The organism is Corallococcus interemptor (assembly GCF_003668875.1).
GTDB lineage: Bacteria > Myxococcota > Myxococcia > Myxococcales > Myxococcaceae > Corallococcus > Corallococcus interemptor.
The window spans coordinates 1-49,353 of sequence record NZ_RAWM01000060.1 but is presented as its reverse complement, the minus strand read 5'-3'; the positions used below and the strand labels follow the sequence as shown (position 1 = coordinate 49,353).

Sequence of the window (49,353 nt, the reverse complement as noted above, 5' to 3'; positions counted from 1 at the left end):
CCTTCGTCGTCGTGCCGAACAGCGGCCCCACGCCCACGTAGTCCGCCCCCGCCGCCTTCGCCGCCTTCGCCCCTTCCGTCCCCCGCGCCGTCACGCCCACGTACCGGACCGGGCCCAACAGCTCCCGCGCCGCCTCCGGGGGCAGGTCCTCATCCCCCACGTGCACCCCGTGCGCGTCCGACAGCAGCGCCAGGTCCACCCGGTCGTTGACGAGGCACACCGCGCCTGCCCGCCGGCACAGGGCCACCACCGCGCGGGCCGCGGCCAGCGCGTCCCGGGGCGGGGTGTGCTTCATGCGCAGCTGGAGCACCCGTGCGCCGCCCTCCAGCAGGCGCCGGGCCTTGTCCACCAGGGACAGCTCCGGACGGACGCTGTCGTCCACCAGGAGGTACGGGCCTTGGGGAAGCAGAGGGCGGGGCGAGACGTTCATCGGTTTCCGGGACTGGGGAGACCAGCGTTGACAGGCGGCCCTCCTGCTATAAGGTGCCGCGCTGTTTTCCAAGCAATTCCGAGGATTTGAATCATGGCTGAAGGCATCAACCCGAAGCACCTCGACAAGCGCACCGCCGAGCGCTACCAGCGCAGCGGCCAGGTGGACGAGGACGCGTACAAGAAGCACCTCGAGGAGCTGCCGGACGTGGCCGACAAGGCCGTCCCCATCGACACGCAGATGGACGGCGACATCGACGACGACTTCGATGACGAGGACGAGGACGAGGACGACACGGACGACGACGCCTCCGACGACGACGAGCCGGACGACGCGGACGAGCCGGCCGACGAAGAGGACAAGGCGTCCGAATGAGCCCTTCGGAGAAGCGGGGTGAGACCTTCGTGATGACGGGGGAAGCGAGCCCCGCCTCCGAGGAGTCCCTGTCGTTCAGCACCTTCATCGTCGGACTGGGTTCCGCCATCCTCATCCACCTGGGTGGGGCGCCGAACCCGGAGACGGGCCGCATGGAGAAGGACCTGCCTTCGGCCCGGCAGAACCTGGACCTCCTGGCGATGCTGCGTGAGAAGACGCGCGGCAACCTCACCGCCGAGGAGGAGAAGCTCGTGGAGAACCTCCTGTCCGACCTGCGCATGCGCTACGTGGAGGCAAGCCGGAAGTGAAGCCTCGTGAAGTCACCCGCTCGGGGGCGCTGCCCCGGGGCGTCCGCGTCGCCGCGGCGCTGTGCCTGGTGCTGTCCTCCGTGACGGGCTTCATCGCCTGCAACGAAGCCTCCACCATGATGAACTTCGAGGCGTACCGCGAGGCGCAGCGCGAGCACGCCCCCTCCCTGCCCCTCCTGGGCAGGGACCCCGCCGTCACCCGGGCGATCATGGAGGCGCAGCTGTCCGCGCTCTCCCCCATGCGCGAGTCGCGCGCCCTGGTGCTGACCGGGCTGTCGGTGGCCTGCACCCTGCTCTTCTTCGCCTCCAGCCGCATGCTGCGCTCCCCGGACGGCATCCCGAGGAACGGCTTCCGTCAGGTGCTGGGCGGCGCGGGCATCTTCGCCGCGCTGATGCGCACCATCGATGGCGCCCAGGCGGCGGTGGTGGCCCGGAACACCAGCCAGGCCATGATTGAAGGGCTCAAGGGCCTGCCGGAGTTCCAGGCGGCGGACGCCGCCGAGCAGCTCCACGCGCTCGTCCCGTCCCTGATGACCTTTGGCGCGGTGGTGCCCACGGTCATCGTCGCCGGAGGCTTCGCCGTGATTGCCCAGTACTTCCGCAGCGAGGGCGTGCGCGACGCCATCGTCACGCTCGACGGGCCCACCGAGGACCCTTGATTGAGCCGGGGCTGACGCGGCGCGGCGCCTGAGAGGGCCGCCCGCCGGCCTTCAGCCCGCGTCCGTCTCCGCGCGGGGCAGCGAGGGGCCCAGGAGCAGCGCTTCCAGGGCGGCCATCGCGTCCGCCTCGGAGCCGGCGGCCGTGCCCTCCAGGGGCAGCACGCGGGACAGCCGGGCGTGGGGGATGTCCAGCAGCTCGTCCCGCGTCAGCCCGAAGACGTACGCCAGGTGCCCCATGGGCCAGCGGGACTGGAGCCGGGCGAAGGCCGCGTCATCCAGCTCCTCCAGGGGGCACGGCAGCTCCGCGTCCTCGTACACCACCTTCTCCCCGCCCACCCGGCGGCCGTTGCCGTAGGCAATCACTTCCTCGCCCTCGTCCGCGTCGTAGACGTACGCGTGCACGGTGGCGTTGGCGGCGGCGGACAGCAGGCGGGCCAGCGCGTGGTGCGCCGCGTACCAGTGGGCGCCCTGCCGGCCCTGGGAGAAGGGCCCCAGGAAGGCCAGGCGCACCACCTTGCGGCGGCGGTTGATGGTGACGCGCAGCGCCGTGGCGGCCGGCACGCTGTCCATCGACAGGGCCTCCCGGGCCAGACGCACCAGCGCCAACCCGGAGAAGGTGTCGAGTCGAACGAGATAGCCGCCGTGTGCGTCCAGAGTGAAGCCCCCGAGGATGGGCGCCGCCTATAACCGACCCCTCCACCCCCTGGCAACTTCGCCACCACGATTACCCGGCCGCTTCCAGCGGCTCAAAGTATTCCGGGGAAACGCAGGGCATACGGGCAGTGTCGCCTTGCCAAGGGGTCCCAGGCCCTTACGTTGAAGCCATGAGACTCGACAAATACACGGTGAAGGCACAGGAGGCGATCCAGGAAGGTCAGTCCCTGGCTCGCCGGGCCGACAATCCCCACTACGAGCCGGAGCACCTGGCGACGGCGCTGCTGGGGCAGAAGGACGGCATCGTCGACCCTCTCCTGCGCAAGATTGGCGTGGACGTGAAGCTGTTCGCGGGCCGGCTGGGCGAGGCCCTGCAGAAGCTCCCGCGCATCCAGGGCGGCGAGAGCGCCATGCTCAGCCAGCGCCTGATGAAGACCTTCGACAAGGCGGAGGATGAGGCCAAGGCGCTGAAGGACGACTTCACGTCCTCCGAGCACCTGCTCCTCGCGCTGACCCAGGACAAGGGCGCCGTCGGCGAGGCCATGAAGTCCTCCGGCGTGACGCGCGAGCGCGTGCAGGCAGGCTTGAAGGAGGTCCGGGGCTCCTCGCGCGTGACGAGCGCCGACGCGGAGTCCACCTACCAGGCGCTGGAGAAGTACGGCCGCGACCTCACGGAGGCGGCACGCTCCGGCAAGCTGGACCCCGTCATCGGCCGCGACGAGGAGATCCGCCGCTGCATCCAGGTCTTGAGCCGCCGCACCAAGAACAACCCGGTGCTCATCGGTGAGCCGGGCGTGGGCAAGACGGCCATCGCGGAAGGCCTGGCCCGCCGCATCGTGGACGGCGACGTGCCGGAAGGGCTGAAGAACAAGCGCCTCATCACCCTGGACCTGGGCGCCATGGTGGCCGGCGCGAAGTACCGCGGCGAGTTCGAGGAGCGCCTCAAGGCGGTCCTCAAGGAGGTCTCGGACGCGGCGGGGGAGATCATCCTCTTCATCGACGAGATGCACACGCTCGTGGGCGCCGGGAAGGCCGAGGGCGCCATGGACGCGGGCAACATGCTCAAGCCGGCGCTCGCGCGCGGCGAGCTGCACTGCATTGGCGCGACGACGCTGGATGAGTACCGCAAGCACATTGAGAAGGACGCCGCCCTGGAGCGCCGCTTCCAGCCGGTGTTCGTGGGCGAGCCCTCGGTGCACGACACCATCAGCATCCTGCGTGGCCTGAAGGAGCGCTACGAGGTGCACCACGGCGTGCGCATCCAGGACTCCGCGCTCGTCGCGGCGGCCACGCTCAGCCACCGCTACATCGCGGACCGCTTCCTGCCGGACAAGGCCATCGACCTGGTCGACGAGGCCTCCAGCCGCCTGCGCATCGAGATCGACTCCATGCCCACGGAGATCGACGACATCCGCCGCAAGGTGACGCAGCTCGAAATCGAGCGCGAGGGCCTGCGCAAGGAGACCGATCCGCACTCGCGCGAGCGCCTGGCCACCATCGAGAAGGAGCTGGCGAACCTCAACGAGAAGTTCAACTCGCTCAAGGCCCACTGGGACGAGGAGAAGAAGGCCATCGCGGCGCTGCGCTCGCTCAAGGAGAAGCAGGAGAAGGCGCGCAACGACCAGGCCGCGGCGGAACGTCAGGGCGACCTCAACCGCGCCGCGGAGCTGAAGTTCGGCGTCATCCCGGGCCTGGAGAAGGAGGTCACGGCGCAGAACGAGAAGCTGGCGGAGCTGCAGAAGCACCAGAAGTTCCTCAAGGAGGAGGTGGACTCCGAGGACATCGCCTCCGTGGTGGCCAAGTGGACGGGCATCCCGGTCTCCAAGCTGATGGAGGGCGAGATGCAGAAGCTGGTCAAGATGGAGGACCGGCTCGCCGAGCGCGTGATTGGCCAGCGCAGCGCGATTGAGGCCGTGTCCAACGCCGTGCGCCGCGCGCGCAGCGGGCTGCAGGACCCCAACCGGCCCATCGGCTCGTTCATCTTCCTGGGCCCCACGGGCGTGGGCAAGACGGAGACGGCCAAGGCGCTGGCGGAGTTCCTCTTCGACGACGACACGGCCATGGTCCGCATCGACATGTCCGAGTACATGGAGAAGCACGCCGTGTCCCGGCTCGTGGGCGCGCCCCCGGGCTACGTGGGCTACGAGGAGGGCGGACAGCTGACGGAGGCCGTGCGCCGCAGGCCGTACACGGTGGTGCTCTTCGACGAAATCGAGAAGGCCCACCACGACGTGTTCAACATCCTGCTCCAGATTCTCGACGAGGGCCGGGTGACGGACAGCCAGGGCCGCACGGTGGACTTCCGCAACACGGTGCTCATCCTCACGTCGAACATCGGCTCGCAGGCCATCCAGGAGGGCATGGCGGGCACGGACACGCTCAACGAGAAGACGCGCAGCGAGGTGATGGACGCGCTGCGCGGCCACTTCCGGCCGGAGTTCCTCAACCGCGTGGACGAAATCGTCGTCTTCGAGCCGCTGCGCAAGAAGGACATCTACCGCATCGTGGACATCCAGCTGGGCCGGCTGCAGAAGCTGCTCCAGGCCAAGCGCCTCACGCTGGACCTCACGGACAGCGCGCGGGAGCTGCTGGCCGAGCGCGGCTACGACCCGACGTACGGTGCCCGGCCGCTCAAGCGCGCGGTGCAGAAGTACCTGCTGGATCCGATGGCGCTCAAGGTGCTCAACGGCGAGTTCGCGCCGGGCGAGCACATCCAGGCGGACGCGGGCCCGGACGGGCTCACCTTCGCCAAGGTGCTGGTGGACAACGCGAAGGGCGTGAAGAAGACGGCGTAAGCCCGCTTCACGCACCGGTGATTCACACGGCGGGCCGCCTTCCCTCACCGGGAGGCGGCCCGGGGTGTTTCTCAGGTGCGGCGGTGCTTGTCGTAGAGCGTGTCGCGCCACGCGAGCAGGTCCGGGAAGCGCGCGGCCAGGCCCGGATGGGTCCACACCTCGCGCGTGCCGGGGCCCATGGGCAGGTGCCGGTCCGCGGGCGGCCCCAGGGGCGCGAGCATCGCCGCGGTGGTGATGTCCGCGTAGGTGAAGCCCTCCTCCAGCAGGTAGGGCCGGCCGCCCAGCGCCGCGCGCAGCTTGTCGTAGGACGGGGCGACGGCGGCCTCGATGGCCTCTGGAGAGGTGTCCGCCACCTGGTGCTTCTTCACCACGAAGCGCATGCCCAGGCGCGCGGAGGGCGCGAACACCGGGCGCAGCCAGCCGGGGATGAACTTCGGCAGCATCTCCGCCTGGGCGCGGGCGTTGTCCAGCATGCGCGGCATGGCGTAGGCGCGCGCCAGGTCCAGCACGTGTTCGCTGATGTCGTTCCACGCGGTGATGGCGTCCAGCCGCGCGGCCGGGAAGAGCGGACTGCCCTGCCCCACGGCTTCCGCGTGCTTCGCGATGGCGAACGAGCCGTGCGTGGCCGGCTGGGGCGGATCCACGAGCAGCGGCACGGAGGGCTTCACCCCGGGCGCCACCTGCTTGCGCAGCCAACGCTCCTGGATGAGGGGGACGTAGTCCTGGTAGCGGTAGGCGACGCGGTGGTGGTCCAACGCCCACCGGGCCTTCTCCGTCCAGCCCGATGAGGTCAGTCCGACGAGGGTTCTCATGGGGCCGGGACTTCAGCGCGCCTTGAGGAACGCGTCCAGCTCGGAAAGCTTGAGCAGCCGGGGCTCGGCGGTGGGGAGCACGGCGTCGCGGGCGGCGGTGGCCAGCGCAGGGCGCGCTCCGGCTCGCGGTGGGCACGGCGCAGCGCCCGGGCCAGGACGTAGCGGATGTTGGCCTTCTCCAGGGGCGGGCCCGCCGTCTTCTCCCAGGCCTCCAGGGAGCGCTCCGCCCACTGACGGGCCTCCTCCAGCTCACCCCGCTCCAGCGCCAGCTCCGCCAGCATCTCCTCCACCTCCATGGGGAGCCGGGCCTCTTCGCCCGCGAGCTTGTGGTGCAGGGCCACCAGCTCGCGTGCCACGTCCCGCGCCTCGTTGAGCTGCTTCGCATGGGTGAGGGCGACGGCCAGGACGCGCAGCGACTCGCCCAGCTCGGTCTCTGCCTCCAGCTCCCGCACGATGGCCACGCCGCGCTTCGCCGCCGCGACGGCGCGCTCGGTCTGCCCGAGTTGCAGATAGGCCGCCGACTGGCACCGCGCCGGCGCCGCGAAGATGGGGTCCTTGCGGCCGTCGGCACGGCCCGCGGCCGCCTCCTCTTCCATCTGCTGGAGCAGCACCAGGGCTTCCGCCACCCGGCTCTGGTTCATGAGGATCTGCGACAGGTTGGTGCCCGTGCGGATGCGGAAGACGGAGCCCTTGGGGAACAGCTGATTGTAGATGGCCCGGGCCTCATGCATGTGACGCTCGGCCTCCTCGTAGCGCCCCATGCGGTAGGCGGCCGCGCTCAGGTTCCCCCGCAGGCCGGCGACGTAGCGCAGGGGCTGGTGGTCGGGGCCATGGATGCGCTCGTAGCGGCGCAGGCTTTCCAGGAAGGCCTCACGCCCCTCCTCGTAGCGCTGCAGCTCCACCAGGGTTCCCCCCATGTTGTTGATCGCGATGGCGACCTTCGGGTGGTCCGGTCCGTAGGCGGCCTCCAGGATGTCCCGGGCGCGGTGGATGGTCGCGAGCGCCTCCTCCTTGCGCCCCATGGACCGCTGGGTGGAGGCCAGCATGAGCAGCCCGCGGGCGAGCCTCGGCGAGTCCCGGCCGTGCAGCCTCTCCTGGAGCGCCAGCCCCTGCTGGATGACGGGCAGCGCGTCCGACGAGCGCGACTGCTGCTCCAGCGAGTTGCCCTCGTACACGAGCAGCTGGGACTCCAGCTCCGGGTTGCCTCCGGACCGCGCCAGGAGCGCCCGGGCCTCGTCGGCGTGGGCCTTCGCTTGCTCCGGGCGCTGGGTCACCTCGCCGTCGACGAAGACCTGGTGGACGGCGGCCTCCGCGGCGCGCAGGTCGTCGTGCCCGGACAGGGACGCGAGCATCGCGCGGCGCAGTGCGGGTTCCGCGGCCTCGTCGCGCAGGAAGGCGCGGGCCTCGCCTTCGATGAGCAGGGCTTCGCCCAGCAGCGGCTTGTAGCCCAGCGCCTCCGCCTCCTTGACGATGGGAGCGACGCGGTCCACGGCGTCCTGCCACCTGTCCGCGCCCAGGCGGGCCCGCGCGTCGTCCAGCTTCGCGTACGCGGCCTTCACGCGCGCGGCGACCTCGGGGCGCTCTGGCGGGGGCACGGGCCGGGACAGCGCCTCCACGTCCGCGCAGCGCGACAGCGGGCTCAAGGCCAGCGCGGCTTCGGGTGCGGTGGCGACGCCCGCGCGGTCCGCGGAGAGGAGCACCTCCGTGAGCGTTGTCAGCTCGCGGCGGCGGCGCTCCAGGCACTGGGTGCGCAGGTCCAGCACCGCGGCGGACTGCGTGCCGTGTTCGTGCGTGGCGAGGCACGCGTCGCGGCGGCTGTCGCTCCACCCGGCGACGAAGGCATCCAGGGTGCGGGCGGTGGTCTCGTGGGCGGCGACGGCGTCCGGGGCGCCCGTGGCCTGGAAGGCCTTGAGCAAGGCCGCCTTGCGGTCCGCGTCCCAGATGCCATGGAAGCGCGTGGGGTCGTCCGCGCAGGGTGAAGGGCCCCGGGCCACCACCACCGCGGCAGCGATGGCGAGCAGGCCCACGCCCATGCCCGCGGCCGCCATCTTCGCGCCGGTGCGGGGGAAGGCCGCGCGCTCCAGCGCGTCGAGCAGCACCGTCATGGAGGGATGACGGGCGCCCGGATCCACCGACAGGCCGCGCACGATGAGCGCGGGCACGGCGCGCGGAACGTTGCTCCGGTTCGCCAGGCCTCCCGTTTCAGAGGAGGAGGGCTTGTGGCCGTGCAGCCCTTCGTAGAGCGACACGCAGAAGGCGTACTGATCCGACCGCGCATCGGCGGGCGAGCCCGCGAACACCTCCGGAGCAATGTACCCCGGCGTGCCCGCGACGCTGGTGACCAGCGGGGCTGCCTTCGGCGACAGGGCCTCGCCCGGCGCCAGCGCGGTGGAGTCCCCATCCCCGGTGGACTCCAGGCGGGCCAGGCCGAAGTCCGTCACGCGGGCCCGGCCCTCCTTGTCCACGAGCACGTTGTCCGGCTTGAAGTCCCGGTGCACCACGCCCGCCGCGTGCGCCGCCGCGAGCCCCCGGCCCGCCTGGACGTACAGCCGCACCACGTCGCGCCAGGACCTGCCGGCCGCCTTGAGGTACTGGCGCACCGTGCCGCCGTCCACCAGCTCCATGGCGATGAAGACGACGTCGCCGAACGTCCCCACGTCGTGCACGGCGACGACGTGCGGGTGGCGCGTGCGCGCGGCGGCCTGGGCCTCGCGCAAGAGCCGCTCCGTCATGCCCTGCGAGCCCCCCGTGGCGGGCGGCGCGCGCAGCAGCTTCAGCCCAATGCGGCGATCCAGGCTGGGGTCATACGCCGCATGGACGACGCCCATGCCTCCCGCGCCCAGCCGCTCCAGCACCACGTAGCGGCCCAGGAGCGTCCCCTGCGCCACCTGGGGGATGCGCGGCTTGACGGAGCGGGTCAGCGGATCCGACTGCATCACCGCGGTGCGCGCGGCGTGCACGTCCGGCGCGGGCACGGCGCGCACGCGCAGGAACTCCGCCAGGGACTCGCGGCAGGACGCGCAGGTGTCCAGGTGGGACTCGGCGCGCTCGCGTAGGGACTGGGACGGAATGCCGTCCGCGAGGTCGAGCAGCTCGACCTCGTCGAGGTGGGGGGTCGAATCAGGCATCAGTGGGACTCACCCTTCCTTCAGCAGGGACGCGAGGCTGAGCTCCAGGCTGCCGTCGAGCACGCGCAGCAGACTGTCGAGCTGGGAGGTGTTGAGCGCGAGCCGCCGCGCCAGGGCCAGACGGGTGTGCTCCAGGAGCGCTTCGCGCGCCTTCGCCATCCACCGCGACACCGTGGAGGCATGCACCTGGTGCAGCGCGCCCAGCGACTCCACGCCCAGCCCCTGCACCAGCCCCATGCGCAGCAGGTTGCGATCCCGGGGCGGGAGCTTCGCCAGGGCCTCCGTGAAGGCGGCCCGGAAGGCGGGACGGTAGCGGTGGCGGATGTGCTCCAGCTCCGGATCCGCCGCGCCCAGGTCCGCGGCGATGAGCGCGTCATCCAGCGGCGTGCTGCGCTCCGGCCTGCGCTTGAGCGACAGCGCGATGCCCAGCGCCACCGCCTCCGACCACCGGCGCAGCGGCCCCCGGCCCGCGTACTCCGTGAGGCGCGGCGCGCGGCCACCCTCCTCCACCAGGAGCCGCAGGCGCGTGAGCTGGAGCACCTCGTCCACGAACGCGTCCGAGTCCTCCACGCGGCGCACCGCGCGCCCCGCGGGCACCAGGACGGCGGACTCCAGCGCATCCATCGCCGCCCGCTGTCCCTCCACCGCGGCCAGCGCCAGGTACAGGTCCTCGGCCTGCAGCGAGGACACGGCCTGCGCGGGAGGTTCACCCGAAGGCGTGTGCAGGGCCAGGTGCGCCACGAAGGCGCCGGGCTCAAGCCGCACCCCGGGCCACGCCGCCTCACAGCGCTCCAGGATGGAGGTCAGCACGGGTAGGAGCCCCGCCTCCTGCTCGGAGGACAGGGGGCGCGCGGCCCCTCGGAACGCCGCGACCAGCTCGGATGGAATGTTCGCCATGGCACCGGCCGGCCCCCCAAGGACTGGTTAAGCCGGAATGCTAGCGAAGGGGGCGAGGCAGGCGGAAGCCCCCGGAAGCACGGGCACGCCCGGCCCCCTGCCAGGAAACCCGCCAGGTTCCGCGCATCGCGGAAAGAGGTCGTGCATCCGACCGGCGCTTGCGGTCGTGGACCAACTTCCCGGAAGAGGACGGCATGAAGATCGGAATCATTGGCGCGGGTTTCATTGGCGGAACCCTGGCGAAGCGGTGGACGCAGCTGGGCCATGAGGTGTTCATCGCGAACTCACGCGGACCGGACAGCCTGCGCGACGTGGCGAAGGAGACGGGCGCGAAGGCCGTCACCGTCCAGGAGGCCGCGAAGGCGGGCGAGGTCGTCGTCGTGACCATCCCGCAGAAGGCGGTCCCGGACCTGCCCAAGGGCCTCTTCGCGGACGTGCCGAAGGACGTCGTCGTCATCGACACGGGCAACTACTACCCCGTGCGCGACGGCAGCATCCCGGAGCTGGAGAAGGGCACGGTGGAGAGCGAGTGGGTCTCGAAGCTCATCGGCCGCCCCGTCATCAAGGCCTTCAACAACATCTACTCCCAGAGCCTCGCGGAGAAGGGCAAGCCCAAGGGCACGCCCGGACGCGTGGCGCTGCCCATCGCGGGGGATCCGCCCGAGCACCGCGCGAAGGTGCTCAAGCTCGTGGAGGAGCTGGGCTTCGACGCCATCGACGCGGGCAGCCTCGCGGACTCCTGGCGCCAGCAGCCCGGCACGCCGGTCTACACGCACGACTTCGACGCCGCGGGCGTGAAGAAGGCCCTCGCCGAGGCCGAGCGCGGCCGCCTGCCCGAGTACCGCAAGAAGGCCGACGACTCGCTGAAGGCCTTCTTCGCGTCCCAGAAGTAGGCCCCTCTTGTAGTCATGGGGCTTCGGACGGAAGGTGTGCGCCGCATGGCCGCCCTCTCCGAAGCCCCACTGCTCGTCACCGCGGAGCTGGAGCCGGAGGCGTTCGCGCGCCTGGACAGCCTGCGGCGGCGCTACTTCCCGCCCGAGCGCAACCTCATCCCGGCGCACGTCTCCCTCTTCCATCACCTGCCCGCGTCGCAGCAGGACGCCGTGGAGGCCGCGCTGGAGGTCGTCACGGAGCGCCCTGCCCCCGGCTTGCGCTTCACGAAGCTGCGGGGCCTGGGACGCGGCATGGCGGTGGACGTGGACGCGCCGGGCCTCTCGCCCGTGCACCGCGAGCTGTCGCGCGCGTTCTCGGAATGGCTCACGCCGCAGGACCGGCAGCCCTTCCGTCCCCACGTCACGCTGATGAACAAGGCCACCGTGGACGAAGCGAAGGCAGCGCTCGCGGAGCTGGGCTCGGGCTGGTCCGCGTTCGACTCGCATACTCCCGCGCTGCTGCTCTGGCGCTACCTCGGCGGCCCGTGGGAGTCCGTGCGCCGCTTCCCGTTCACGGGCCGCGCTGGATGAGCTCCTCCACCGCCTCGCGCACGTCCCGCAGGTAGGACGGGTCCTTCACCGCGATGAAGATGGTGTCGTCGCCCGCCACCGTGCCCGCCAGGCCCTCCACCTCCTCGCGGTCCAGCGCCAGCCCGAAAATCTGCGCGTAGCCGGGCGCCGTCTTCAGCACCAGCATGTTGGGCGGCGCTTCGATGATCGTCACACGCGGCGCGAGCGGCACCGGCGCCACCGGCGGCTCGGCGCGCTGATAGCGCCCGTTCACCTTCTGCACGCTCAGCTTCTTCAGCCGCCGCGACAGCGTGGACTGGCTGGGCGTGTGCCCGGCCTCTTCCAGCAACGACTGCAGGACGAACTGATCCGGCACGTCCTGCTGGGAGATGAGCTGAAGGATGGCGTCGTCCAGGTTCATTCACGTTCACCATGCATGCGGCTGAATACGCACGCAAGGCGCATGAAAAATCCCAGTGAATGTTCTTGCGCGCTGCGCCGTTCTGCATAATATCCGCGCCTCCTCAGCGAATATGCATGAATTCAAGTGCATATTCAGCAGTCCCCATCCATCCGGCGCGGCCGGGGGAGCACGAAGCCCATGAAGCATGTCACCCGCATCCAGGACCTGGGCCCGGAAGGCGTCGAGGCGGTCCTCTCGCAGGCGGCCGCGTGGAAGCAGAAGGACCCGGGGGCCATCTTCCCGGGGAAGCTCTTGGGCATGGTGTTCTTCAACCCGTCGCTGCGCACGCGCACGTCCTTCGAGGCCGTGATGCTGCGCGCGGGCGGGCACGCCATCGTGCTCGACGTGGGCTCCGGCGTGTGGAAGCTGGAGGACCGCCCCGGCGCGGTGATGAACGCGGACCGTGCGGAGCACATCAAGGAGGCCTCGCCCGTCCTGTCGCGCTTCGTGGACATGCTCGGCATCCGCACCTTCTCCCAGGGTGGCGGTGACGAGGAGGACGAGGCCGACCCCGTCATCAACGCCTTCCGCAAGTGGGCCACCGTTCCGGTGGTGAGCATGGAGTCCGCGCGCGAGCACCCCTGCCAGGGCCTGGCGGACGCGCTGACGCTGCGCGAGACGTTCGGCACCACGAAGAAGCTGCCGGTGACGCTCACCTGGGCGCCGCACATCAAGCCGCTGCCCAAGGCGGTGCCCAACTCGTTCCTGCTGTCCGCGGCGGCCGCGGGCTGCGAGGTGCGCGTGGCGCATCCGCCGGGCTTCGACCTGCACCCGGCCGTGCGCGCGGAGGCGGAGGCGTACGCCAGGGCCACCGGCGGCAGCATCACGTACACGCACGACCAGGACGAGGCGCTGGTGGGCAGCCGCGCCGTGTACGCGAAGTCCTGGGGCCCCACCGCGCAGACGGCGAGCACGCCCACGGACGTGGCGGCGCTGCTCGCGTCGTACTCGGGCTGGATGCCCACGCGCCGGCACATGGCGAAGGCCGCGAAGGACGCGGCGTTCCTGCACTGCCTGCCCGTGCGCCGCAACGTGGAGGTCGCTGACGAGGTGCTGGACCACTCGAGCAGCCGCGTCGTGGACGAGGCGGGCAACCGCTACCACGTGCAGCGCGCCCTCCTGGCCTGGATGCGCGGCGGCGGCTTCTGACCGCCCGCCGCCCTACCCTTCTTCGTCCCCTTTCGACTTTCTAGAGGTCCACCGTGCCCCTGTCTCCCGATCCGTACGCCGCCCTTCGCAACGCGGCGAAGTACGTGAAGCAGTTCCGCAGCAAGACCTTCGTGGTGAAGCTCGGCGGCGCCGTGCTGACGGACCCGCGCACGCGCAAGACCGCGTGCGAGCAGATCGCCCTCCTGTGGGCCTTCTCCATCCGCCCCGTGGTGGTGCACGGCGGCGGCCCGGAGCTGGACGCGCTCTGTGACGCCCTGCACCTGCCCATTGAAAAGGTGGCCGGCCGCCGCATCACCTCCGCGCCCGTGCTGGACGCGGCGAAGATGGTGCTGGCGGGCAAGCTGCACACGGATCTGCTCGCGGACCTCCAGGCCGCGGGCGTGCCCGCGGTGGGCCTGTCCGGCGTGGACGCGGGCCTGATCAAAGCGCGCAAGCGTCCGCCCGTGCTGGTGACGGAGCCCGGCGAGACTCAAGGGCGGATGGTGGACTACGGCCTCGTGGGCGACATCGAGTCCGTGGACACGCGCGTCGTGGAGCACCTGCGAAGCGCGGACTACGTGCCCGTCATCGCCCCGCTGTCGGGCGGCCAGGACGGCGCCGTCTACAACACCAACGCGGACACGGTGGCGGCGGCCCTGGCGGCGGCGCTGCATGCGGAGAAGCTCTTCTTCATGGTGGAGGTGCCGGGGCTCCTCAAGGACGTCTCCGACCCGTCGTCGCTGATCTCCCTGGCCACGCTGTCGGACCTGGCCTCGCTGGAGGCCGAGGGCCGGCTCACGGGCGGCATGCGTCCCAAGGCACACGCCATGCGCCACGCGCTGGTGGGCGGCGTGGGCAGCGTGCACCTGGTGAGCGGCAAGCAGTCCGATGCCCTGCTGGAGGAGGTCTTCACCAACGAGGGCAGCGGCACCATGGTCGTGCGCGAGCACGCGGTGAAGCACGGCGAGGCCAAGGGTTGAACCCCGCCGAGCTGCTCACCGCGCTGGTCGCCACGCCCAGCGTCTCCGGCGACGAGGCCCGCATCGCGGACCTCGTCGCGGGCCATGCGGAGTCCTGGGGTGCCCGCGTGCACCGCCAGGGCCACAACGTGTGGTTCAGCGTGGGCAGCGGGCCGAAGCGCCTGCTCGTGAACTCGCACCTGGACACGGTGAAGCCGTGCGCCGGGTGGACCACGGAGCCGCACGAGGCCGTGTGGAAGGACGACACGCTCTACGGCCTGGGCGCCAACGACGCCAAGGGCTGCGTCACCGCCATGCTCCTCACCGCGAAGGCGCTCCTCGATGAAGGCGCGCCTTCCGGTGTCGAGTACGTCTTCGCGCTCACCGCCGAGGAGGAGACGGGCGGCAAGGGGCTGGGGCCGCTGCTCTCCACGCTGGGGCCGCTGGACGCCGCCATCGTGGGAGAGCCCACGTCGCTCAAGCCCTGCACGGCGCAGCGGGGCATGTTGCTGCTGCGCTGCGTGGCGCACGGCAAGAGCGGCCACGTGGCGCACGCGCACGTAGGAGGGCTGGACAACGCCATCCTCAAGGCGGCCCGGGACATCCAGGCCGTGTCCGCGCTGCGCTTCCCCGCGCACCCGTTGTTGGGTGAGGCGCGGGCACAGGTGACGCAGGTGTCCGGAGGCCTGGCGCGCAACCAGGTGCCGGACCGGTGCGAGTTCTTCGTGGACCTGCGCACCACGCCGGGCATGGACCACGCGAAGGTGGCGGAGGACATCGGCAAGGCGCTGGAGAGCGAGGTGGTGGTGCACTCCGCGCGCTACCTGCCCAAGGGCACGGACGCGTCACACCCGCTGGTGCGCGCGGCGGTGGTGGCGTCGGGCCAGGACACGGTGGGCTCCAGCACCACGTCCGACTGGGCGTTCCTGGGCGACCTCCCGGCGGTGAAGGTGGGCCCGGGCGACACGCTGCGGAGCCACCAGGCGAACGAGTACCTCACGCGGGCGGAGCTGGAAGCGGGGCTCGCGTTCTATCGACGACTGCTGCACGGCTATGCCGGGGAGGTGTCGCGTGGCTGAGACATTGTGGGGCAAGGGCCAGCCGCTGGACGCGGCCATCCACGCCTTCACCGTGGGCGACGACCCGGTGGTGGACCTGTCGCTCGTCCCGCACGACGCGCTGGGCAGCGCCGCGCACGCGCGCATGCTCGCGCACGTGGGGCTGCTCGCTCCGGAGGCCGCCGCGTCGCTCGTGAGCGCCCTGCACGCGCTGCACGACGAGGCGAGAGCGGGCCGCTTCACCATCCGCCCGGAGCAGGAGGACGGCCACACCGCGCTGGAGGCCGCGCTCGTGGAGCGCACCGGCGAGGCGGGCAAGCGCATCCACCTGGCGCGCTCGCGAAACGACCAGGTGCTGCTGGCCCTGCGCCTCTTCATGCGCGAGGAACTGCTCGCGCTGGGCGCGCGCACGGCGGAGCTGGCGGGAACGTTCCTCGACTTCGCTGAAGCGAATGCGGACCTGCCCCTGCCCGGCTACACGCACCTGCGCCGCGCGATGCCGTCCACGTTCGGCCTGTGGGGCATGGCCTTCGCCGAAGGACTGCTGGAGGAGCTGGAGGCGCTGAAGGGCGTGTGGGGGCGGCTCGACCGCTGCCCGCTGGGCGCGGCCGCGGGCTTTGGTGTTCCGCTGCCCATCGACCGTGAATATGTCGCGCGGCTCCTCGGTTTTAGTCGGGTTCAACGCAGCCCCATCGACGCGCAGGACAGTCGGGGGCGGCATGAAGCGGCGCTGCTCACCTGGGCGTGCTCGGTGGCGGGCACTCTGGAGAAGTGGCTTTGGGACGTGCAGCTCTACAGCATGGACGAGTTCGGCTTCCTGGCCCTGCCGGATGCCTTCACGACCGGCTCGTCCATCATGCCGCAGAAGAAGAACCCGGACGTGGTGGAGCTGGCCCGGGGCCGCTGCCGCGAGCTGCGCGGCCTGGCGCACCAGGTGGAGGCGGTGGCCGGCGGGCTTCCCTCCAGCTACCACCGTGACTTCCAGCTGCTGAAGCGCCCCACCCTCCAGGCCCTCACCAGCGCGAAGGCGCTCTTGGAGGTCCTGGCGCGGCTGGTGCCCGCGCTGAAGGTGAACGCCCAGAAGGCGCGCGCGGCGTGCGACGACACGCTCTACGCCGCGCACCACGCCTACGCGCTCGTGGCCCAGGGGCAGCCCTTCCGCGACGCGTACCGCGAGGTGGGCCGTCAGCTCAACGAAGGCACCTTCCAGCCGGACCGCGGCGCGCTGACGGCCACCCACCTGGGTGGCGCCGGCAACCTGGGCCTCGCCACCGCGCGCGAGGAACTGGCGGACGCGCGCGACTGGCTCACGCGCACCCATGCACAGCAGGCACAGGCCGCTTCGCGCGTCTGGGCCCCCTGAACCCTTCCTCACCCCTTTCGCAGCAACAGGAGTCCGAAGATGAGCAAGAAGTCCGTGGTGCTGGCGTTCTCCGGTGGCCTCGATACCGCCTTCTGCACGGTGTACCTGCGCGAGCAGGGCTGGGACGTCACCACCGTCACCGTGGACACGGGCGGCTTCCCGCCCGAGCAGCTGGAGCGCATCCAGGCCCTGTCCCAGAAGCTGGGCGCGGTGGCGCACCACACGGTGGACGCGCGCGACACCCTGTTCCAGGGCTACCTGCGCTTCCTCATCGCCGGCAACGTGCTGCGCGGCCAGCTCTACCCCCTGAGCGTCTCCGCCGAGCGCGCCTGCCAGGCCGTGGAGGCGGTGCGCATGGCGGAGAAGCTGGGCGTGCAGGCCGTGGCCCACGGCAGCACCGGCGCCGGCAATGATCAGGTCCGCTTCGACGTGGCCTTCCGCACGCTCGCGCCGCAGCTGCAGCTCATCACCCCCATCCGTGACCTGGCGCTCTCCCGTCAGCAGGAGATCTCCTTCCTCGCGGAGCGCGGCTTCCACCTGCCGGCGAAGACGGGCACGTACTCCGTCAACGAGGGCATGTGGGGCACGTCCGTGGGCGGCCGCGAGACGCTGGACTCGTGGAGCACGCTGCCGGAGGCGGCCTTCCCCGGTGGAGAGATCCCCACCGACCTGAAGCCTCGGCCGCTCGTCATCTCCTTCGACAAGGGCGTGCCGGTGGCGCTCGACGGCAAGGCGATGTCCGCGGTGGACGTGGTGGAGAAGCTCAACGCCCTGGGGCGTCCGTACGGCATTGGCCGGGGCGTGCACCTGGGCGACACCATCCTGGGCATCAAGGGCCGCGTGGGCTTCGAGGCCCCGGCGGCGCACCTGCTCATCGCGTCGCACCGCGAGCTGGAGAAGCTGGTGCTGTCGGGCAAGCAGCTCTTCTGGAAGGAGACGGTGGGCAACCTGTACGGGTCGCTGCTCCACGAGGGGCACTTCTTCGACCCGCTGGTGAAGGACCTGGAGGCGTTCCTCGCCTCCTCGCAGGACCGCGTGACGGGCGAGGTGAAGCTGGTGCTCACCCCGCGCGCCCACGTCGTGGAAGGCGTGCGTTCGCCGCACTCGCTGATGGACGCGAAGGTGGCGACGTACGGAGAGGCCAACGTGTTGTGGACGGGGACGGAAGCGGCGGGGTTCGCCAAGCTCTACGGCGTCGCGCAGATGCTCTCGCAGAAAGCGAAGTGACGACATGAAGATCCACGTCGACAAGGTCGGAAGTGTCACCCGCAACCTCCAGGTGGGGCGCACCGTGCACCTCACGGACGAGGTGAAGTGCGAAGAGGGCGCCGTCATCGCGGTGCGCATCCACGGGGAGAAGAGCGTCTACAACCAGCTGGAGGACGTGAACGGCCGGCTCGTCACGCTCCACGCGGGCGACATCGTCGTGGGCGCGCTGGGCCACCGCAACGCGCTGCACGGGTACGAGGGCATCGTCCCTGCGTCCGTTTCCGTAGGCGACAAGCTCCACATCCTCAACATGGGCGGCGTCATCGGGAAGTGCACCTCGCACAACCCGGGCGTGGGCGCGCCCTTCGAGGCGGAGGTGCTGGGCCAGGTCCTCACCTTCCCGGAGTTCCAGTCGCGCGCGGGCCAGCACGCGCACATCTCCACCGGCGCGCTCAAGGGCACGTCGAAGGCGGTGACGTGCCCCGTGGTCTACGTCGTGGGCACCTGCATGAACGCGGGCAAGACGTACGCGGCCAGCGTGGTGGTGCGGAAGCTGGCGCAGGCGGGCTACCGCGTGGGCGGCGCGAAGCTCACGGGCGTGTCGCTGATGCGCGACACCCTGTCCATGCAGGACAGCGGCGCGGACGTGGTGATGGACTTCACGGACGCGGGCATCGTGTGCACCGGCGCGCGCACGGCGTCCAAGGTGGCGCGCATCGTCTTCTCGGAGATGGCGGCCCAGGACGTGGACGTCATCGTCGCGGAGACGGGTGACGGCATCATGGGCGAGTACGGCGTGCAGGCCATCCTGGCGGACCCGGAGCTCAAGTCGCTGGGCGGCGCGTTCATCCTGTGCGCGAACGACCCGGTGGGCGCGGCCGGCGGCGTGCGGCACCTGCGCGAGGTGTACGGCATCGAGATGGACATGGTGGCAGGGCCCGCCACGGACAACGCGGTGGGCGTGCGCTTCGTGGAGCAGGTGGTGGGGCTGCCCGCTCGCAACGCGCGCGCGGATCCGAACGCCCTGGGGAATCTCATCGTGGAGAAGCTCGCGCCCAAGCTGGGGGCGGGGAGGAAGTCATGACGTCGCCTGCGCACATCTACATCCTGGGGGCCTCCGGTTTCGGCGGAGGCGAGCTGTTGCGGCTGCTCGCGGGCCATCCCGGCAACGCCGGCATCCGCGTGGTGTCCCGGCACCACGCGGGTTCGCCCATCCACAAGGTGCACCCGCACCTGCGCGGCCTGGTGGACGGCCGCTTCGAGGCGGAGCCGGACTGGCGCTGGCTGGCGGACTCGCCGCGCCCGGTGGTGTTCAGCGCGCTGGGGCACGGCGACCTGGCGTCGCAGTTCGCCGGGATGGAGAAGCAGTGGGCGGACGCCGGCCTCACGGACCGGCTGCTGCTCGTGGACCTGTCGTCCGACTTCCGCCTGGACCACCCGGGCCGGTACGCGGGCGCCTACGGCCGGCCGCACCCGTCCCCGGACCTGCTGGGCACGTTCACCTACGGCCTCACGGAGTGGAAGCGCGAGCAGGTGAAGACGGCGAAGCGCATCGCCAACCCGGGCTGCTTCGCGACGGCGGTGCAGCTGGCGCTGCTGCCCATCGCGGCCACGAAGGGGCTGGGGCTCCTGGCGGTGTCGGGCGTGACGGGCTCGTCCGGCTCCGGCTCGCTGCCGGGCGAGGGGACGCACCACCCGACGCGCGCGCACGACTTCCGCGCGTACAAGCCGCTGGAGCACCAGCACGAGGCGGAGGTGGAGGTGATGCTGGTGGCGCACGGCTCGCAGCGGCACCGGCTGGCCTTCGTGCCGCACTCGGCGCCCATGGTGCGCGGCATCTTCGCCACGGTGCAGTTCGAGTGGCCGGAGCACGGCGGCGCGGTGGTGACGCAGTCGCTGACGGAGACGTACCGCCGCTACTACGAGGGCTCGAAGTTCGTGCGCATCGTGGAGGGCACGCCGCGCGTGGCGGCCGTGACGGGCAGCAACTTCTGCGACATCTCCGTGGCGACGAAGGGCCGCTCCGTGGCGGTGATGGCGGCGCTGGACAACCTGGTGAAGGGCATGGCCGGCCAGGCCGTGCAGAACTTCAACGTGGCCTTGGGCTTCCCCGAGGACACCGGCCTGCGCCAGGCGGCCTGCTACCCGTAGTCCGTTGAACCCGAGGCGGCTTCGGCGCGAAGCCGGGGCCGCCTCAAGCCGCGGGCGTCTTCATGTCGCCCGAAGGCGGAGTGCCCTCCCCGTCCCGGTTCGCCTCACCCGACGGCGCGGGCGCATCGGTGGAGGCCGGTGCCGGAGCTTCAGTGCCAGCGCCACCCTCGCGCTGCTCCAGGCGTGCACCGGCGGCTTCGGCGGCCTTGAGGAACTCGTCGTACTCCGACTTGCGCGCCTCGGCCTTGGCCTGGGCCGCGGTGGAGCCCCGTTCCGCGGCGGCACGGCCCGCGCGGATGGCCCGGGCGGTCAGGAGGATGCCGCCCATGAAGGCCAGGATGCGCAGCGCCGACGCGACACCCCAGTCCGAGGTGAGGCCGTCCATGCCGTCGCGCACGAAGTTGAGGGCGACGACGAACAGGCCCCCGGACACCGCCGCTCCCACGGCCGAGGTCCACGTGCGCAGCGCGATGACGCGGGCGGCGAGGTAGCTGAGCACCGGCAGCACGCCGAGCACCCACAGGTTCTCCAGCACCACCGCCACCGGGATGCGCACGAAGTCGGACGGCAGCGCGTTCACCCGCGCGTGCAGGCGCAGCACCAGCGACACGCTGAGCATGGCCCCCAGCACCAGCGACAGGAAGCCCAGTCCCACGATGAACTGGAAGCGGCGGACGCGGACGCGCAGGGGTTCGAGGGCACTGGGTTTGGAGCTCACGGCCCGAAAGCCTATCGCACTCTCACCCTTCGTCCTCTTCCCCGACAGCCGTGTCGCCCGCCGGGCGAGGAGGCGGGCCGTCCCCGTAGAAGACCTCCTCCATCACCAGCCCCTGCGGAGGCGCGGTGGCCCCGGCCTGCTTGCGGTCGCGCGAAGCCAGCACCTGGGCCACCCAGGCCTCGGGGCGGCGGCCCTTGCCCACCTCCACCAGCGTCCCCACCAGGTTGCGCACCATGTGCTTGAGGAACGCGGTGCCCTCCACCACGAAGGCCACGGTGTCGCCGGAGGCTCCCTCCACGCGCACCTGCCGGAGTTCGCGCACCGCGTGCTTCGCCTGGCAGTCCGCGGCGCGGAACGCGGAGAAGTCGTGCCGGCCGATGAGGGCCTGGGACGCACGGCGCATGGCCTCCACGTCCAGCGGGGCGAACAGCTCCCAGTGCGTCGTGCGCAAGAGCGGTGAGCGCGTGCGCCGGTTGCTGACCCGGTAGCGGTAGCGCTTGCCGCGAGACCAGCGGCGCGGATCGAACTCCGCCGCCACCTCCTCCGCGGCCACCACCGCGATGTCCGGCGGGAGGATGCTGTTGAGCCCCATGGTGTACGCCTTCATGGGCAGCACGCGGGCCGTGTCGAAGCAGGCCACCTGCCCCGTCGCATGGACGCCCGCGTCGGTGCGGCCAGCGGAGGCCACGAACACGCGCGGCTCGCCCAGCAGCTTCTGGAGCGCGTCCTGGAGCGTGGACTGGATGGACGGGCCATTGGGCTGCACCTGCCAGCCCACGTACCGGGTGCCTTCGTATTCGAGCGTCAGCTTCAGCCGGGGCATGGGCAACGCGAGCCAAGGCACGCCATCAGCGCGACTTCAGCCATCCCTCCAGCACGTCCGCCGCCAGCTTCGCCAGGGACACGTTCGCCTTGCGGGCCTGGGCCTCCAGCTTCTCGTACATCGCGGAGTCCAGGGTCAGCGCGAGCAGACGCGGCTCGGTGGCGGGGAGGTCGTCCATGCGCATGGCCTCCGTGGGCGGGCCGTCCACGTAGGCCGCCACCGCGGACACCTCCAGCGCCATCTCCGACGTGGGCGCGGAGGACTGGCGCGTGGACAGGCGCTTCAATTCCTGCGGGCGCTCGTCCTCGAAGAGCTGCTTGACGAAGTTGGCCAGGTGCAGCGCCGAGGGCGTGAAGTCGTAGGACTCCAGGAAGGCGTCCAGGTCGCGCTGCATCTCCAGCGCCGTGTGGTAGCGGCGCTCGCGGTCGCGGGCGAGCGCGCGCATCAGGATGGCCTCCACGCGCTCCGGCAGGTCCTCGCGGAAGTACGACGGCGCGTAGATCTTCGCCTCGGTGATGCTGCGCATGACGGCGACGTCGGACTCACCGGTGAAGAGCTTGAAGCCGGTGAGCCACTCGTAGAGGACGGTGCCCAGCGAGAAGATGTCGCTGCGACAGTCCAGCGGCCGGCCCAGACACTGCTCCGGGGAGAGGTAGCTGAGCTTGCCCTTGATCTCACCCGAGCGCGTCTCCTCCACCTGGTTGGCGGCCTTGGCGATGCCGAAGTCCAGCACCTTCACCGAGCCATCGAACGCGACGACGATGTTCTCCGGCGTGACGTCGCGGTGGACGATGTTGAGCGGGTTGCCGTAGCGGTCCTTCTTCGTGTGCGCGTAGTGCAGGCCCGCGCAGACGCAGGAGGCAATCTTGAGCGCGTACACCATGGGGAAGGGAATCCCCAGGGCCTCGGCTTTGGGCACGACCCGGCGCATGTCGCGGCCGGACACGTACTCCATGGCGATGAAGTAGCTGTCGACGATCTTCCCCAGGTCGTGGATCTGCACGATGTTGGGGTGATTGAGCTGGGCAGCCAGGCGCGCCTCGTTGAGGAACATCTTCACGAAGGCGGCGTGCTTGGACAGATGCGGCCGGATGCGCTTGATGACGATGGGCGTCTCATCGCCGCTGGCATCCAGCTGGTGCGCGAGGAAGATCTCCGCCATGCCCCCCACGGCGATCCGATCGATGAGCCGGTAGTTGCCGAAACGGAACGCATCGCGCGGGGGCGAGGAGGCGGCGGGAGCCATGGAGGCAATCTAGCCGCGCCCCACCCGGAGGCGCTAACGAAGTTGGACGACGAGCACCTTGAGTGCCGGTTCCTCACCAGCGAGCGCCGGAAAGTCGACTCCCGAGGGACCAAGCGACCCGACCGTCTTCCCGGTCCTGCCCGCCCGCGTCACGCCCTCCAGCACCATGGTCTCGAACCGGCGCGAGGGCAGTCCCGCCAGGTTGCAGCAGGCAACCAGACGGCCCTTGGGGGCCACGACCTTCGCGGCGGCCTCGGCCAGCCGGGCGTAGTCGCGAGCGGCGGAGAAGCGGGTCGTCTTGGTGGTGGAGAACGAAGGAGGGTCGGCGACCACGACGTCGAAGGACTCCCCCTTCTTCGCGAGCCGCCCGAGCCAATCGAAGACATCGCCAGCCACGTAGTCATAGCGATCCACGGATTGCCCGTTGAGGCGCGCGTTTTCCTCGCCCCATTCGAGCACGCGGCGGCTGGCGTCCATGTTGAGCACGCGCTTCGCGCCCCCGGCAGTCGCGAAGACGCCAAATGCACAGGTGTAGGCGAAGAGGTTGAGGACGGTGAGCCCAGAGGCCTGGGACTGGAGCCACGCGCGGGTGTCGCGCATGTCCAGGTAGAGGCCGACGGAGAGCCCCTGCCCGGGACGGATGTGGAAGGACAGGCCGTTCTCCCGAGCAACGAAGTCTTCCACGGGCTCACCGCGAGCCGCGGTCTCCGGAGCCAGCGCGTCCTTCGCCACGTTGGCGAGCACGCGGGCCTCACGGGGACGGCGCTTCAGGTAGACGCTGCGAGGAGTCCACGCGGAGACAGCGGCGTCGAGCAGCGTGGTTTCTTCGGAGTCAGTGAGGTCGCGGTAGAGGCTGACCACGACGACGTCACCGAAGATGTCCGCCGTCACGTCGGGAACGCCATCCGCGGCGCCGTTGAGGAGGCGGAAGGCGGAGGTGGCGGAGTCCGAGAGCAGCGGACCCCGGCGGGCGCGGGAAGCGCGAAGCAGGTCCACGAGGCGGGGAGGCAGGGCACTCACGCGCCCCTTCTACCCTACGAACCCAGTCGTGCGCGGGACCAGACGCGAGCAAGCGCGGAGGCGGCGTCTCGAGCCAGGTCCACGAAGTCGCTGCCCAGGAGCTGCCCTTCGCGGACACAGACGCGGCCATCGACGATGGTCCAGGCCACGCGGGCGGCGGTGAGCTGGCCCAGAAGGAACGGCGAGTAGCCGGTCTCCGGGTCGGCGGCGGGGATGGCGTCGTAGACGACGAGGTCCGCGATGCTGCCCTCCTCCACGCCGCCCGAAGGCTTGCCGAACAGGCGGGTGCACAGCTCCGCCGGGCCACTGACGAACAAGTGCGCCAGCGAGTCATCCAGGTCCGGCATGCGCCCGGAGCGAGCCAGGGACAGCATGCTGACAAGCGCCCCAGCCAGCTCCTCCTGGAGGGTGCCATGGCCACCAGTGCCCAGGCCCACGAGGTGGAGACTGGACAGCGCACCGTCCGCGGACTCAGCGGCCCGGTCCATCGACCGGGTAGCGCGAGGAGTCAGGGCGATGAAGGTGCCGGAAGCGGCGAGCCGTTCGGACTCGGAGCGCTCCACGGCGCGAGGGTAGCCAGCGATGGCGTGGGGGCCCAGGAGGCCCAGAGCGTCCAGGCGAGGAACGACCCGGCGGCCATGCGTGGCGTAGGTGGTGGAGAGGTCGTCCTCGTTCTCCGCGATGTGGAAGACGACGAACGCATTCAGCTCCTCGCGATGCCGCGCGATGCGGGTCAGGAGCGGATCTTCACAGGTGTACGACGCATGGAAGCCCAGAGCGCCACGGACGCGAGGGTGCTCCCGGTAGCGGCGGACGAAGTCGGCGTTGGCATCCGCCTGGGCATCAGCGACGGCGGCCCCATCCAGGCTGTGCGTGGAGTGGGACGTGACGAGGCGAAGACCCAGCGAGTTCGCGGCACGGGCCTGGGCCTCCAGGCCACCGGCGACGTCGGTGGGACACGACAGGTGGTCCACGACGAGGGACACGCCATCCAGCAGCGCCCGGGCGGCGGCGAAGCGGGTGAGGATCTCCACGTCCTCGGCGGTGAGGAGGTTCGCCACGCCGCGCATACGCTCCAGGCGCGAGCGGGGCTGGCGCAGGAGGAAGTCGCCATTGGGGGGCAGGAGCTGCCCGTTGACCATGTGAGAGTGACAGTCGACGAGGCCGGGAGCGACGAGCCGGCCGCGACAGGCCACCTCCCAGTCACCGGGGAGCACGGGCACCTCGGCGTCCGGAGCGACGCGGCGGATGATGCCCTCTTCGACCACGACGGCCATGCCATGGCGGACGCGACCATCCGCCCGGAACACGGCACAGTTCTTCAGAAGCAGTCGGCCTTCCATGGACCTTCCCGTTTTAGCACGGGGTGGGTGGCGGATGAACCCCGTCCCTATTGAGAGTCCCCAAGGGGCGGATCCATGCAGGGCGCGGGCTTCTCCTCACGTCCCCGAAAGCGCATCTAGGGCAGTTCTCTTTGCGCAGCCGCGCAAGTTCCTCGCGCTCGGCCGTCGTCAGCGCTCCCGGCTTGCCCTGGCCCCGGTCCGCCCGGGCCCGTTCCACCCAGGTGCGTAGGGCCGTCGCGGTGAGGTCCAGGTCCCTCGCCATCTGGCCCACCATCTTGTCTTCTTCCAGCACCAACCGGACAACCCTCCACCTTGAACTCGGCAGTGAAGCGACGGCGCTTCCTTCTCTGCTTCGTCTCCGTGGACATCCTTGGCCCCCTTCATCACATCTCAGATGTCCACGGAACTGGGACAGGCACAGACCTCTCGCTACGGCTCGACGCCAAGTGCCTTCAGACAGGCTGCGGCTCGAGGATGCCCTGCGTCCGCGGCCAGCCTGTAATACCGCGCCGCGCGGGCTTTGGACCTGGGCACTCCGTCACCTTCCGCATAAATCTGCCCCAGGCTGAAAAAGCCGCTAACGTGACCTTGCTTCGCGGCTTCCTGGTACCAGCGAATCGCGCCCAGAACGTCCCGAGCGCCTTCGACGCCATTGAGACTCATCCAGCCCAAAACACATTGAGCTTCGGCGTCCCCCGCAGCCGCGCCCTTTTTGTATAGCTGAATCGCCTTTCTCAAATTCCGCGTGACGCCGCGCCCGCGCTCGTAAGCATTCGCAAGATTATAAAGCGCAGCAATGTCTCCGTTGCGCGCCAACTGTCGATAGAGCGCGACGGCTTCCTTCCATTTTTTCCTGCTCCGGCTGAAGTAAAGCAGGTCGGCAAGATTTCCCTTGGCCGGTGGGAAGCCAAGAGCCACCGCGCGTCGGTACCAGCGCTCGGCGAGTCGTTTGTTAATAATTCCTCCCCGACCCTTGCCGTAAAACACCCCCAGGTTGAAGACAGCAACATCGTCGCCCAGTCGAGCGGCCTTCCTCATCCACTTGAGAGCCTGTTTCACGTCCTTGCGGACTCCATCTCCATACACGAGATGGAGCCCCGCATTTGTCATGGCCTCTACTCTTCCAGCGCGTGCTGCCACCAAATAGGCATGAAACAGACCTTCACGCGAGGCCTCGGCATCCTGCTCAAGATTCCAAGCCTGATCCATCGCCGCAACCTTGAGCGGCTCGACGGAACTCTTCTTCTGGCGGCTTACTTGTCTTTTTTTCCGTTCCACCAATCGTCGAATCCAGGAGGCTTGGGTTTGATGATTTTCTTCCCCGTCTGCGGATGCCTGAACTGCACCTTGGTGGGATCTCCCGGTACAGGTCTCATGTGCTTGAACTCGTCAGCGGAACCCCTGGGATTGCCAGCCCAGTTTCGCTCTTCTCCCGCCATTGGGCAAGCGTTCGGAGGTGCTGGCGGATTCATCACCGGATCGTCCACTGAACTGCCCGGCCAGGAGATGGTGCATGCTCCCGGATGCGTCGCACAATAGGCAATGATGCCCACCGCGACCGTTCCCACCGCAGCGCCAATGATCGCGCCGACGGGTCCACCCACGACGGCGCTGGACGATTCGATCGGACACCTTGCGAGCAGCGAAGAAGCAACCATAACCAACCAGAAGGAACAACCACCCACAGAGCGCAACCTCCGCGAGCATGTCCGCCAAAGGCGGATCCCCAGGGAAAGGATGCGAATCCGCCGACGAGATTCCGGCAAGGCCCAAGCCAGTCAGGACAACCGCGACGCCCACCGACGGCACGAAGCCACACACCAATCCAACGATTCCCAACCGTGGGAGCCAGCGGAGAGACACGCTCATTCTTGGGTTTGGCGCTCGAAGCGCCACCTCTCAGGCAAGAGGCGCAGGAGAGACACCATGACCAGCGGCCCCAGGTACGCTCCCACGAAGATCCAGACAATCTGAACGAATCGCATGACCGTCCTACGGAATGGGCATCCCCTGCTTGAGCAGTGACCAAGCAGCGGGTGCAATGGGCTCGCCTACGAGTTCATACGTCTCATGCTTCTGCTGCGCGGGAACAACGCCCAGTTCCCTGAAGAATCGCTCATTCCCCCAGACGGCGCCAAATCCCTCATGGCTGCAGGCGAACAGCTTCAGCCTGGGGCCCTCGAACAACTGGAGGTCATCCCACCCGTCAAAATCCTTCCAGATGTTCTCGTCGTTCAACGGCAGGCGCACGCTCCAGCAAGGCGTCAAGGCGTTGCTGTTTGTCCAACTGCAGGCACCACGCCCCCGCTACCTCGAGGACTTCTCTTCTCACGGAAGCCATGACCGTCATCCGAGCAGCGGATTCACGAACAGACCTGATTCCGATTGTTCCCGGCTGCCATCCGCGAACTCCACATCGACAGTTCTCCGTCCGCATTCGCCCGTCCCTGACAGACGACACGGCCGTGAAGTGGGACGCTCTCAAAAGAACACGGTTCGCCAGGGAACCGTGGTGCATTCCCAATGAAGCCCTCTTGAATCCTCCGGGCTCGCATCCGGCTGGGCACGACACCAAACCAACCCAGCCCCCCGTCCGTTCAGCAGCCGAACCGGGACGGGTGCCCTCCAGCAGCGCACCCGTCCCTGTTGGCAACCTGTCACACGTCAAATCCCTGGAGCCCAGACTCACAAGGGGGCGCAGGCGTCCTGGCCCTTGAAATTCTTCACCTTCGCCCGACATGACAGCTTCTGCTGGACATCCGCTTTCACACACCGGACCAAGATCGCTTGCATGATGCGGTGGGTTTCAGCTCGCACCACCTCAAGCTCGCCAGGCGTAAAGCGTCCGTCGCTCGGAACAAGGCTCTGAGCAAAGACGTCCAGCCTTGCTTTGCCATTTTCATCACGGAGAACCACGGTGAGTTCCTCACGACGATTTTCGGTCGAGCCGTTGCTCAAGCTCCAACGTCCACTCCCAGCCGAACTCTGGCGTCCGCCCGATGAATCAGCCAGTGCGGCCTCGACACACTCCGAATAGATCGGAGCATCTACCTCGACAGTCCTGAAGAATCCTTCTGACTCATCACAGCTCGCCAGAAGCAACACCAAGGGCATCAACCGAAGTTGCCACTTCATGGCCAGTGCCAACCTGGGGGCGGGGCGAACGGAACAGACGGGTTCGACATGGGCCCCCACTCCCTTTCTGCGTTCAAAGAGCCACCGCCAAGCCCAGACTGCGGCGACTGCGCCCAATCCCAGGGACAGCAACCAGAACACCGCGATTCCGGGCAGAGATGCCTCCTGCCCCAATGGAATCTCCAGCACGTCCCGCGAACGCAACCACCTTTCAGGCCAGAGGCGCAGAAGAGACACCATGACCAGCGGCCCCAGGTACGCTCCCACGAAGATCCAGACAATCTGAACGAATCGCATGACCGTCCTACAGAGTGGGCTTTCCCTGCATGAGCAGTGACCAGGCAGCGGGTGCCATGGGTTCGCCGACCAGTTCATACGTCTCATGCTTTTGCCGCGCGGGGGCAATCCCCAGGTCCCGGAAGAATCGCTCATTTCCCCAGACGGCGCCAAATCCCTCATGGCTGCAGACGAACAGCTTCAGCCGGGGGCCCTCGAATAACTGGAGATCGTCCCACCCGTCGAAATCCCTCCAGACGTTCTCGTCGTTCAACGGCAGGCGCACACCGCCATTTGTCCGGCATCTCACCCACAAATTGCCGGAGCCCCCCGTCGTCGTCCCAGGCCACGACGAGACCCACCGCGACTCCACCGCAGCCACCCGGATCCGCTCGAAGTCACGCTGAAGGCGCTTCAACTCCGGAGTGGGCACGACGACATCCGCACCGTCGACCCGCATCCTCCCGCGCCGGATGAGCGCGAAGTGCGTCGATGATCGCCACGCACGCTCCAACACGGCGTCAAGCTGCTGCGTCCTGTCCAACTGCAGGCAGAACTCCCCAGCCACTTCCAGGACTTCTCTTCTCACGGAAGCCATGACCTTGCTCCTCTGCGTGCAGCGGAGGCCCTTGTGTCCCCGGAGGACCGTTGAGGGCTGTCACATCTCCGAGGCACGGATGCAGTGTCCGGGAAGCGCCGCGGCTCGGCCATCCGCTGTCCGCACGCAGCTCCACCCCTCGGGACAAGAACCATCCCGCGCCGGGTCACAGACAAGCTCACAGGTAAACCCCGCGTCAAGGTGAGCGAAATTCGTGCGGCCGGCACATACGAGGCCATTCCCACAGCTTCCCTCAGGGAGACACTCCGTTCCAATCCGCTCAAGCACGGTCGCAGGGACTTCTCTGGAGCCAGCATCTCGCTTGCAGCCCATGTGCACGCCAGGCAGGACGAACAGCAGCGCCGAAACAACGAGCCTCATGGTCCCTCCGTACCTCCCGCAGATGGCAGGAAGTCGTCGTGGTCGGCCCTGTCGATGATGCGCTCAGGGGTCCGTAGGTAGAGCAGCTCCTTATCGACACCCCAGAAGGTCTTTAGTTCCACCACGACCGCGGAGACACGTTCCGCCTCGAAAGTGACGAAGACCCGCGGATACTGCCGAACCTTGGGAACCGGCTTCGCGTAGTCCCAGGAGAGTCTTCCCGAGGCACTCACCTTCCGAGCCAGGGGCGGGCCCAGACGTTGAATCACCTCTGCTTCGGACATCCCCGGGGACACGGAGCGGACCTTCTCCGCGCTGAGTCCTGGCGCCAGATGGCTGCCTGACCAGGGAAAGCCGAAGAGGGCGTAGAACAACACCGCGCCCGTCGACACCAGCCCCAGGAAGAGCCGGTCCCACCAGGCCTGAGGCCTCCCCAGCAAGGCATGGAAAGGAACGGGCGCCTCTGGCATGTCCTTCCGACCCATTTCTCGGTGCGCAGGCCATGCTCACCGCTGCTTCATGTGCGGGTGACACTCTACGAAATCAACTGTCCCTACCCGCAGACATTGTTTGGAAAGTGGCTTCCTACTCCGCTGCACGTCAATCCTCGCGGACAATCCCGGCCACCGTCAGCAGCGCTTCCACAGCGGATTTCACACGTCCGCATGAGGCCATGAGGCGGCGCGCGACCTGTGTGCCACTCGAAGCACACCTGCCCCGCTGAACATCGACCGTCGGACATGCAGTCCCGATGAAGTCCCTTCAACTCTTGCCCGGCTTCAACTTCAGACTGAGAACGACAAGAAACAACCGCGACCAGCGCACAGACTCCAAGAAGCACTTTCATCCTTCGCTCCTCGCTCCAGTCCCCAAGGCGCAGTGGCGGCAATCAGTCCCTCTGAAAATTGACTCCACCGTCCGCGCTCACGGTGACGACGCCTCGCAATCCGAGCAGCGGGTTCACGAACTCACCGGTTTCCAACTGGACCTTGCCGCCATCCGTGAACTCAAGGTCGACGGCCAGGTCGCCGTCCGCATTCGCCCGTCCCTGACAGACGACACGGCCATGGACCGGGACCCTCTCAAACGTACATGCCTCGCCAGGAATCCGAGCCGTCAAGACACGGAGCTCCCTCCCGGCTTCATTCACGAGGACAAGTCGCGTTCTTCCGCTCACATAGGAGGCAAGCGCAATAAACACCACGAAGACCAGCAGGCATCCCGCGAGAGTCCACACCACGCTCCTGTTGATGACCCACCTCCCGCTCGCAAGCCGTTACTTCACGTAGGGGGCAACGCCGCTGATCCAACTCAACGCGAAAGAGGCAATCCCCAGCACCTGGATGCAGCTCCACAGCCGCACGTCGAGGTCGTCGTAGGTCAAAGCCCGTGAGACACGAATCAGCCAGGCACGCCGCCCCAGTTCGAACACCGTGCAGGCCAGCCACGCAGCCCAGAGAATCCAGTACAGCGGTCCACCGATGAGTGGGCGGCCCCAGGTCACAAAAGCGTGGACAGAAATAATCCCGAGCGTGACCGCCGTCAGGATCAGCCACTCCTTGTATGAATCTGGAGCCAATGAAGCGACCGGTCGTCCCCGCGGCATTCGTTCCACCTCCGTCAGCGTGAATCACCCCTGGGCCTGCCCCCACTCCGCCTCCCGCCTGGCAGGCAGGGTGGCTCGGGTTCTGGGGGCCTGGGGACCCGGTATACTCCCAATCCCATGACACCGCTGAGCCCCGGAGTCGCCACCGCCACGGAGCAGGACACGCCGGCCGCTCCCGGCTCCCTGCGCTTTCGCCAGCTGTGGCTGTTCTCTCCCCGGGCCGACCTCGCCATCCTGGGCCTCCCCCTGGCCCTGACGCTGGTCGCCGCCGTCGCCAGCACCTTCCTCGCCCCGGCGGCCGCGGACAACGCCCACCGGCTCCTGGGCTGGACCGCCCAGAACCTCCTGGGCAATGCCACGCACGTCATCCTCACGTTCCTGCTCTTCGGAGTGCACCGCGACGTGCTCACTGCCGCGCCCCACCAGCCGCGCACCATCTTCGCCGGTGCGCTGGCCATGCTCGGCGTGGGCGCGGCGCTGTTCTTCACCTTCTACGCCGACCGCTCCATCCACACCTTCGCCGTCGCCGTCATCTTCAACGTCTTCGGCATGCACCACACCCTGTCGCAACACCGGGGCCTGTGGTCCCTGCACGGCCTGCGCGGTGGACAGGCCGGACTCGCGCCGCCCTCCGCCCTGGAGCGCAAGCTCCAGCAGCTCTACGTCCCGCTGCTCCTCAGCGTCCTCCTGGTCCGAATCTTCTTCGTCGCCGAGTCCGCCGCTCCGGGCGCGGGCGCCTACCTCGACGTGGGCCAGGGCGCCGTCCTCCCGTGGCAGACGCTGCCGCTGCTCATCGCCATCTGGCTGGGCTACTTCCTCCTGCTGTTCCGCAGCGTGCTCCGCTCCGGCACCGCCAGCGGCCCCAAGGTGCTCTACCTCCTGGGCATGGCCACCGCGACCGGACTGGCGCTCGTGGCCCCATCCTGGGGCTACGTCATGCTCCCGGGCATGCACGGCCTCGAGTACTACGTCCTCAGCGCCCGCATGCTGAAGCCTCGCGAGGGTGACTCACCCCGCCTGAGCCGGAAGCTCATCTGGCCGGCCATGGTCGTCTCCATGCTTCCGCTGTTCGCGTTGGGCGTGGTGCATGGCTTCCTGCTGGATGGCCCCATGCGCGGCTCGCTGGGCATTGGCGGCGGCGCTCAAACACATCCCCTGCTGCGCGCGTTCACCTCGCTGGGCTTCGCGTGCGTGCTCGCCCACTACTTCGCGGACGCCTTCATCTTCCGCTTCCGCATCCCGTCCATCCGGCAGGTGATGCTGCGCCGCCTGGGCTTCTCCGCCCCGCAGGCCCGGTAGTCCCCACCCCGCAAAAGCAAAATGGCAGGCCCTTCCAGATGGAGGGACCTGCCATTCGCGCACCGCCGAGCGTGGCTCAGTAGGTGTTGTTCTGACCGAAGTTCTTCATCGTCTTCTTCTTCAGCGCGTCGGTCGCCGTCTGGCCGTCGTTCGCGACGTTGTCGTTACCGGCCAGCGCCGCGGCGGAGGCGCCGAACAGCTTGCGGATGTTGTCGCCGAACAGCGTGATCACGCCGATGGCGGCGATCGCGATGAGGGCCACGATGATGATGTACTCGGTCATGCCCTGACCACGGTTCTTGCGGAACTGCTTCTTCGGGGCCTTCGCGATCGCGTTCATGGGGAACTCCGGGGGTCGTTGCAGCGGTGGAGAGACACACCCTGCGGGAAGTCAGGGTCGATACGGACAGTACAACGGGCGGGCAAGCACCTCCATCCGTCATCGGGAGGATGGGGGCCCGGATCAAGCAATTCCGCGGACCTGGCACCTCTCAACGGCCTGATCCGCTCCGTTTTCACGGCGCGCCGGGCGCCACCGTGGGGGGATTCGCCGGGCGCGTGCAGGCCGCCGGCGGCAGCGCTTCACAGTAGGCCTTGTATGCCTTCTGCAGCTTCGTGTCCTGGGGATGGCGCGCTACCACGTCCCGGGCCACCGCCAGCGCCTCCTCGCCGTTCACCGGCGTCCACACCGTGCGCGCCGCCCAGGTCCGGGCCGTCACCAGCTTGAGGTACTCCGTCACCAGCTCCGGGGAACGGCCGCCCTTGGCCACCTCTGGCTCCAGGAGGGACGCCGCCAGCGTCAGGTCTCCCTGCGCCAGCACCGCCCGGCCCAGCGCGAGCGCCGCCGCCGGGTCCTCCGGCGCCAGCGAATGCCACAGCGCCGCGACGCCCCGCACCACCGGGTTCTTCTCCGAGTGGTAGCGCTCCACGTTGCGGTACAGCTTCGCGACCTGCTCGGCGGTGGGCGGGTTCTCACGCACGTACTGGTGCAACAGCAGCCCCGGCCCCAGCTCCGGTGAGCGGCGCTCGTCCTTCACCCGCACGTCCAGGTTCGCCAGGAAGAAGGCCACCGGTGACGCGTACTCCAGCAGGTTGTGGTCGTCCGTGTTGATGGGGCCCTCGCCCGCGAAGGCCTTCTGGCCCTCCTCCGTATGCACCTGCTTGGACAACAGGCCGAACAGGTCGTGGATCTCCACGCGCGCCAGGTCCTCCTTCACCTCCGGCCGGGCCATGCGCGCCGCCACCGCCGCCGCGTCGAAGGACAGCGGCTTGCGGCTGGCCACCATCACCAGGTCCTCCGGCCCCAGCCACGTCGTGGCGTGCGGGAAGGTGTCGTGCAGCGTGCGCATCACCAGCTTCACCAGCTCCGTGTTGCTCTCGTACGTGTGGATCCACTGCACCAGCACCCCGTCGTCCGTCAGGTGCTTGTCCACCAGCTGGAAGAAGTCGCGCGTGAAGAGGCCGGACACGCCCGTCACCCAGGGGTTGGACGGCACGCTGACGATGAGGTCGTACTTGATCGGCGCCAGCGCCATGAACGTCTTCGCGTCGTCGATGTGCACGTGCGTGCGCGGATCATCCACCGCGTTGCGGTTGTCCGCCTTGAACAGGCGCGCCGCTTCGATGACCGCCGGGGAGATCTCCACCATGTCCAGGCGCTCCACCGGATGCGCCAGCACGCTGCCCGCGGTGATGGCCGCGCCCGAGCCGACGAGCAGCACGTTCTTCGGCTCGCGCGGGTGCATCAGCACGCCCAGGTGGCCCGCCATCACCTGCGTCTCGATGTCGCCACCGTTCGTGGCGTCCGTCTTGCCGTTGATCTTCATGAAGCGGAGGCTCTCGCTCGACAGGTCCCCCACCATCACCGTGGCGAAGGTGTCGTCCGCGTAGAAGCGCGGCACGATGGCCCGCTCCGTGTCCTCCACCAGCTTCGCGTAGCTCTCCGGCGGCTTCTCATACGCGCGCATCGCCGCGATGCCCGACAGCCGCTGCGGCCAGCCCTGCATGCTGCCCAGCACCACCACCGCCAGCAGCGCCGCCCCGCCCACCGGCGCGAACGTCCTCCACGCCGGCACCGCGCTCGCGCCCTCCCCTTCCTTCGGCGCGGCCAGCGCATGGAACGCGAGCCCCGCGGCCACCAGGTTCGCCACCGCGCCCGCGATGAAGTTGCCCTGCATGCCCCAGAACGGCATCAGCACCAGCCCGCCCAGCACGGAGCCGGACAGCGTGCCCGCCGTGTTCCACAGGTACACGCCGCCCAATTCGCGCCCGACCTCGGACACCTTGGCCGTGGCCACGCGCGCCGCCGCCGGGAACGCCACACCCATGATGAACGTGGGGATCAGCAGCACCGCGCAGCAGAACGCGAAGGTGACGCCCTGGAAGATGGGCCACGTCTCCACCGCGCGCGTGAGCATCCACTCCGACCAGCGGAACAGGTGCGGCAGCCGCACGTACAAAGGCAGCGCCACGCAGAGGCTCAACACCAGCCCCACCTGCGTCCACCCATACAGCTTCAGCGAATCCCCACCCTCCTTGCGCGTCATCAGCCAGAAGCTGCCCAGGCCGATGCCCAGGATGAACGCCGTCAGGATGAGCGTGAAGGCATACGTGGAAGCGCCCAGCACGATGGCCAGCAGGCGGATCCACGTCACCTGATACAGCATGGACGTGAAGCCGGAGAGCATCACGCCGATGAGCGCCGCCCGCACCGCGCGCCGGGGATAGGCCACGTCCTCCGCCGACGGAGCCGCCCCCACCACCACCGCCGGTGGGTGCTGACGGGCCAGCGCCAACGCCGCCAGTGCGAGGAACACGTTCAGGCCGGCGGCGATCTGAGCGGACGCGGACAGGCCCACCAGCGGCACCAGCCGCGTGCCCGCGACATACACACCCACCGCCGCGCCCAGGCTGTTGATGGCATACAGCCGCGCCAGCTCCTTGCGCACGCTGGCCAGGCTGGCCGCGAAGTGCCGCACCAGCGCCGGCAGGGTGCCGCCCATGAGCAGCGTGGGCACCACCAGTGACAGCGAGGACACGAGCAGGCGCGGCGCCACCCGCAGGCCCTCCGGCACGTGCGGCGCCAGGGCCAGCCACAGGTGCTCCAGCGCTCCCAGGACGTAGGGAAACGCCAGCGCGTACAGACCGACGCCCAATTCGAGCACGCCGTAGAGCGCCAGCGGGCTCTTCACCCGGTCCGCTGTCCGCCCGAAGACAAACGCACCCAGCGCCAGTCCCCCCATGAACGTGGCCAGCACGACGGCGTGCGCCTGACCGCTGTTGCCCAGCACGTTCCCCAGGTATTTGGACCACACCAGTTCGTAGACGAGCGCCGTGGCCCCGGACAGGAACAGAAGGGCGGCCACAAGGTTCTTCGGAGGACGTGGAGTGCGGGTCATAGGGACGCGCTCGACGTTACCCGGTATGTTTCAGGTCCACCAATGAACGCCCAACTCCTGCAAGTCGCTCAGCTCGCCTGGTCCCCCCACCTCCGGGTGACACGTGCCGAGGGGGACTGCGCCCAGGTGCTGCGCCGCGACGCCAAGGCGCTCGTGGGCATGTCCCTGCACACCGCGCTCGGGGTTCCCCAGGAGCGCGCCCGCGAACTGGATGCGCGAGCGCGCGAGGACCGCCGCGCCGTGGAGTTCGTCACCGTCTCCTCCGGCGGCGTCAACGCGAATCCGCCCCCCACCCACCTGCGCCTCGTGCTGGGCATGGACGGCGAAGAGGCCTCCGCGGGCGTGCTCGACCTGGGCGCCGTGCTGGAGGGCGCCCCGCCGGTGCAGATCTCCAAGCTGTCCTCGTCGCTCAGCCATGAGATCCGCAACCCGCTGTCCTCCGTGAAGATGGCGGTGCAGACGCTGGCCCGGAACACCGGCCTGTCGGACCGGGACAAGCGGCGGCTCACCATCGCCAACCGCGAGATCCGGACCATGGAGCGCATGCTGTGGCTGCTCTCCGAGTACGGCCGCGAGAGCGCCGCGAACCTGGATGCCCACGCCCTGCGCTCGGTCGTCCAGGAGGCGACCGCCATGGTGGCCCCGGAGCTGGCCGAGCGCCGCATCGAGGTGGACGTGAATGAAGAGGCGGACCTGCCCCGCGTGAGGGTGGATCCCAACCGGTTGAGGCCCGTGCTCGCACAAGTCCTGCTCAACGTGGCCATGGGCCTGCCCGAAGAGGGCCGCGTCCAGGTGACGCTGCGCAAGGACGACCCCAGCCACGTCAGCCTCATCCTGGATGATCCGGCCGCGGCCCTGCCTCCCGAGGAGCGGGGCACGCTGTTCGACCCCTTCGGCTCGCGGCTGGCGCGAGGCGCGGGGCTGTCCCTGGCTGCCTTGCGGCGGGTGATGACGGGCGTGGGGGGCGACGTGGCGGCCCAGGGGAGCGCGGAACCGGGGATGGTGTTCACGCTGACCTTCGCCGCCTGAGGACCCCATGGAGACCCTCCTCATCGTCGACGATGACGTGTCGCTGCTCGAAACCCTCACGATGCACTTCGAGGAGATCGAGCAGGACGACGGGCAGCCGCGCTACCAGGTCGTCACCGCGACCAGCGCCGCCGCGGGCCTGAAGGCCGCCCAGGAGAACATGCCCAGCGTGGTCATCCTGGACATGATGCTCCCGGACCGTACGGGCCTGGAGATCATCGAGGAGATGAAGACGCTGTGCGGCGACGCACGCATCATCCTCGTGACCGCGTACCACGACATGGAGACGACCATCCGGGCCATGAAGGCCGGTGCGTTCGACTACATCCACAAGCCCTTCCCGGACCCGGCCGCCCTGGACCTGGTGGTGGAGCGCGCGCTGGAGTACCGCCAGCTGTCGCGCCGCGCGGACGAGGTCCACCGCGAGAACGCCGTCGTCCGCCTGGGCGACATCGTGGGCACCAGCCCGTCCATGCAGCAGCTGGTGAAGGAGATTGGCAAGGTCGCGGGCAGCACCGCGACGGTGCTGATCAACGGCGAGAGCGGCACCGGCAAGGAGCTCATCGCCCGCGTCATCCACAACTACTCCTACGACGAGCCCCGGCCCTTCATCGGCATCAACTGCTCCGCCATCGTGGACACGCTGCTGGAGAGCGAACTGTTCGGCCACGAGAAGGGCGCCTTCACCGGCGCCGTGGCCGGCAAGCCCGGCAAGTTCGAGCTGGCCGAGGACGGCACCGTGTTCCTGGATGAGATTGGCGACATGTCGCTGATGCTCCAGGCGAAGCTGCTGCGCGTGCTCCAGGAGCGCGAGTTCGAGCGCGTGGGCGGCGTCAAGCGCGTGAAGCTGCGCGCCCGCGTCATCGCCGCCACCCACCGCAACCTCGCGGACGAGGTGGACCAGGGCCGCTTCCGCGAGGACCTCTACCAGCGCCTCAAGGTCATCACGCTCGTCATCCCACCCCTGCGCGAGCGGCGCGAGGACATCCCCCCGCTGGTGAAGCACCTGCTGGAGCGCATCAACGAGAAGGTGCACAAGCGCGTCACCCGCGTGCCCCACGAGGTGATGGAGCGCCTCACGCGCCTGCCCTGGCGCGGCAACGTGCGCGAGTTGGAGAACGTCCTCACCCGCGCCGTGGTGCTGGCCCCCGGTGACGTCCTCCGGGGTGACGACCTGCCCGCCCTGGAGGCCACCCCTTCAGGGCCTTTGGATGCCGCCCAGCGCGCCGCTGGCGCCGCCAGCAGCATGTTCGCCGCCCCCGCCGTGGACGACGTCAGCCTCATCCCCACGCTGGAAGAGGCCGAGCGGCAGCTCATTGCCCGCGCCATGGCCGTCACCAAGGGCCACAAGGGCCGCACGTGTCAGATCCTGGGCATCAGCCGTCCGACCCTTGAACGAAAGCTTCAAAAGTTCGGTCTTGCACAGGGTCATGGTCCACAGGTGCACCCTTATCCGGTGAAGGATGCTTCCTGACAGTGTCCCAGCCCGGACAAACCGGTGCGCCTCTTTAACGTTTCGTTCAAACTGATCAGACTGTTTGAACGTTCTGTTTCAGGTTTCGGACACAGTTGGGGGGGGCGGACCGGGCTGTAGCGCTAAGTACCCGGCATTCCTCGAACTGTTCCCCTGGGAATACTTCGAGTGTCTCTGGCACGCCTCTTGGAAAGGGCAAGGTCCGTCCGCAGCAGCAGCAGCGACCAACCTTCCCCATCCCTTTCCGTCTTTCCAGGAGACTCCCATGCACGGCTTCAACCGCCCCCTCGGCCCCATCGGTTCCAACGTCGTGGCGCCCCTGCAGGCGACGTCGTCCGGCATGATGGTGACGGCGAACAAGCTGGTCCCCGGCCAGGAAGCGATCGACTTCAAGGGCTACTTCAAGGTCGAGTCCTTCCCGCACAACTCCACCATCTACCGCCCCGGCGACACGTCGGACCGCGTGTACCTGCTGAAGTCCGGCCGCGTGCGCCTGATGCGCATTGGCAAGAACAGCACCCGCTCGGTGGTGTCCATCCTCCGCCCGGGCGACCTGTTCGGCGAGCTGTTCCGCCCGGAAGGCACGCCCATCGAGGAGATGGCCGTGGCGGCGGGCGAGGCCGAGGTGTGGAGCATCGAGGGCCGTGACTTCCGCGCCCAGCTGGAGGCCCGTCCGGCCCTGGCGGTGGACGTGGTGCGCGCCTACGCGGACCGCGTGCGCTCGCTGCGCAAGCGCGTCCTGGGCCTGACCTTCAAGGAGGTCCCGGCCCGGCTGGCGGACACCCTGCTCACGCTGGTGGAGGCGCACGGTGAGCGCTGCCCCCACGGCGGTGAGACGGACCTGCGCGGGATTACGCAGCAGGACCTGGCGGACCTGGTGGGCGCCTCGCGCTCCTTCGTGTCCACCCTCATCAACGAGATGAAGCGCGAGGGCGTGCTCGGCAACGTCGGCCGCATCCTCTGCGTGCGCGACCAGAAGGCCCTGCGCAAGCTGGCCTCCAAGGAGAAGTAATCCCTCGCGTCCCTGCTCCACGCAGGGACCGTGACGTCCAACGGGCTCGACCGCATCCGCGGCCGGGCCCGTGGTGTTTTCAGAAGACGAAGCCGGCGCCGAACTCGGGTGCGAAGCCGAGGGGCATCCCCAGCGGCGCCACCTCGGAGTCCAGGTTGAGGTAGCGCACCCCGCCGCGCAGCATGAACCCGCCGAGGTGCAGCGCCAGCCCCGCGCGCGCGTCCAGCTGCTGGTAGGGGCCGGGTGTCACCTGCAGGCGCCCCTCCACGTCCAGGGGGCCCAGCAGGCACGCCTCCACGGACACGCCCGCGCTGGGGGCCACGTAGAGGCGCCCGGGCGCATCCAGGGTGGAGACGCCGGCCTCCATGCGCAGGCGCAGCTCCTCCCGGACGATGGGGGAGTACGTCAGGTGCAGCTCCCCCAGGGTGCGCGCCTCGCGGTACGCCGAGGTGTCCCACCTCCCCGTCAGGCGCGCCAGCCGCAGGTCCACGCCAAAGCGCCGGGTGTCGAAGCCGAGGTCGAAGTCCACGCCCATGCCGCCCTGGATGGGTGACACCAGCATGCCCAGGCGCAGGGAGAACGGCACCGCGTGCCGGAGCGAGTTGCGCTCGGGCTGCGCGTCCGGAGCGTCGATGTCGTGGCCCTGGTGGGTGCCCATGCTACCGATGGCCTCCCCCATCCCCCGGAACATCAGCTCGAAGAGCGCGCCCAGGATGACCCCAACGGCGTCGTCGGACGCGCTCGAGTTGAACTCGAAGGTGTCGTCCGTGGAGGACACGGTCGTCGTCCTGGATGAGCGGTTCTTGTTTTCGTCGTCCTGCTTCGAAGTGTCGTCCTCGGCGCCAATGGCGGACGCCTTGTGGACGGGCTTCGACGTTTCGTGGGAGTCCGAGCGCTTGCCGAAGCGCGCCTCGGCGGGAGGCGCGGCGAAGAGGCTCGCGACGAGCCCTCCGCCCAGCACGACCTTGGGTAACGGCATGGGGTGAAGCCCCCTCGGTGAGACACGGCCGGCCCGACCGTCCCTCACGAGGGGTATTCAAATCCCGGAGGCCCGCCGGGAGTCAACTCCGCGGGCCCCGGACATCCCGCTCGTTGCGTGCTTGCCCTGGGATGGAGGGGCGCACAGCATGCGCGGCCATCGTGCCCGTCCCGACCGAGTCCCAGAGCCCGCATCGCACGTACACCGACCGCCGCGCCGCCGCCCAGGCGGACCTGACGCAGCTGGACCGCGTCAGCGCCCGGTACGCCAACCTGCGCACCGTGGCCTTCGTGGCGGCGCTGGTGGTGGCCGCACTGACGCTGATGGGGCGGCTGCCCAAGCCCTGGTGGTGGGCGGCGGCCGGGGCGCTCGCCGTCTATGGCCTGCTGGCGGTGCTCCACCACCAGGTGTTCTTGAAGGAGCAGCGCGCGCGCCTCTTCGTGCTGCTCAACGAGCGCGGCCTGGCGCGGCTTGAGGGCGGCTGGCATTCCTTCACGGACAAAGGGGAGCGGTTCCTCTCCCCCAACCACCTCTACGCCACGGACCTGGATGTCTTTGGCCAGGGCAGCCTCTTCCAGCTCATCAACGAGACGGCGACGCGCGCGGGCGAGGAGCGGCTGGCGGCGTGGCTGTCCTCCCCCGCCACCGCGGAGACCGTGGTCACCCGGCAGGGCGCCGCGCGGGAGCTCTCCCCGCGCGTGGACTTCCGCCAGGACCTCTGCGTGGACGCCCGCGTGGTGGCGAAGGACAAGGCGGACCCCGCCCTCTTCATCGAGTGGGCGGAGGCCGGCCCCTCCCTGGATGCCATCCGCTGGTCACGCCCCCTGGCCGTCCTGCTGCCCCTGGTGACGCTCACCCTCTTCATCCTGGGCACCGTGGGCGTGATTCCGGACAGCCTCGTCTGGCTGGGGCTGCTCGCGCAGCTGGGCGTCGCCGTGGCCACGCGCCGCACGCTGCGGCAGATGGACGAAGGCGTGGAGCGCGGCGAGCGCGGCTTCGCGCGCTACGCATCCCTCTTCGAGCGCGTGGAGAAGCAGACCTTCGAGCACCCGCGCCTCAAGCAGCTCCAGGCCGGACTGACGGCGCAGGGCGGCCCTCCAGTGTCCGCGCGGTTCCAGCGCTTCAGCCGGCTGTACTCGCTCATCGAGTTCAAGCGGCACCAGTTCCACCCCCTGGTGCACTGGCTCACGCTCTGGGACATCCACGCCCTCTTCGCGCTGGAGAACTGGCGCGCCGCGCACGGCCGCGACGTGCGCCAGTGGTTCGAGGGCCTGGCGGAGCTGGAGGCCCTGTGCTGCCTGGGAGGCCTGGCCCATGACCGCCCTGCCTTCACCTGGCCGCAGCTGGAGGCGCAGGGCCCGAGCGTGATGGCCACCGCGCTGGGGCATCCGCTGCTGGACGCGCCCGTGCCCAACGACGTGTCCCTGCCCGGCCCGCGCCACGCGCTGCTGATTACGGGCTCCAACATGAGCGGCAAGACGACGCTGATGCGCGCGCTGGGCGCGAACGTGGTGCTGGCGCTGGCGGGCGCGCCGGTGTGCGCGGCGTCGTTCCGGCTGTCCCCGGTGCAGGTGCTCACCAGCATGCGCGTGAAGGACTCGCTGGAGCGCGGCGTGTCCTACTTCCACGCGGAGGTGCTGCGGCTGAAGATGGTGCTGGACGCGGCGGCGGCCGCGAAGGGCCAGGCCCTCTTCCTCCTGGACGAAATCCTGCTGGGCACCAACACCCGCGAGCGCCAGATTGCCTCACGGGAAGTGCTGCGGCTCCTGCTCGCCTCCGGCGCCTGTGGCGCGGTGACGACGCATGATTTGTCGCTGGCGGTGCTCGCGGACGAGCCGGGCTCGCACGTGGTGAACGTCCACTTCCGCGACCACCTGGAGGACGGGAAGATGGTGTTCGACTACAAGCTCCGGCAGGGGGTGGTGGACACCACCAACGCGCTGCGGGTGCTGCGCCTGGCGGGCGTCCCGGTGAACGACCCGGACGCCCCGGCCTCCTGACAATCCCCTTCGCGCCCCCTTCAGCCAACAGGGGGCGCGATAAGGGAAGCGGACTACTTCGCCAGCTCCACCAGCGCCGCGGCACCCATGCCGCCGCCGATGCACATGCTCACCACGCCGTAGCGGCCGTCCCGGCGCTTCAGCTCGCGCAGGATGGTGGCCACCATGCGCGCACCGGACACGCCCAGCGGGTGGCCCAGGGCGATGGCGCCGCCGTTCGGGTTCACCTTGTCCTGGGGGATGCCCAGCTCGCGGATGCAGTGCAGGGCCTGCGCCGCGAAGGCCTCGTTGAGCTCGAAGACGCTGATGTCCTCAATCTTCAGCTTGTTGCGCTCCAGCAGCTTGCGGATGGCGGGCACCGGGCCCACGCCCATGATTTCGGGCGGCACGCCGGCGACCACGTAGTCCACGAAGTAGCCCAGCGGCTTGACGTTGAGCTCCTTCGCCTTCTCCTCGCTCATCACCACCGCGGCCGCCGCGCCGTCCGTCAGCGGCGACGCGTTGCCCGCCGTCACCACGCCCTTGGCGTTGAAGGCCGGACGCAGCTTGGCCAGGCCCTCCACCGTCGTCTCCGGGCGCAGGATGGTGTCCACCGTGACGGTCACCTGCTTCTGGTTGCCGTCCTCGTCGAACATCGTGGTGGTGACGGGGAAGATCTCCTCCTTGAACTTCCCCTGCTCGCGGGCGGTGGCCGCGCGGCGCTGGGACTCGGCGGCGAACTTGTCCGCGTCCTCACGGGTGACGCTGTAGCGCGAGGCGATGTTCTCCGCCGTCGCGCCCATGGAGGTGTAGACCTCCGGCAGCTTCTGCATGATCTCCGGGTTGGCGGAGACCTTGTTGCCGCCCATGGGCACCATGGTCATGGACTCGGTGCCACCGGCCACGGCCACCTGGAGCATGCCGGACTTGATGCCCTGCGCCGCCTGCGCCACGGACTGCACGCCGGAAGAACAGAAGCGGTTGATGGTCAGGCCCGGAACGGTGTCCGGCAGGCCGGCGAGCAGGCTCGCGTTGCGGGCCACGTTCATGCCCTGCTCCGCCTCCGGCATGGCACAGCCCATGATGACGTCCTCCACGTCCGCCGGCTTCAAGCCGGGGACCTGGGCGACGGCCTCCTTGATGGCAAGGGCCGCGAGCGTATCCGGCCGCGTGTCCTTGAACTCTCCCTTGTGGGCGCGGGTGAAGGGGGTGCGCACCGCGCTGGCAATCACGACTCGACCGGACATTTTAGATGTCTCCCTGCCCGGACAGCGTCCGGGCGTGCTTCGGAATTCGCGTCTGGAAAACCATTGGGTAAACGCCTCGCGCTAGTTGCGCAGCGGCTTGCCCTTCTCGAGCATGAACATCATGCGGTCCTGGGTCTTCTCCTCGCCGATGAGGCTCAGGAACGCTTCCATCTCCAGCTCCAGCAGCTTCTCCTCGGTCACCAGCACGGACGGGCTGGTGTCACCACCGGAGAGCACGCGCGCCAGCTTCTGGGCGATCTTCCGGTCGTGGGCGCTGATCTGATTGTTGAGCTGCATGTCGTACAGCATCATGTCGATGGTGGCCGCGCCGTTGGGGCCCGGCAGCCGGAAGCGCGTGGGACGCGGCGGGCGGAAGCCGCCGTTCGCCAGGCCCAGCACGCGCGACTTCGCGTCCGACAGGAGGAAGTCGCGGTTGCCCGTGATGCCGTCCTGCTGGGACAGGAAGCCCATCTCGCGGGCCTCCTCGGCGCTCGTCGCCACCTTCGCCATGCCGATGGCGAGGAACACCTTCTTGAGGAAGGGCAGCGCGTCGAAGTCCTTGTCCGCCGCGTACGTGCCGAACACGTTGCGCAGCAGCATCATGGTGCCGCCGCCGCCCGGGATGAGGCCCACGCCCACTTCCACGAGGCCCATGTACAGCTCCGCGCTGGCCTGCACCGCGTTGCCACCCATGGTGACCTCCGCGCCGCCGCCCAGCGTGAGGTTGAAGGGCGCCGTCACGACGGGCACGGGGCTGTAGCGCATGCGCTGGTTGGCCGCCTGGAACGCGGACGCCATCTTGCGGATGGAGTCGAAGTCCTCGCTCTTGGCCGCCATCAGCATGGCCATGATGTTCGCGCCGGCGGAGAAGTTGGACCCGTCGTTGCCGATGACGAGACCCTTGAAGTTCTTCTCCGTCTCATCCAGCGCGGTGTTCATCATCGCGATGATCTCATCGTCGATGGAGTTCATCTTGGAGTGGAACTCCAGGAGCGTGACGCCGTCTCCCATGTCCCACAGCGACGCGCTGTCGTTGCCGGTGATCTTCTTGTTGCCGCGCTTCAGGTACTCCACGCGGGACGTGCGGGCGTTCTCCACCACGGGCTTCACGGACTTGGACGGGATGTCCCAGTAGGTGTCGCGGCCGTCCTGCACTCCGTAGAAGGACGTGCGGCCCTTGGCCAGCATCTCCTCCACCCAGGCGGCGGGCTTGAGGCCCAGCGCCTTCATGCGCTCCACGCCCTTCTGGACACCGTAGGCGTCCCAGACCTCGAAGGGCCCCAGGTCCCAGCCGAAGCCCCAGCGCACGCCGCGGTCCACGTTGACCAGGTCGTCGGCGATCTCCGGGATGCGGCGGCTGGAGTACGCCAGCACGTCCAGGGTGACGCGCTCGGCGAACTTGCCGGCCTTGTCGTCCGCGTTCATCACGGACGCCACGCGCTCCTTGACGTTCTCAATCTCCTTCGCGGCGCCCAGCGAGTCGAAGCGCACCTTGGCCTGCGGCCGGTACTCCAGCGTCTTCAGGTCCAGCGCGAGGATGTCCTTGCCGCCGGAGGAGCGGTCCTTCTTGTAGAAGCCGCCTCCGCTCTTGTCGCCCAGCATCTTCTTCTCCACCATCTTCTGGAGGAAGTCCGGGGCGGCGAAGACGTCGCGCTCTTCGTCGTGCGTCAGCGTGTCGTAACAGTTCTTCGCCACGTGGGTGAACGTGTCCAGGCCCACGATGTCCGCGGTGCGGAACACGGCGGACTTGGGACGGCCCATGGCCGGGCCAAAGATCTTGTCCACCTCTTCGATGGTCATCTCCGTCTTCTGCATCTCGGAGATGGTCCGCATCATCCCGTACACGCCGATGCGGTTCGCGATGAAGTTGGTGGTGTCCTTGCCGTAGACGATGCCCTTGCCCAGGACCTCTTCACCGAACTTGTGGATGGTCTTCACGACCTCCGGGTTCGTCTCCTGGCCCGCCACCAGCTCCAGGAGCTTCATGTAACGAACGGGGTTGAAGAAGTGGGTGACGAGGAAGTTCTTCTTGAACTCCGCACCGCGGCCTTCGGTCATGCCCACGATGGAGAGGCCGGAGGTATTGGAGGAGATGATGGCGTCCTTGCGGGCGTGCTTCTCCACCTTGGCGAACAGGGCCTGCTTGACGGCCAGGTCCTCCTTCACCACCTCGATGATCCAATCGCACTCCCCCAGGCGCGCAAGGTCGTCCTCCAGGTTGCCCACTTCGATGGCCGCGAGCACCTGCTCGGACACGATGGGGCTGGGCTTCGCCTTGCGCAGGTTGGCGATGGCGCCCTGCGCGAACTTGTTGCGGAACGCCTTGGAAGCGGTGTCCTCGCCCGGAGCAGCCTGGGGAGGAACGATGTCCAGCAGCAGGGCGCGCACGCCGGAGTTGGCCAGATGCGCGGCGATGCCGCTGCCCATCACGCCAGCGCCAAGCACCGCCACTTTTCGGATCCGGGTCGTCATCGGAAATCAGCTCCCTTTAAGGAAGTAGGCGACTGCACAAATGTAGGCGATTGACCCGGAAGTCAACCGGCATTGCCGTCGGGTGTCCTCGCCAGGAGGTCGGCTCCCCGACTACAAGTCGTCCCCCCATGGCTCGCCTCGACCCGCACTCGTACAACGACAGCACGCAGCCCGAGACCGAAACGCTGGAGTGGAAGGCCCGCGTCGATTTCCGGACGCGGCGCCTGCACGCGGAGGCCACGCTGACCCTCAAGGAGGCGTCAGCTGGTCCCCTCGACCTGGACACCCGCGACCTGGACATCCGCGGCGTGGTGGATGCCCAGGGTCGCCCCTTGCCCTACATCCTCTCCCCTCCTGAACCCATCCTGGGCAGCCGGCTGCGCATTGAACTGCCCTCGGGGGTGAAGCAGCTCACCGTGCGCTACCGCACGTCGCCGGAGGCGAGCGCGCTGCAGTGGCTGACGCCCTCGCAGACGGCGGGCGGGCAGCAGCCGTTCCTGTTCAGCCAGTGCCAGGCCATCCACGCGCGCAGCGTGGTGCCGCTGCAGGACACGCCGCGCATCCGCATCCGCTACCGCGCGTCCCTGCGCGTGCCCAAGCAGCTGAAGTCCGTGATGGCGGCGTCATTCGTCGCGCGCGAAGAGCACGGCGTGGAGGCGGAGGAGCACTACGAGATGCCGCAGCCGGTGCCTCCGTACCTGCTGGCGTTCGCGGTGGGCAGCCTCACGTCGAAGGAGCTGGGGCCGCGCTCGCGCGTGTGGGCGGAGCCGGAGGCGCTGGAGGACGCGGCGGACGAGTTCGCGGGCGTGGACGACATGCTCAGGGCCGCGGAGTCGCTCTTCGGGCCGTACGACTGGGAGCGCTTCGACCTGCTGCTGATGCCGCCGTCGTTCCCCTACGGCGGCATGGAGAACCCGCGCCTGACGTTCCTCACGCCCACGCTCATCGCGGGGGACAAGAGCCTGGTGAACGTGGTGGCGCACGAGCTGGCGCACTCGTGGACGGGCAACCTGGTGACGAACGCGTCCGCGGAGCACTTCTGGCTCAACGAGGGCTTCACCGTCTTCGCGGAGCGCCGCATCCTGGAGGCGCTGGCGGGGCCGGAGGTCGCGGCGCTGCACGCGGCCCTGGGGCGCCGTTCGCTGGATGAGGCGATGCACCACTTCCGCGCGCACCCGCAGCTCACCGCGCTGCGCACGCACCTGTCCGGCGTGGACCCGGACGAGGCCTTCTCCCAGATTCCCTACGAGAAGGGCTACCTGCTGCTGCGCGCGCTGGAGGACGCGGTGGGCCGCCCCACCTTCGACGGGTTCCTGCGCCGCTACCTGGAGAAGTACCGCTTCCAGGCGCTCACCACGGAGGAGTTCGTCCGCTTCACGGAGGCCGAGCTGCCCGGGGCGCTGGCGAAGGTGGACGCGGACGCGTACCTCAACCGGCCCGGCGTGCCGCAGAGCGCGCCCCGCCCCACCTCCGCGCGGCTGGAGGCGCTGGAGAAGCTGCGCGGGAAGGTGCCTTCGCAGGCGGACACGAAGGACTGGACGCCCACCGAGTGGCAGCTCTTCCTGGAATCCATGCCGGCGGACACGTCCCAGGAGGTCTTCCGCGAGCTGGACGCGAAGTACGGGCTGACGGGCAGCCGCAACTCGGAGGTGCTGGTGGCGTGGCTGGTGGCGGCGCTGCGCGCGGGCTTCGATGCGCCGCTCGGCCGGGCCGAGGAGTTCCTCGGCGAGGTGGGGCGCATGAAGTACCTCAAGCCGCTCTACAGCGTGCTCGCCTCGTCGCGCGACCACCGCAAGGTGGCGCGCGCGGCGTTCGAGAAGAACGGGGCGAGGTACCACCCCATCGCGCGGCAGGGCGTGGAGCTCATCCTCGCCCGCGCGTGAGGGGGCTTTGACTACTTGAGGGCCGCGTCCAGGCGCTTCTTGGACAGGGTCAGGTACTCCGGGTTCATGTCGATGCCCACGTAGCGGTGGCCGTGCTTCAGGGCGGCCACGCCGGTGGTGCCGCTGCCGTTGAAGGGATCCAGGATGAGCGAGTTCTCCGGGCAGCTCGCCTCCAGGATGCGCTCCAGCAGCGCGACCGGCTTCTGGGTGGGGTGGCTGCCAAAGGCCTTCTCCTCGCCGCGCGGGGCCGTCTGCGTCCACATGCGGCCGGAGCCGTCGGCGGTGAGCTCCTCTTCGCCGTTGCGCGGCAGGTTCCACACGTCGCGCATCTGCTTGCCGCCGTTCTCCGCCTTCATGCGCTGGTAGTTGAAGACGTGCTTCAGCTTGCCGCCGGACGACGGCGAGGCCCAGATGAGCAGCTCCGTGGAGTGCGTGAAGTAGCGGCACGCCAGGTTGGGGCTCGCGTTGGGCTTGTACCAGGTGACGGTGTTGAGCAGCTTGTAGCCCAGCTTCTGCATGGCGAAGCCGGCGTTGAAGATGACGTGCTGGGTGCCGCTCACCCACAGCGTGCCGGTGGGGCGCAGCAGGCGCTGGCAGGCCGCGAGCCACTTCGTGGTGAAGGCGTGGTCCTCCTCCACCCCGCGGGAGACGTCCCACTGGCCCTTGGCCACGGAAACGCGCTTGCCGTTCTTGCAGGTGGTGCCGCCGTTGGACAGGAAGTACGGCGGATCCGCGAAGATGAGGTCGAAGGACTGCTCGGGCAGCTGGGCCATCAGCTCCAGGCTGTCGCCCTGCAGCAGCGTGTAGGCCTCCCCGCGCTTCGCGAAGACGCTGTCGTTCTGGGAGCGTCGGACAACCTTCAGGGCAGGGGCAGCAGCTTCCGCGAACATCACGCCTCCGTCTTTGGGACAGACGTCTTTCTGGGACGCGGCGGACTGTGCGGTCAGTTGGCTGCTACGTCGAATTTCTGGCCTGTAATTGGCTGTAGCACCGAAAACGCGCGCGAAAATTTGACGCGCGTCCGAGGCCAGAAACACCGCGAGCAGGGCGGGAGCGCCTCTGTCTTTCGAGGCCCTCCACGACCCTGCTCGTGGGGTGCTGCGGATGCTGTGGAGCCGGAAGGACTAGGCCTTCTCCGGCTCGGCGGCCTTGGCGCCCTTCTTGGCGGCCGGCGCGTTGTTCGCGTACTTCTTCTTGAAGCGGTCGATGCGGCCCGCCGTGTCCAGCAGCTTGTACTTGCCGGTGAAGAACGGGTGGCAGTTCGAGCAGACTTCAACGCTGAACGAGCCGCGGGTGGACTTGGTCTCGACGACGTTGCCGCACGCGCAGGTGATGCGGGAGGGCGGGTAGACCGGGTGCATGTCGGGCTTCATGGCTTCTCTCCAGTGCGCCTTGCCCCCGCCCAGGATGGGAGGGAGGTCCAGCGTTGTAGTGGGCCGGGGCTTATAGCCATCCCCCCAGCCTTTCTCAAGGATGCGCGTCCGGGCCGGGGGTTTCTCCCCGGGGACGCCTCCCCCCAGGCCGGTGGGTGGCCTGGCGGTGGGCCAGCCAGGGGAGCGGGGGCTAGGCGGTCGGGCTGGGGG

General features: G+C 69.0%; 42 protein-coding genes and 2 pseudogenes. 19 read left to right on the top strand and 25 right to left on the bottom strand.

What is annotated here, in order from left to right; genetic code table 11:
- A partial coding sequence (locus tag D7X96_RS21535; protein WP_121770597.1) for a thiamine phosphate synthase occupies positions 1-430 on the bottom strand: 430 nt, incomplete at its 3' end.
- A 93-nt stretch (positions 431-523) separates the two neighbouring features.
- Between D7X96_RS21535 and D7X96_RS21530 the strand changes: the two genes are divergently transcribed.
- Genes D7X96_RS21530 through D7X96_RS21520 form a run of 3 tightly spaced genes read left to right on the top strand, consistent with a single transcriptional unit; the run spans position 524 to position 1,772 of the window.
- Positions 524-805: a hypothetical protein gene (locus D7X96_RS21530; protein ID WP_120548982.1), complete on the top strand. Its 282-nt coding sequence runs from the start codon at positions 524-526 to the stop codon at positions 803-805.
- Complete coding sequence (locus D7X96_RS21525) at positions 802-1,113, top strand: DUF1844 domain-containing protein (RefSeq protein WP_120548983.1); 312 nt, start codon at positions 802-804, stop codon at positions 1,111-1,113. The genes D7X96_RS21530 and D7X96_RS21525 overlap by 4 nt, the downstream gene beginning before the upstream one ends.
- Positions 1,110-1,772 (top strand): hypothetical protein, encoded by a 663-nt coding sequence (locus tag D7X96_RS21520; RefSeq protein WP_120548984.1) that lies wholly within the window; start codon positions 1,110-1,112, stop codon positions 1,770-1,772. Before D7X96_RS21525 ends, D7X96_RS21520 begins: the two co-directional genes overlap by 4 nt.
- Before the next feature lie 51 nt (positions 1,773-1,823).
- Here D7X96_RS21520 and D7X96_RS21515 read toward each other — a convergent pair whose 3' ends face one another.
- Positions 1,824-2,369, bottom strand: a complete 546-nt coding sequence (locus D7X96_RS21515; protein WP_233610329.1) for a hypothetical protein — start codon at positions 2,367-2,369, stop codon at positions 1,824-1,826.
- Between the two features lie 227 nt (positions 2,370-2,596).
- Between D7X96_RS21515 and clpB the strand changes: the two genes are divergently transcribed.
- Positions 2,597-5,221 (top strand): ATP-dependent chaperone ClpB, encoded by a 2,625-nt coding sequence (gene clpB, locus D7X96_RS21510; RefSeq protein WP_121770596.1) that lies wholly within the window; start codon positions 2,597-2,599, stop codon positions 5,219-5,221.
- Positions 5,222-5,292: 71 nt separating this feature from the next.
- Here the strand turns inward: clpB and D7X96_RS21505 are convergent, their stop codons facing one another.
- From D7X96_RS21505 to D7X96_RS21495, 3 genes are read right to left on the bottom strand one after another with little or no spacing between them, the layout of a single operon-like run.
- Positions 5,293-6,033 (bottom strand): glutathione S-transferase C-terminal domain-containing protein, encoded by a 741-nt coding sequence (locus D7X96_RS21505; RefSeq protein ID WP_120548986.1) that lies wholly within the window; start codon positions 6,031-6,033, stop codon positions 5,293-5,295.
- The gene (locus D7X96_RS21500) at positions 6,030-9,161 is read right to left on the bottom strand and encodes a serine/threonine-protein kinase (protein ID WP_121770595.1); all 3,132 of its coding nucleotides are present in this window, start codon (positions 9,159-9,161) and stop codon (positions 6,030-6,032) included. Before D7X96_RS21500 ends, D7X96_RS21505 begins: the two co-directional genes overlap by 4 nt.
- Positions 9,162-9,170: 9 nt before the next feature.
- Complete coding sequence (locus tag D7X96_RS21495) at positions 9,171-10,058, bottom strand: sigma-70 family RNA polymerase sigma factor (RefSeq protein ID WP_121722071.1); 888 nt, start codon at positions 10,056-10,058, stop codon at positions 9,171-9,173.
- 119 nt (positions 10,059-10,177) lie between these two features.
- On the opposite strand from D7X96_RS21495, the pseudogene D7X96_RS21490 reads away from it, so the two are divergent.
- Positions 10,178-10,951: pseudogene (locus D7X96_RS21490) on the top strand (NADPH-dependent F420 reductase); the annotation flags it as partial.
- 45 nt (positions 10,952-10,996) lie between these two features.
- Complete coding sequence (locus D7X96_RS21485; RefSeq protein ID WP_120548989.1) at positions 10,997-11,521, top strand: 2'-5' RNA ligase family protein; 525 nt, start codon at positions 10,997-10,999, stop codon at positions 11,519-11,521.
- On the opposite strand, the gene D7X96_RS21480 is transcribed toward D7X96_RS21485, so the two are convergent.
- Positions 11,502-11,921, bottom strand: a complete 420-nt coding sequence (locus D7X96_RS21480; RefSeq protein WP_120548990.1) for an arginine repressor — start codon at positions 11,919-11,921, stop codon at positions 11,502-11,504. The two genes, D7X96_RS21485 and D7X96_RS21480, sit on opposite strands and share 20 nt — an antisense overlap.
- A 180-nt stretch (positions 11,922-12,101) precedes the next feature.
- Here D7X96_RS21480 and D7X96_RS21475 point away from each other — a divergent pair, with 180 nt between their 5' ends.
- Genes D7X96_RS21475 through argC form a run of 7 tightly spaced genes read left to right on the top strand, consistent with a single transcriptional unit; the run spans position 12,102 to position 19,852 of the window.
- Positions 12,102-13,112, top strand: coding sequence for an N-acetylornithine carbamoyltransferase (locus tag D7X96_RS21475; protein WP_120548991.1), 1,011 nt, complete (start codon positions 12,102-12,104; stop codon positions 13,110-13,112).
- Positions 13,113-13,165: 53 nt separating this feature from the next.
- Complete coding sequence (gene argB, locus D7X96_RS21470) at positions 13,166-14,092, top strand: acetylglutamate kinase (RefSeq protein ID WP_120548992.1); 927 nt, start codon at positions 13,166-13,168, stop codon at positions 14,090-14,092.
- Complete coding sequence (locus D7X96_RS21465) at positions 14,089-15,150, top strand: M20/M25/M40 family metallo-hydrolase (RefSeq protein ID WP_121770593.1); 1,062 nt, start codon at positions 14,089-14,091, stop codon at positions 15,148-15,150. The genes argB and D7X96_RS21465 overlap by 4 nt, the downstream gene beginning before the upstream one ends.
- On the top strand, positions 15,143-16,492 hold the full coding sequence (argH, locus tag D7X96_RS21460; protein ID WP_208647351.1) for an argininosuccinate lyase: 1,350 nt from the start codon (positions 15,143-15,145) through the stop codon (positions 16,490-16,492). Before D7X96_RS21465 ends, argH begins: the two co-directional genes overlap by 8 nt.
- 39 nt (positions 16,493-16,531) lie before the next feature.
- Entirely contained in the window at positions 16,532-17,719 is a 1,188-nt protein-coding gene (argG, locus tag D7X96_RS21455) for an argininosuccinate synthase (protein WP_120548995.1), read from the top strand.
- Positions 17,720-17,723: 4 nt separating this feature from the next.
- Positions 17,724-18,785, top strand: a complete 1,062-nt coding sequence (locus D7X96_RS21450; protein ID WP_121770591.1) for a hypothetical protein — start codon at positions 17,724-17,726, stop codon at positions 18,783-18,785.
- Positions 18,782-19,852, top strand: coding sequence for an N-acetyl-gamma-glutamyl-phosphate reductase (argC, locus tag D7X96_RS21445; RefSeq protein ID WP_120548997.1), 1,071 nt, complete (start codon positions 18,782-18,784; stop codon positions 19,850-19,852). Before D7X96_RS21450 ends, argC begins: the two co-directional genes overlap by 4 nt.
- A gap of 43 nt (positions 19,853-19,895) precedes the next feature.
- Here the strand turns inward: argC and D7X96_RS21440 are convergent, their stop codons facing one another.
- The 12 genes and pseudogenes from D7X96_RS21440 to D7X96_RS21380 all read right to left on the bottom strand — a co-directional run bounded on the left by D7X96_RS21440 (position 19,896) and on the right by D7X96_RS21380 (position 30,998).
- Entirely contained in the window at positions 19,896-20,570 is a 675-nt protein-coding gene (locus D7X96_RS21440) for a hypothetical protein (RefSeq protein WP_121770590.1), read from the bottom strand.
- Positions 20,571-20,592: 22 nt separating this feature from the next.
- Positions 20,593-21,393 (bottom strand): tRNA pseudouridine(38-40) synthase TruA, encoded by an 801-nt coding sequence (gene truA, locus D7X96_RS21435; protein WP_121770589.1) that lies wholly within the window; start codon positions 21,391-21,393, stop codon positions 20,593-20,595.
- 25 nt (positions 21,394-21,418) lie between these two features.
- Entirely contained in the window at positions 21,419-22,639 is a 1,221-nt protein-coding gene (locus tag D7X96_RS21430; protein WP_121722077.1) for a serine/threonine protein kinase, read from the bottom strand.
- Positions 22,640-22,672: 33 nt separating this feature from the next.
- Complete coding sequence (locus tag D7X96_RS21425) at positions 22,673-23,659, bottom strand: class I SAM-dependent rRNA methyltransferase (protein WP_121770588.1); 987 nt, start codon at positions 23,657-23,659, stop codon at positions 22,673-22,675.
- A gap of 14 nt (positions 23,660-23,673) precedes the next feature.
- Positions 23,674-25,002, bottom strand: a complete 1,329-nt coding sequence (locus tag D7X96_RS21420; RefSeq protein ID WP_121770587.1) for an amidohydrolase family protein — start codon at positions 25,000-25,002, stop codon at positions 23,674-23,676.
- Positions 25,003-25,129: 127 nt separating this feature from the next.
- Positions 25,130-25,370, bottom strand: a pseudogene (locus D7X96_RS41990) (transposase); the annotation flags it as partial.
- Between the two features lie 61 nt (positions 25,371-25,431).
- Positions 25,432-26,280: a tetratricopeptide repeat protein gene (locus D7X96_RS21410; RefSeq protein ID WP_244219678.1), complete on the bottom strand. Its 849-nt coding sequence runs from the start codon at positions 26,278-26,280 to the stop codon at positions 25,432-25,434.
- A 714-nt stretch (positions 26,281-26,994) separates the two neighbouring features.
- Entirely contained in the window at positions 26,995-27,240 is a 246-nt protein-coding gene (locus D7X96_RS21400) for a hypothetical protein (protein WP_121770584.1), read from the bottom strand.
- Between the two features lie 447 nt (positions 27,241-27,687).
- Positions 27,688-28,434: a hypothetical protein gene (locus D7X96_RS39620; RefSeq protein WP_147468364.1), complete on the bottom strand. Its 747-nt coding sequence runs from the start codon at positions 28,432-28,434 to the stop codon at positions 27,688-27,690.
- A gap of 7 nt (positions 28,435-28,441) precedes the next feature.
- Positions 28,442-29,011 (bottom strand): hypothetical protein, encoded by a 570-nt coding sequence (locus D7X96_RS21395; RefSeq protein ID WP_147468363.1) that lies wholly within the window; start codon positions 29,009-29,011, stop codon positions 28,442-28,444.
- 377 nt (positions 29,012-29,388) lie between these two features.
- Entirely contained in the window at positions 29,389-29,862 is a 474-nt protein-coding gene (locus tag D7X96_RS21390) for an outer membrane protein assembly factor BamE (RefSeq protein ID WP_147468362.1), read from the bottom strand.
- Positions 29,863-30,668: 806 nt separating this feature from the next.
- Entirely contained in the window at positions 30,669-30,998 is a 330-nt protein-coding gene (locus D7X96_RS21380) for a hypothetical protein (RefSeq protein WP_147468361.1), read from the bottom strand.
- Positions 30,999-31,115: 117 nt separating this feature from the next.
- Between D7X96_RS21380 and D7X96_RS21375 the strand changes: the two genes are divergently transcribed.
- Positions 31,116-32,297 (top strand): hypothetical protein, encoded by a 1,182-nt coding sequence (locus tag D7X96_RS21375; protein WP_121770581.1) that lies wholly within the window; start codon positions 31,116-31,118, stop codon positions 32,295-32,297.
- Between the two features lie 76 nt (positions 32,298-32,373).
- Here the strand turns inward: D7X96_RS21375 and D7X96_RS21370 are convergent, their stop codons facing one another.
- Both D7X96_RS21370 and D7X96_RS21365 read right to left on the bottom strand, forming a co-directional pair.
- Positions 32,374-32,637 carry a hypothetical protein gene (locus D7X96_RS21370; RefSeq protein WP_120549010.1) on the bottom strand — a complete coding sequence of 88 codons (264 nt, stop codon included), beginning with the start codon at positions 32,635-32,637 and terminating at the stop codon, positions 32,374-32,376.
- Positions 32,638-32,812: 175 nt separating this feature from the next.
- Positions 32,813-35,662: a fused MFS/spermidine synthase gene (locus D7X96_RS21365; protein ID WP_244219677.1), complete on the bottom strand. Its 2,850-nt coding sequence runs from the start codon at positions 35,660-35,662 to the stop codon at positions 32,813-32,815.
- A gap of 129 nt (positions 35,663-35,791) precedes the next feature.
- Here D7X96_RS21365 and D7X96_RS21360 point away from each other — a divergent pair, with 129 nt between their 5' ends.
- The 3 genes from D7X96_RS21360 to mrpC all read left to right on the top strand — a co-directional run bounded on the left by D7X96_RS21360 (position 35,792) and on the right by mrpC (position 39,210).
- On the top strand, positions 35,792-36,724 hold the full coding sequence (locus D7X96_RS21360; protein WP_233609487.1) for a sensor histidine kinase: 933 nt from the start codon (positions 35,792-35,794) through the stop codon (positions 36,722-36,724).
- 7 nt (positions 36,725-36,731) lie between these two features.
- Positions 36,732-38,198: a sigma-54-dependent transcriptional regulator gene (locus D7X96_RS21355; protein ID WP_120549012.1), complete on the top strand. Its 1,467-nt coding sequence runs from the start codon at positions 36,732-36,734 to the stop codon at positions 38,196-38,198.
- A gap of 265 nt (positions 38,199-38,463) precedes the next feature.
- Positions 38,464-39,210: a Crp/Fnr family transcriptional regulator MrpC gene (gene mrpC / locus D7X96_RS21350; protein ID WP_014395195.1), complete on the top strand. Its 747-nt coding sequence runs from the start codon at positions 38,464-38,466 to the stop codon at positions 39,208-39,210.
- A gap of 79 nt (positions 39,211-39,289) precedes the next feature.
- Here mrpC and D7X96_RS21345 read toward each other — a convergent pair whose 3' ends face one another.
- Entirely contained in the window at positions 39,290-40,189 is a 900-nt protein-coding gene (locus D7X96_RS21345; RefSeq protein ID WP_120549013.1) for a hypothetical protein, read from the bottom strand.
- Between the two features lie 131 nt (positions 40,190-40,320).
- Here D7X96_RS21345 and D7X96_RS21340 point away from each other — a divergent pair, with 131 nt between their 5' ends.
- Entirely contained in the window at positions 40,321-42,189 is a 1,869-nt protein-coding gene (locus D7X96_RS21340; RefSeq protein WP_121770580.1) for a MutS-related protein, read from the top strand.
- A gap of 53 nt (positions 42,190-42,242) precedes the next feature.
- On the opposite strand, the gene D7X96_RS21335 is transcribed toward D7X96_RS21340, so the two are convergent.
- Both D7X96_RS21335 and D7X96_RS21330 read right to left on the bottom strand, forming a co-directional pair.
- Positions 42,243-43,415 carry a thiolase family protein gene (locus D7X96_RS21335; protein WP_014395192.1) on the bottom strand — a complete coding sequence of 391 codons (1,173 nt, stop codon included), beginning with the start codon at positions 43,413-43,415 and terminating at the stop codon, positions 42,243-42,245.
- Positions 43,416-43,496: 81 nt separating this feature from the next.
- Positions 43,497-45,887 (bottom strand): 3-hydroxyacyl-CoA dehydrogenase/enoyl-CoA hydratase family protein, encoded by a 2,391-nt coding sequence (locus D7X96_RS21330; RefSeq protein ID WP_121770579.1) that lies wholly within the window; start codon positions 45,885-45,887, stop codon positions 43,497-43,499.
- 128 nt (positions 45,888-46,015) lie between these two features.
- Between D7X96_RS21330 and D7X96_RS21325 the strand changes: the two genes are divergently transcribed.
- The gene (locus tag D7X96_RS21325; RefSeq protein ID WP_121770578.1) at positions 46,016-47,770 is read left to right on the top strand and encodes a M1 family metallopeptidase; all 1,755 of its coding nucleotides are present in this window, start codon (positions 46,016-46,018) and stop codon (positions 47,768-47,770) included.
- 11 nt (positions 47,771-47,781) lie between these two features.
- On the opposite strand, the gene D7X96_RS21320 is transcribed toward D7X96_RS21325, so the two are convergent.
- A complete protein-coding gene (locus D7X96_RS21320) occupies positions 47,782-48,660 on the bottom strand; it encodes a DNA-methyltransferase (RefSeq protein WP_120549017.1) in 879 nt (292 codons plus the stop codon).
- 234 nt (positions 48,661-48,894) lie between these two features.
- Positions 48,895-49,143 carry a 50S ribosomal protein L31 gene (gene rpmE, locus D7X96_RS21315; RefSeq protein ID WP_120549018.1) on the bottom strand — a complete coding sequence of 83 codons (249 nt, stop codon included), beginning with the start codon at positions 49,141-49,143 and terminating at the stop codon, positions 48,895-48,897.
- Positions 49,144-49,353 lie beyond the last annotated feature (210 nt).

What these genes read in the sequence shown, in the direction of transcription:
- D7X96_RS21340 (WP_121770580.1), top strand. Translation starts at nt 40,321, where the DNA reads ATGGAGGGGCGCACAGCATGCGCGGCCATCGTGCCCGTCCCGACCGAG.
- D7X96_RS21505 (WP_120548986.1), bottom strand. Translation starts at nt 6,033, where the DNA reads ATGAGAACCCTCGTCGGACTGACCTCATCGGGCTGGACGGAGAAGGCC.
- mrpC (WP_014395195.1), top strand. Translation starts at nt 38,464, where the DNA reads ATGCACGGCTTCAACCGCCCCCTCGGCCCCATCGGTTCCAACGTCGTG.
- D7X96_RS21530 (WP_120548982.1), top strand. Translation starts at nt 524, where the DNA reads ATGGCTGAAGGCATCAACCCGAAGCACCTCGACAAGCGCACCGCCGAG.
- D7X96_RS21395 (WP_147468363.1), bottom strand. Translation starts at nt 29,011, where the DNA reads ATGGCTTCCGTGAGAAGAGAAGTCCTGGAAGTGGCTGGGGAGTTCTGC.
- rpmE (WP_120549018.1), bottom strand. Translation starts at nt 49,143, where the DNA reads ATGAAGCCCGACATGCACCCGGTCTACCCGCCCTCCCGCATCACCTGC.
- argC (WP_120548997.1), top strand. Translation starts at nt 18,782, where the DNA reads ATGACGTCGCCTGCGCACATCTACATCCTGGGGGCCTCCGGTTTCGGC.
- D7X96_RS21380 (WP_147468361.1), bottom strand. Translation starts at nt 30,998, where the DNA reads ATGCCGCGGGGACGACCGGTCGCTTCATTGGCTCCAGATTCATACAAG.
- D7X96_RS21485 (WP_120548989.1), top strand. Translation starts at nt 10,997, where the DNA reads ATGGCCGCCCTCTCCGAAGCCCCACTGCTCGTCACCGCGGAGCTGGAG.
- D7X96_RS21355 (WP_120549012.1), top strand. Translation starts at nt 36,732, where the DNA reads ATGGAGACCCTCCTCATCGTCGACGATGACGTGTCGCTGCTCGAAACC.
- D7X96_RS21370 (WP_120549010.1), bottom strand. Translation starts at nt 32,637, where the DNA reads ATGAACGCGATCGCGAAGGCCCCGAAGAAGCAGTTCCGCAAGAACCGT.
- truA (WP_121770589.1), bottom strand. Translation starts at nt 21,393, where the DNA reads ATGCCCCGGCTGAAGCTGACGCTCGAATACGAAGGCACCCGGTACGTG.
- D7X96_RS21475 (WP_120548991.1), top strand. Translation starts at nt 12,102, where the DNA reads ATGAAGCATGTCACCCGCATCCAGGACCTGGGCCCGGAAGGCGTCGAG.
- D7X96_RS21525 (WP_120548983.1), top strand. Translation starts at nt 802, where the DNA reads ATGAGCCCTTCGGAGAAGCGGGGTGAGACCTTCGTGATGACGGGGGAA.
- D7X96_RS21430 (WP_121722077.1), bottom strand. Translation starts at nt 22,639, where the DNA reads ATGGCTCCCGCCGCCTCCTCGCCCCCGCGCGATGCGTTCCGTTTCGGC.
- D7X96_RS21420 (WP_121770587.1), bottom strand. Translation starts at nt 25,002, where the DNA reads ATGGAAGGCCGACTGCTTCTGAAGAACTGTGCCGTGTTCCGGGCGGAT.
- D7X96_RS21480 (WP_120548990.1), bottom strand. Translation starts at nt 11,921, where the DNA reads ATGAACCTGGACGACGCCATCCTTCAGCTCATCTCCCAGCAGGACGTG.
- D7X96_RS21500 (WP_121770595.1), bottom strand. Translation starts at nt 9,161, where the DNA reads ATGCCTGATTCGACCCCCCACCTCGACGAGGTCGAGCTGCTCGACCTC.
- D7X96_RS21450 (WP_121770591.1), top strand. Translation starts at nt 17,724, where the DNA reads ATGAAGATCCACGTCGACAAGGTCGGAAGTGTCACCCGCAACCTCCAG.
- D7X96_RS21325 (WP_121770578.1), top strand. Translation starts at nt 46,016, where the DNA reads ATGGCTCGCCTCGACCCGCACTCGTACAACGACAGCACGCAGCCCGAG.
- D7X96_RS21495 (WP_121722071.1), bottom strand. Translation starts at nt 10,058, where the DNA reads ATGGCGAACATTCCATCCGAGCTGGTCGCGGCGTTCCGAGGGGCCGCG.
- clpB (WP_121770596.1), top strand. Translation starts at nt 2,597, where the DNA reads ATGAGACTCGACAAATACACGGTGAAGGCACAGGAGGCGATCCAGGAA.
- D7X96_RS21390 (WP_147468362.1), bottom strand. Translation starts at nt 29,862, where the DNA reads ATGCCAGAGGCGCCCGTTCCTTTCCATGCCTTGCTGGGGAGGCCTCAG.
- argG (WP_120548995.1), top strand. Translation starts at nt 16,532, where the DNA reads ATGAGCAAGAAGTCCGTGGTGCTGGCGTTCTCCGGTGGCCTCGATACC.
- D7X96_RS21320 (WP_120549017.1), bottom strand. Translation starts at nt 48,660, where the DNA reads ATGTTCGCGGAAGCTGCTGCCCCTGCCCTGAAGGTTGTCCGACGCTCC.
- D7X96_RS39620 (WP_147468364.1), bottom strand. Translation starts at nt 28,434, where the DNA reads ATGCGATTCGTTCAGATTGTCTGGATCTTCGTGGGAGCGTACCTGGGG.
- D7X96_RS21330 (WP_121770579.1), bottom strand. Translation starts at nt 45,887, where the DNA reads ATGACGACCCGGATCCGAAAAGTGGCGGTGCTTGGCGCTGGCGTGATG.
- D7X96_RS21375 (WP_121770581.1), top strand. Translation starts at nt 31,116, where the DNA reads ATGACACCGCTGAGCCCCGGAGTCGCCACCGCCACGGAGCAGGACACG.
- D7X96_RS21345 (WP_120549013.1), bottom strand. Translation starts at nt 40,189, where the DNA reads ATGCCGTTACCCAAGGTCGTGCTGGGCGGAGGGCTCGTCGCGAGCCTC.
- D7X96_RS21335 (WP_014395192.1), bottom strand. Translation starts at nt 43,415, where the DNA reads ATGTCCGGTCGAGTCGTGATTGCCAGCGCGGTGCGCACCCCCTTCACC.